The organism is Modestobacter sp. SYSU DS0875 (assembly GCF_054050915.1).
Map to the genome: position 1 here is coordinate 56911 of NZ_JBJHAH010000010.1, position 53318 is coordinate 110228.

67 protein-coding genes and 1 riboswitch (2 of these 68 only partly in view) are annotated in these 53318 nt (G+C 75.8%); of the genes, 43 read left to right on the plus strand and 24 right to left on the minus strand.

Annotated features, from left to right (window positions below; genetic code table 11):
• From pstS to ACI79Y_RS08055, 3 genes are all read right to left on the minus strand, one after another.
• Window positions 1–108: the beginning of a phosphate ABC transporter substrate-binding protein PstS gene (gene pstS / locus ACI79Y_RS08045; protein WP_457157967.1), read on the minus strand. 999 nt of this gene lie to the left of the window's left edge; the window shows 108 of its 1107 coding nt (coding positions 1–108); the start codon lies at window positions 106–108; its stop codon lies beyond the left edge, outside the window.
• Window positions 109–371: 263 nt separating this feature from the next.
• Complete coding sequence (gene mshD, locus ACI79Y_RS08050; RefSeq protein ID WP_457157968.1) at window positions 372–1325, minus strand: mycothiol synthase; 954 nt, start codon at window positions 1323–1325, stop codon at window positions 372–374.
• Between the two features lie 5 nt (window positions 1326–1330).
• A complete protein-coding gene (locus ACI79Y_RS08055) occupies window positions 1331–2071 on the minus strand; it encodes a winged helix-turn-helix transcriptional regulator (RefSeq protein ID WP_457157969.1) in 741 nt (246 codons plus the stop codon).
• Window positions 2072–2146: 75 nt separating this feature from the next.
• Between ACI79Y_RS08055 and ACI79Y_RS08060 the strand changes: the two genes are divergently transcribed.
• From ACI79Y_RS08060 to ACI79Y_RS08090, 7 genes are all read left to right on the plus strand, one after another.
• Window positions 2147–2992, plus strand: a complete 846-nt coding sequence (locus tag ACI79Y_RS08060; RefSeq protein ID WP_457157970.1) for an alpha/beta hydrolase — start codon at window positions 2147–2149, stop codon at window positions 2990–2992.
• Window positions 2989–3822 (plus strand): hypothetical protein, encoded by an 834-nt coding sequence (locus ACI79Y_RS08065; protein WP_457157971.1) that lies wholly within the window; start codon window positions 2989–2991, stop codon window positions 3820–3822. Before ACI79Y_RS08060 ends, ACI79Y_RS08065 begins: the two co-directional genes overlap by 4 nt.
• Before the next feature lie 6 nt (window positions 3823–3828).
• Window positions 3829–4521 (plus strand): LmeA family phospholipid-binding protein, encoded by a 693-nt coding sequence (locus tag ACI79Y_RS08070; protein ID WP_457157972.1) that lies wholly within the window; start codon window positions 3829–3831, stop codon window positions 4519–4521.
• Between the two features lie 45 nt (window positions 4522–4566).
• Window positions 4567–4905 (plus strand): thioredoxin family protein, encoded by a 339-nt coding sequence (locus ACI79Y_RS08075; protein ID WP_457157973.1) that lies wholly within the window; start codon window positions 4567–4569, stop codon window positions 4903–4905.
• A complete protein-coding gene (locus ACI79Y_RS08080; RefSeq protein ID WP_457157974.1) occupies window positions 4886–4999 on the plus strand; it encodes a putative leader peptide in 114 nt (37 codons plus the stop codon). The genes ACI79Y_RS08075 and ACI79Y_RS08080 overlap by 20 nt, the downstream gene beginning before the upstream one ends.
• 131 nt (window positions 5000–5130) lie before the next feature.
• A complete protein-coding gene (locus tag ACI79Y_RS08085; RefSeq protein ID WP_457157975.1) occupies window positions 5131–5964 on the plus strand; it encodes a sulfurtransferase in 834 nt (277 codons plus the stop codon).
• Window position 5965: 1 nt separating this feature from the next.
• Window positions 5966–6259, plus strand: coding sequence for a DUF1416 domain-containing protein (locus tag ACI79Y_RS08090; RefSeq protein ID WP_457157976.1), 294 nt, complete (start codon window positions 5966–5968; stop codon window positions 6257–6259).
• A 58-nt stretch (window positions 6260–6317) separates the two neighbouring features.
• Here ACI79Y_RS08090 and ACI79Y_RS08095 read toward each other — a convergent pair whose 3' ends face one another.
• Together ACI79Y_RS08095 and ACI79Y_RS08100 are read right to left on the minus strand one after the other, a co-directional pair.
• Window positions 6318–7082, minus strand: a complete 765-nt coding sequence (locus ACI79Y_RS08095; RefSeq protein WP_457157977.1) for a DUF4184 family protein — start codon at window positions 7080–7082, stop codon at window positions 6318–6320.
• A 3-nt stretch (window positions 7083–7085) separates the two neighbouring features.
• Entirely contained in the window at window positions 7086–7772 is a 687-nt protein-coding gene (locus ACI79Y_RS08100; RefSeq protein WP_457157978.1) for a TetR/AcrR family transcriptional regulator, read from the minus strand.
• Window positions 7773–7900: 128 nt separating this feature from the next.
• Between ACI79Y_RS08100 and ACI79Y_RS08105 the strand changes: the two genes are divergently transcribed.
• The 3 genes from ACI79Y_RS08105 to ACI79Y_RS08115 all read left to right on the plus strand — a co-directional run bounded on the left by ACI79Y_RS08105 (window position 7901) and on the right by ACI79Y_RS08115 (window position 11267).
• A complete protein-coding gene (locus ACI79Y_RS08105; RefSeq protein WP_457157979.1) occupies window positions 7901–8869 on the plus strand; it encodes an NAD-dependent epimerase/dehydratase family protein in 969 nt (322 codons plus the stop codon).
• Between the two features lie 119 nt (window positions 8870–8988).
• Window positions 8989–9561, plus strand: a complete 573-nt coding sequence (locus tag ACI79Y_RS08110; RefSeq protein WP_457078806.1) for an FABP family protein — start codon at window positions 8989–8991, stop codon at window positions 9559–9561.
• A 2-nt stretch (window positions 9562–9563) separates the two neighbouring features.
• Window positions 9564–11267 (plus strand): DUF885 domain-containing protein, encoded by a 1704-nt coding sequence (locus ACI79Y_RS08115; protein ID WP_457157980.1) that lies wholly within the window; start codon window positions 9564–9566, stop codon window positions 11265–11267.
• Between the two features lie 80 nt (window positions 11268–11347).
• On the opposite strand, the gene ACI79Y_RS08120 is transcribed toward ACI79Y_RS08115, so the two are convergent.
• From ACI79Y_RS08120 to ACI79Y_RS08130, 3 genes are all read right to left on the minus strand, one after another.
• Window positions 11348–12073, minus strand: a complete 726-nt coding sequence (locus ACI79Y_RS08120) for a hypothetical protein (RefSeq protein WP_457157981.1) — start codon at window positions 12071–12073, stop codon at window positions 11348–11350.
• A 339-nt stretch (window positions 12074–12412) separates the two neighbouring features.
• Window positions 12413–13810, minus strand: a complete 1398-nt coding sequence (gene nhaA, locus ACI79Y_RS08125) for a Na+/H+ antiporter NhaA (protein ID WP_457157982.1) — start codon at window positions 13808–13810, stop codon at window positions 12413–12415.
• A gap of 109 nt (window positions 13811–13919) precedes the next feature.
• The gene (locus ACI79Y_RS08130; protein WP_457157983.1) at window positions 13920–14765 is read right to left on the minus strand and encodes an aminotransferase class IV; all 846 of its coding nucleotides are present in this window, start codon (window positions 14763–14765) and stop codon (window positions 13920–13922) included.
• A 38-nt stretch (window positions 14766–14803) separates the two neighbouring features.
• Here ACI79Y_RS08130 and ACI79Y_RS08135 point away from each other — a divergent pair, with 38 nt between their 5' ends.
• The 8 genes from ACI79Y_RS08135 to ACI79Y_RS08170 all read left to right on the plus strand — a co-directional run bounded on the left by ACI79Y_RS08135 (window position 14804) and on the right by ACI79Y_RS08170 (window position 20226).
• Window positions 14804–15265, plus strand: coding sequence for a Fur family transcriptional regulator (locus tag ACI79Y_RS08135; RefSeq protein ID WP_457157984.1), 462 nt, complete (start codon window positions 14804–14806; stop codon window positions 15263–15265).
• On the plus strand, window positions 15262–16386 hold the full coding sequence (gene ygfZ / locus ACI79Y_RS08140; protein WP_457157985.1) for a CAF17-like 4Fe-4S cluster assembly/insertion protein YgfZ: 1125 nt from the start codon (window positions 15262–15264) through the stop codon (window positions 16384–16386). Before ACI79Y_RS08135 ends, ygfZ begins: the two co-directional genes overlap by 4 nt.
• Window positions 16383–16808 (plus strand): 3-keto-5-aminohexanoate cleavage protein, encoded by a 426-nt coding sequence (locus tag ACI79Y_RS08145; RefSeq protein ID WP_457157986.1) that lies wholly within the window; start codon window positions 16383–16385, stop codon window positions 16806–16808. Before ygfZ ends, ACI79Y_RS08145 begins: the two co-directional genes overlap by 4 nt.
• Window positions 16805–17368: an RsiG family protein gene (locus ACI79Y_RS08150; protein ID WP_457157987.1), complete on the plus strand. Its 564-nt coding sequence runs from the start codon at window positions 16805–16807 to the stop codon at window positions 17366–17368. Before ACI79Y_RS08145 ends, ACI79Y_RS08150 begins: the two co-directional genes overlap by 4 nt.
• On the plus strand, window positions 17365–18333 hold the full coding sequence (locus ACI79Y_RS08155) for an asparaginase (RefSeq protein WP_457157988.1): 969 nt from the start codon (window positions 17365–17367) through the stop codon (window positions 18331–18333). Before ACI79Y_RS08150 ends, ACI79Y_RS08155 begins: the two co-directional genes overlap by 4 nt.
• Before the next feature lie 94 nt (window positions 18334–18427).
• Window positions 18428–18934, plus strand: a complete 507-nt coding sequence (locus tag ACI79Y_RS08160; RefSeq protein WP_457157989.1) for a helix-turn-helix domain-containing protein — start codon at window positions 18428–18430, stop codon at window positions 18932–18934.
• Entirely contained in the window at window positions 18931–19785 is an 855-nt protein-coding gene (locus ACI79Y_RS08165) for a hypothetical protein (protein WP_457157990.1), read from the plus strand. The genes ACI79Y_RS08160 and ACI79Y_RS08165 overlap by 4 nt, the downstream gene beginning before the upstream one ends.
• 150 nt (window positions 19786–19935) lie before the next feature.
• Window positions 19936–20226 (plus strand): DUF2516 family protein, encoded by a 291-nt coding sequence (locus tag ACI79Y_RS08170; protein ID WP_457078781.1) that lies wholly within the window; start codon window positions 19936–19938, stop codon window positions 20224–20226.
• 9 nt (window positions 20227–20235) lie between these two features.
• Here the strand turns inward: ACI79Y_RS08170 and ACI79Y_RS08175 are convergent, their stop codons facing one another.
• The 3 genes from ACI79Y_RS08175 to ACI79Y_RS08185 are packed head-to-tail and all read right to left on the minus strand — an operon-like array spanning window position 20236 to window position 22216.
• A complete protein-coding gene (locus ACI79Y_RS08175) occupies window positions 20236–20439 on the minus strand; it encodes a PspC domain-containing protein (protein ID WP_457157991.1) in 204 nt (67 codons plus the stop codon).
• A gap of 59 nt (window positions 20440–20498) precedes the next feature.
• Window positions 20499–21374, minus strand: coding sequence for a spermidine synthase (locus ACI79Y_RS08180; RefSeq protein WP_457157992.1), 876 nt, complete (start codon window positions 21372–21374; stop codon window positions 20499–20501).
• A complete protein-coding gene (locus tag ACI79Y_RS08185; RefSeq protein WP_457157993.1) occupies window positions 21371–22216 on the minus strand; it encodes a class I SAM-dependent methyltransferase in 846 nt (281 codons plus the stop codon). The genes ACI79Y_RS08180 and ACI79Y_RS08185 overlap by 4 nt, the downstream gene beginning before the upstream one ends.
• Window positions 22217–22256: 40 nt before the next feature.
• Here ACI79Y_RS08185 and ACI79Y_RS08190 point away from each other — a divergent pair, with 40 nt between their 5' ends.
• Together ACI79Y_RS08190 and ACI79Y_RS08195 are read left to right on the plus strand one after the other, a co-directional pair.
• Window positions 22257–23285, plus strand: a complete 1029-nt coding sequence (locus ACI79Y_RS08190) for a UDP-N-acetylmuramate dehydrogenase (protein WP_457157994.1) — start codon at window positions 22257–22259, stop codon at window positions 23283–23285.
• On the plus strand, window positions 23282–23566 hold the full coding sequence (locus tag ACI79Y_RS08195; protein WP_457157995.1) for a hypothetical protein: 285 nt from the start codon (window positions 23282–23284) through the stop codon (window positions 23564–23566). Before ACI79Y_RS08190 ends, ACI79Y_RS08195 begins: the two co-directional genes overlap by 4 nt.
• A gap of 8 nt (window positions 23567–23574) precedes the next feature.
• Here the strand turns inward: ACI79Y_RS08195 and ACI79Y_RS08200 are convergent, their stop codons facing one another.
• A complete protein-coding gene (locus ACI79Y_RS08200; protein ID WP_457078769.1) occupies window positions 23575–23766 on the minus strand; it encodes a hypothetical protein in 192 nt (63 codons plus the stop codon).
• Between the two features lie 179 nt (window positions 23767–23945).
• Window positions 23946–24011, plus strand: a riboswitch (guanidine-III (ykkC-III) riboswitch).
• Window positions 24012–24021: 10 nt separating this feature from the next.
• Here ACI79Y_RS08200 and ACI79Y_RS08205 point away from each other — a divergent pair.
• Window positions 24022–24336 carry a DMT family transporter gene (locus ACI79Y_RS08205; RefSeq protein WP_457157996.1) on the plus strand — a complete coding sequence of 105 codons (315 nt, stop codon included), beginning with the start codon at window positions 24022–24024 and terminating at the stop codon, window positions 24334–24336.
• Window positions 24337–24351: 15 nt separating this feature from the next.
• Here ACI79Y_RS08205 and ACI79Y_RS08210 read toward each other — a convergent pair whose 3' ends face one another.
• Window positions 24352–25137: an SDR family oxidoreductase gene (locus ACI79Y_RS08210; protein WP_457157997.1), complete on the minus strand. Its 786-nt coding sequence runs from the start codon at window positions 25135–25137 to the stop codon at window positions 24352–24354.
• Between the two features lie 85 nt (window positions 25138–25222).
• Between ACI79Y_RS08210 and mshA the strand changes: the two genes are divergently transcribed.
• From mshA to ACI79Y_RS08225, 3 genes are read left to right on the plus strand one after another with little or no spacing between them, the layout of a single operon-like run.
• Window positions 25223–26605 (plus strand): D-inositol-3-phosphate glycosyltransferase, encoded by a 1383-nt coding sequence (mshA, locus tag ACI79Y_RS08215; RefSeq protein ID WP_457157998.1) that lies wholly within the window; start codon window positions 25223–25225, stop codon window positions 26603–26605.
• The gene (locus ACI79Y_RS08220; protein WP_457157999.1) at window positions 26602–27117 is read left to right on the plus strand and encodes a YbjN domain-containing protein; all 516 of its coding nucleotides are present in this window, start codon (window positions 26602–26604) and stop codon (window positions 27115–27117) included. Before mshA ends, ACI79Y_RS08220 begins: the two co-directional genes overlap by 4 nt.
• On the plus strand, window positions 27114–28667 hold the full coding sequence (locus ACI79Y_RS08225; protein WP_457158000.1) for an MFS transporter: 1554 nt from the start codon (window positions 27114–27116) through the stop codon (window positions 28665–28667). The genes ACI79Y_RS08220 and ACI79Y_RS08225 overlap by 4 nt, the downstream gene beginning before the upstream one ends.
• Before the next feature lie 2 nt (window positions 28668–28669).
• Here ACI79Y_RS08225 and ACI79Y_RS08230 read toward each other — a convergent pair whose 3' ends face one another.
• On the minus strand, window positions 28670–29434 hold the full coding sequence (locus ACI79Y_RS08230) for a class I SAM-dependent methyltransferase (protein ID WP_457158001.1): 765 nt from the start codon (window positions 29432–29434) through the stop codon (window positions 28670–28672).
• 37 nt (window positions 29435–29471) lie between these two features.
• On the opposite strand from ACI79Y_RS08230, the gene ACI79Y_RS08235 reads away from it, so the two are divergent.
• Window positions 29472–29774, plus strand: coding sequence for a hypothetical protein (locus ACI79Y_RS08235; protein ID WP_457158002.1), 303 nt, complete (start codon window positions 29472–29474; stop codon window positions 29772–29774).
• A gap of 24 nt (window positions 29775–29798) precedes the next feature.
• Entirely contained in the window at window positions 29799–30566 is a 768-nt protein-coding gene (locus ACI79Y_RS08240; RefSeq protein WP_457158003.1) for a phosphoglyceromutase, read from the plus strand.
• A gap of 199 nt (window positions 30567–30765) precedes the next feature.
• Here the strand turns inward: ACI79Y_RS08240 and phoU are convergent, their stop codons facing one another.
• Complete coding sequence (gene phoU / locus ACI79Y_RS08245; protein ID WP_457158004.1) at window positions 30766–31431, minus strand: phosphate signaling complex protein PhoU; 666 nt, start codon at window positions 31429–31431, stop codon at window positions 30766–30768.
• Between the two features lie 259 nt (window positions 31432–31690).
• On the opposite strand from phoU, the gene ACI79Y_RS08250 reads away from it, so the two are divergent.
• Together ACI79Y_RS08250 and ACI79Y_RS08255 are read left to right on the plus strand one after the other, a co-directional pair.
• A complete protein-coding gene (locus ACI79Y_RS08250; protein ID WP_457158005.1) occupies window positions 31691–32986 on the plus strand; it encodes a sensor histidine kinase in 1296 nt (431 codons plus the stop codon).
• Window positions 32983–33663 carry a winged helix-turn-helix domain-containing protein gene (locus ACI79Y_RS08255; protein ID WP_457078739.1) on the plus strand — a complete coding sequence of 227 codons (681 nt, stop codon included), beginning with the start codon at window positions 32983–32985 and terminating at the stop codon, window positions 33661–33663. The genes ACI79Y_RS08250 and ACI79Y_RS08255 overlap by 4 nt, the downstream gene beginning before the upstream one ends.
• A gap of 235 nt (window positions 33664–33898) precedes the next feature.
• Here the strand turns inward: ACI79Y_RS08255 and ACI79Y_RS08260 are convergent, their stop codons facing one another.
• A complete protein-coding gene (locus ACI79Y_RS08260) occupies window positions 33899–34114 on the minus strand; it encodes a DUF3072 domain-containing protein (protein ID WP_457158006.1) in 216 nt (71 codons plus the stop codon).
• Window positions 34115–34124: 10 nt separating this feature from the next.
• Window positions 34125–34355 carry a hypothetical protein gene (locus ACI79Y_RS08265; RefSeq protein ID WP_457158007.1) on the minus strand — a complete coding sequence of 77 codons (231 nt, stop codon included), beginning with the start codon at window positions 34353–34355 and terminating at the stop codon, window positions 34125–34127.
• A gap of 81 nt (window positions 34356–34436) precedes the next feature.
• On the opposite strand from ACI79Y_RS08265, the gene ACI79Y_RS08270 reads away from it, so the two are divergent.
• Window positions 34437–35528 carry a helix-turn-helix domain-containing protein gene (locus ACI79Y_RS08270; RefSeq protein ID WP_457158008.1) on the plus strand — a complete coding sequence of 364 codons (1092 nt, stop codon included), beginning with the start codon at window positions 34437–34439 and terminating at the stop codon, window positions 35526–35528.
• Here the strand turns inward: ACI79Y_RS08270 and ACI79Y_RS08275 are convergent.
• Window positions 35424–36263 carry a hypothetical protein gene (locus ACI79Y_RS08275; RefSeq protein WP_457158009.1) on the minus strand — a complete coding sequence of 280 codons (840 nt, stop codon included), beginning with the start codon at window positions 36261–36263 and terminating at the stop codon, window positions 35424–35426. The genes ACI79Y_RS08270 and ACI79Y_RS08275 overlap by 105 nt on opposite strands.
• Before the next feature lie 42 nt (window positions 36264–36305).
• Between ACI79Y_RS08275 and ACI79Y_RS08280 the strand changes: the two genes are divergently transcribed.
• Both ACI79Y_RS08280 and ACI79Y_RS08285 read left to right on the plus strand, forming a co-directional pair.
• Window positions 36306–37250, plus strand: coding sequence for a Ppx/GppA phosphatase family protein (locus ACI79Y_RS08280; protein WP_457158010.1), 945 nt, complete (start codon window positions 36306–36308; stop codon window positions 37248–37250).
• Complete coding sequence (locus ACI79Y_RS08285) at window positions 37250–38302, plus strand: hypothetical protein (protein WP_457158011.1); 1053 nt, start codon at window positions 37250–37252, stop codon at window positions 38300–38302. The genes ACI79Y_RS08280 and ACI79Y_RS08285 overlap by 1 nt, the downstream gene beginning before the upstream one ends.
• A gap of 14 nt (window positions 38303–38316) precedes the next feature.
• On the opposite strand, the gene ACI79Y_RS08290 is transcribed toward ACI79Y_RS08285, so the two are convergent.
• Window positions 38317–38859, minus strand: coding sequence for a type 1 glutamine amidotransferase domain-containing protein (locus ACI79Y_RS08290; protein WP_457158012.1), 543 nt, complete (start codon window positions 38857–38859; stop codon window positions 38317–38319).
• 60 nt (window positions 38860–38919) lie between these two features.
• Between ACI79Y_RS08290 and proC the strand changes: the two genes are divergently transcribed.
• The 7 genes from proC to ACI79Y_RS08325 all read left to right on the plus strand — a co-directional run bounded on the left by proC (window position 38920) and on the right by ACI79Y_RS08325 (window position 43438).
• Window positions 38920–39744, plus strand: coding sequence for a pyrroline-5-carboxylate reductase (proC, locus tag ACI79Y_RS08295; protein WP_457158013.1), 825 nt, complete (start codon window positions 38920–38922; stop codon window positions 39742–39744).
• A 360-nt stretch (window positions 39745–40104) separates the two neighbouring features.
• Complete coding sequence (locus ACI79Y_RS08300; protein ID WP_457158014.1) at window positions 40105–40521, plus strand: helix-turn-helix domain-containing protein; 417 nt, start codon at window positions 40105–40107, stop codon at window positions 40519–40521.
• 196 nt (window positions 40522–40717) lie between these two features.
• Window positions 40718–40816 (plus strand): 30S ribosomal protein bS22, encoded by a 99-nt coding sequence (locus ACI79Y_RS08305; protein WP_012854759.1) that lies wholly within the window; start codon window positions 40718–40720, stop codon window positions 40814–40816.
• 10 nt (window positions 40817–40826) lie between these two features.
• The gene (locus tag ACI79Y_RS08310; protein WP_457158015.1) at window positions 40827–41945 is read left to right on the plus strand and encodes an NAD-dependent epimerase/dehydratase family protein; all 1119 of its coding nucleotides are present in this window, start codon (window positions 40827–40829) and stop codon (window positions 41943–41945) included.
• Window positions 41938–42846 (plus strand): lysophospholipid acyltransferase family protein, encoded by a 909-nt coding sequence (locus ACI79Y_RS08315; RefSeq protein ID WP_457158016.1) that lies wholly within the window; start codon window positions 41938–41940, stop codon window positions 42844–42846. Before ACI79Y_RS08310 ends, ACI79Y_RS08315 begins: the two co-directional genes overlap by 8 nt.
• A gap of 71 nt (window positions 42847–42917) precedes the next feature.
• A complete protein-coding gene (locus ACI79Y_RS08320) occupies window positions 42918–43079 on the plus strand; it encodes a hypothetical protein (protein ID WP_457158017.1) in 162 nt (53 codons plus the stop codon).
• 83 nt (window positions 43080–43162) lie between these two features.
• Window positions 43163–43438, plus strand: a complete 276-nt coding sequence (locus tag ACI79Y_RS08325) for a hypothetical protein (protein ID WP_457158018.1) — start codon at window positions 43163–43165, stop codon at window positions 43436–43438.
• A gap of 286 nt (window positions 43439–43724) precedes the next feature.
• On the opposite strand, the gene ACI79Y_RS08330 is transcribed toward ACI79Y_RS08325, so the two are convergent.
• The 5 genes from ACI79Y_RS08330 to ACI79Y_RS08350 all read right to left on the minus strand — a co-directional run bounded on the left by ACI79Y_RS08330 (window position 43725) and on the right by ACI79Y_RS08350 (window position 48034).
• Window positions 43725–44312, minus strand: a complete 588-nt coding sequence (locus tag ACI79Y_RS08330) for an RNA polymerase sigma factor (protein WP_457158019.1) — start codon at window positions 44310–44312, stop codon at window positions 43725–43727.
• On the minus strand, window positions 44309–44917 hold the full coding sequence (locus tag ACI79Y_RS08335; protein WP_457158020.1) for a hypothetical protein: 609 nt from the start codon (window positions 44915–44917) through the stop codon (window positions 44309–44311). The genes ACI79Y_RS08330 and ACI79Y_RS08335 overlap by 4 nt, the downstream gene beginning before the upstream one ends.
• 135 nt (window positions 44918–45052) lie before the next feature.
• Window positions 45053–45967, minus strand: coding sequence for an HAD family hydrolase (locus ACI79Y_RS08340; RefSeq protein WP_457158021.1), 915 nt, complete (start codon window positions 45965–45967; stop codon window positions 45053–45055).
• Window positions 45968–46023: 56 nt separating this feature from the next.
• On the minus strand, window positions 46024–47172 hold the full coding sequence (locus tag ACI79Y_RS08345) for a DUF5667 domain-containing protein (protein ID WP_457158022.1): 1149 nt from the start codon (window positions 47170–47172) through the stop codon (window positions 46024–46026).
• Window positions 47173–47290: 118 nt separating this feature from the next.
• On the minus strand, window positions 47291–48034 hold the full coding sequence (locus ACI79Y_RS08350; protein ID WP_457158023.1) for a sigma-70 family RNA polymerase sigma factor: 744 nt from the start codon (window positions 48032–48034) through the stop codon (window positions 47291–47293).
• 146 nt (window positions 48035–48180) lie between these two features.
• Here ACI79Y_RS08350 and ACI79Y_RS08355 point away from each other — a divergent pair, with 146 nt between their 5' ends.
• The 5 genes from ACI79Y_RS08355 to hemC form a co-directional block, all read left to right on the plus strand.
• Window positions 48181–49770: an AMP-binding protein gene (locus ACI79Y_RS08355; RefSeq protein ID WP_457158024.1), complete on the plus strand. Its 1590-nt coding sequence runs from the start codon at window positions 48181–48183 to the stop codon at window positions 49768–49770.
• Window positions 49763–50014, plus strand: coding sequence for a glutaredoxin family protein (locus ACI79Y_RS08360; protein WP_457158025.1), 252 nt, complete (start codon window positions 49763–49765; stop codon window positions 50012–50014). Before ACI79Y_RS08355 ends, ACI79Y_RS08360 begins: the two co-directional genes overlap by 8 nt.
• A 224-nt stretch (window positions 50015–50238) precedes the next feature.
• Window positions 50239–51030: a redox-sensing transcriptional repressor Rex gene (locus tag ACI79Y_RS08365; RefSeq protein ID WP_457158026.1), complete on the plus strand. Its 792-nt coding sequence runs from the start codon at window positions 50239–50241 to the stop codon at window positions 51028–51030.
• Entirely contained in the window at window positions 51027–52475 is a 1449-nt protein-coding gene (locus ACI79Y_RS08370) for a glutamyl-tRNA reductase (protein WP_457158027.1), read from the plus strand. The genes ACI79Y_RS08365 and ACI79Y_RS08370 overlap by 4 nt, the downstream gene beginning before the upstream one ends.
• On the plus strand, window positions 52472–53318 hold the 5' portion of the coding sequence (gene hemC, locus ACI79Y_RS08375; protein WP_457158028.1) for a hydroxymethylbilane synthase. It continues 95 nt past the right edge of the window; only the first 847 of its 942 coding nucleotides appear in the window; it begins with the start codon at window positions 52472–52474; its stop codon lies beyond the right edge, outside the window. Before ACI79Y_RS08370 ends, hemC begins: the two co-directional genes overlap by 4 nt.

Here is a 53318-nt window from a genome sequence, read left to right on the forward strand (position 1 = left end):
GCCGTCGGTGTCACCGCCCTCGTTCGAGGCGCCACAGGCGGCGAGGGCGAGGGTGGCGGCGAGCGCTGCGGACAGCGCCGTGGCGCGCGTCGTCGTGCTGAGCTTCAACTCAGTGCCTTTCGACTGGGGGGTGCCCGGACGTCGTAGCCGGGCAGTGCGGTTCGAACGTGACAGCACGCTAAGCAGGCCAGGTGGACGGATCCGGGTGGCTCGGTGAACGAGCGGTGAACGCACACCGAGAGTTGGACCACGACATGACGGACGCTGTACGTCGAACGGGTGAACGAGCCCGTGGCGAGGTGGCCGTTATCTCGTCGTTACGGTAATGCGTGGCCTGGCTCACTCTCGAGCGCGTCGTGGCCGGGCGGGGCTCAGGAGTGGTCGGGCGCGCGCCGCCAGGCGACGTCGACGGCGTGCCGGACGAACCCGCTGCGCTCGTAGAGGCGCACCGCCGCGGTGTTGTCCTCCTCGACGTACAGCAGCACCGTGTCCAGCCCCAGGCGCCGCAGGTGGGCGAGCCCCAGGTCGGTCAGCGCGCGGCCGAGCCGCATGCTCTGCGCGTCGGGGTCGATGCCCAGCACGTAGACCTCGCCCACCGGGTCGGGCCCGGCCTCCCCGGCGGGGTGCACCTTGGTCCAGTGCGAGCCGAGCAGCCGGCCGCCGTCGTCGGGGTCGCCCTCCCAGGCCAGGAAGAAGCCGGCCGGGTCGAACCACGGCTCGGCCTCGCGCAGCGCGACGTCCTCGGCGGTCCAGCGGCCCTGCTCCGGGTGGGTGGCGAACGCGCGGGCGTTCACGCGCAGCCAGGCGGCCTCGTCGGTGCCCGGGCGGAAGGCGCGCACCGTGACACCCGGCGGCAGCGCCGGCTGCGGGTCGGGGTCGACGTCGGTGAGCGGGCGGCGCATCTGCAGCAGCACCCGGGCCCGCTCGTAGCCGCGGGTCCGGGCGAGTTCGGCCGAGCCCGGCCGCTCGCCGTGCGCCCAGACGCGCAACGGCCGGTCGTCGGCCAGCGTCTCGAGGTGGGCCAGCAGTGCGGTGCCGATGCCGCGCCGCCGGGCGGCCGGCGCGACCACCAGCTCCGCCTCCGCCTCCGGCTCGCCGGGGGCGACCTCGAGCCGGGCGTAGCCCACGAGGGAGCCGTCGGCCGCCCGGGCCACGACGTCCCGGCCGCCGGCCGGACCGCCGTGCTGCAGTCGCAGCTCGGCCTCCTCCGACACCGGCCGGACGCCGTCGGCGGTGAGCGCCGCCCCCAGCAGCGCCCGCACCTCGGCGACGGCCTCCGGAGGGAGGCGGTCGGCGTCGGTGACGTCGGTGGCCGTGCCGCGCACGCCGCTCAGGAGACCGGCGCGCCGGTGTCGGTGGCGGCCACGTGGGCCGCGGCGGTGGCGTCGGCGACCTGCTGGTCGAGCTTGTAGCCCACGTTGCGCACGGTGCCGATCAGCGCCTCGTGCTCGGTGCCGAGCTTGGCGCGCAGGCGGCGGACGTGGACGTCGACGGTGCGGGTGCCGCCGAAGTAGTCGTAGCCCCAGATCTCCTGCAGCAGCTGCGCGCGGGAGAAGACCCGGCCCGGGTGCTGGGCGAGGTACTTGAGGAGCTCGAACTCCTTGTAGGTCAGGTCGAGTGGGCGGCCGCGGAGCTTGGCGGAGTAGCTGTGCTCGTCGATGACCAGCTCGCCGGCCTTGGTCACCCCGCCGTCGCCGCCGCCGTCGACCGGCGTGGCGGCGGCCAGGCGCCGGGCGGTGGCCCACTTCAGCCGGGCGTCGACCTCGGCCGGGCCGGCGGTGTCGAGCACCACGTCGTCGACGCCCCAGTCGGCCGACAGTGCGACCAGGCCGCCCTCCGAGAGGACGGCGACCAGCGAGGCCGCGACCCCGGTGGAGGCCAGCAGCGAGCAGAGCGTGCGGGCGGAGACCAGGTCGTGCCGGGCGTCGACGAGGACCACGTCGCCGGCGTCGCCGTCGAGCAGGCTGGACAGCTCGGGGGCGACGACGCGGACCTGGTGGGCGAGCAGCCCGAGGGCCGGCAGCACCTCGGTCGTCGCCTGCCGGGCCGAGGTCATGAGCACGAGTCGCATGGGGGTCTCCTCACCGTGCTGCCATCTGGCGGGCCGTCGACGCCGATGTCGAGGTGAGCAGGCAGGATAGCGGACGTGCGGCGACGGTCCACCCTCCCGAGCGACGGCGCGCTGCTGCGGGTCCGCACCGACGACGGCGTGCAGCTCGCCGGGTTCTCCGCACCCGCCCTGCCGGGGGCGCCCGCCGGGCGGCCGACGTTCGTGCTGGCGCACGGGTTCGGCGGCTCCGTCGACGCCGCGCCGTTCCGCCGGCTGGTGGGCTGGCTGCGGGCCTTCGGCGACGTGCGCGCCGTCGACTTCCGCGGGCACGGCCGCTCCGGCGGCACCACCACCGTCGGCGGGGACCCCGAGGTGTGCGACGTCGACGCCGCGGTCCGCGCCGCCCGGGAGGTGGCCGCGGGCCCGGTCGTCACCGTCGGCTTCTCCATGGGCGGGGGAGTGGTGCTCCGGCAGGCGGCGCTGGGCGCGCACCGCCCGGACGCCGTGGTCGGCGTCAGCGCGGTCAGCCGCTGGTACGTCCGGGACACCCCGCCCATGCGGCGCGTGCACTGGCTGCTGGAGACGGCGCCGGGCCGGTGGCTGGCCGGGCGCGCGCTCGGGCTGCGGCTCGGGGTGCCGTGGGCCGTGCTGCCGCTCGCGCCGGTCCGCGTGGCCGCGGCCATCGCCCCGCTCCCCCTGCTCCTGGTGCACGGCGACCGGGACGAGTACTTCCCGCTCGAGCACTTCCGGACCCTGGCCGAGGCGGCCGGCCCGACGGCCACGGTCTGGGTGGAGCCGGGCATGGGCCACGCGGAGAACGGCGTGACCGCGCCGCTGGCCGAGCGGATCGGCCGCTGGGCGGTGGCGGCCGTCGGTGCCGCCGACACGTCGCGCCGGGGTGCCCCGACGGCGACGGCGGTCTCTGGGACGATCAGCGGGTGACCTCCGCCGCGCCCGACACCCTGCCGTCGTCGCAGCTGTCGTCGCGCCGCCACCACCTCCCGGCGGCCCTCGGCGTGGTCGTGGCGGCCACGCTGCTGGCCGGGCTGCCGGAGCTGCTGGGCACGCCCGGTCGGGTGGCGGCTGTCGCCGTGCTGCAGGCGGCCCTGGTCGCCGGCTGGGTGGTGGCCACCGGCATCCGCGGGGCGGTCGGGTCGGTGCTGCTGGGGGTGCTCGTCGCCGCCGGCGCCGACGTCGCGCTGCTGCTGCCCGAGCGCCCCGAGCTGGACGGGCTGCTGGTCGTCCTCGGGCTGGGCTTCCTGGCCGCCGTCGTCCACCAGATGACCCGCCCCGCGCCGCGGCTGTACCTGGTGGCCTCGCTGGCCGGGGTGCTGCTCCTGCTGTGCTCGGTGTGCGCCCTCGCGGTGCAGCTGGGCGTCGCGCGGATCGACGACGGCCCGACGGCGGCGACCACCGGGGCGATCGTGGTGGGCGCGGCCCTCGTGGTCGGCCACCTGGTCGACCTGCTGCTGCCCCGCCCGCTGCTGGCTCCCGGGGTGCCCCGCGGCCTGGTCGGCCTGGTGCTGGCCGTGCTGGCGGGCGTCGCCGTCGCCCTGCTGGCCGGCGGCGGGGGGCCGCTGGTGGAGCAGCTCTGGGCCGCGATGTACGGGGTGACGCTGGCCGGGGTGGCCACGCTGACCGCGGTGGGCGCCTCCTACGTCGTGGTCGAGCGCGGGGAGCCGAGCTGGGCGCTCCCGGTCGTGCAGGCGCTGCTCCCCTTCGCCGCCGCGGCGCCTTTCGCGTACGCGCTCACCCTCTACGCGACGGGCTGAGCGGCGATGCGGACGCTCCTGGTGCTGCTCCTCCTGTTGGCCGGACTGCTCGTCCTCGCCGACCGGGTGGGGGTGGCCGTGGCCGAGGACCAGGTGGCCGGCCAGCTCGTCGAGCGGGGTGGGCTCTCGGGTGAGCCGGAGGTGGACATCGCCGGGTTCCCGTTCCTGACCCAGGCGGTCGCCGGCCGCTACGAGGAGGTGCGCATCCAGGCCGCCGCCGAGGAGCTGGGGCAGCCGGCCGGCACCTCGGCCGACGTGGTGCTGCGCGGCGTCGAGGTGCCGCTGTCCGACGTCGTCTCCGGATCGGTGCAGGAGATCCCGGTGGAGCGGGTCGACGGAACGGCGACGCTGTCCTATGCGCTGCTGAGCCAGCAGCTGGGCGGGGACACCACGCTGCGCCCGGCCGGGGGCGACAGGCTGGAGATCACCCGCACCCTGGACGTGCTCGGGGTCGAGTTCCCGGTCACCGCGACCGGCACGGTCTCCCTCGACGGTCAGGACCTGGTGGTCGACGTCGCGGAGGCGTCGGCCGTCGGCATCGACGTCCCCGGCGCCGTCGTCGACCGGGCCACCGACCTGCTCGACTTCCGCTACACCGTGCCCGAGCTGCCCTTCGGCCTGGAGCTCACCGGCGTGGACCCGCAGGACGACGGCGTCCGCGTGCGGGTCGAGGCGACCGACACCGTGCTGCGGGGCTGACCAGCGCGGCGGAATGCGCCCGTGGTGGGCCGGCGTTCCCCCGAGGTGACCGGTCCCGCGCAGTCGCTCGCCGTCCTGGCGGCGCTCGACGCCCGCCCGTCGGAGGCCGACCTCACCGTCGTGCAGTTCTCCACCGCCTTCTGCGGGCCGTGCCGCGCCACGCGTGCCCGACTGCGGCAGCTGGAGAGCACCCGGCCGGGGTTGCGGCACCTGCACGTCGACGCCGAGAGCCACCTGGAGGCGGTGCGCGCTCTGGAGGTGCGGGTGACCCCGACGCTCATCGCACTGGACCGGTCCGGGGCGGTGGTCGCACGGCTCTCCGGGGCGCCGCGCCCGCAGGAGCTGACCGCCCTGGTCGACGCCCATGTCCCACGCGTCCGGTGATCCGCTACCCTCGGCAGCCGTGGGCACCCTGCTGACCTCGCGACGCACAGTCGACCTGTGCCGCGTCGGCAGCTGCCTCTGTCCGGCCTGCTGAGGCCCCCTCCCCGCCGGCCTCCGCCGTCCCCTCCCGTCCGAGCCCGTGTGCCGGCGGTCGAGTGGGTACCGGCCCCGCGAACGCACCGCAGATCGCGCACCATCCACCCATCCGATGGAGGAACCGCACCCATGAGCCGTAGCGACGTGCTCGTCACCGCCGACTGGGCCCAGGAGCACCTGGGCGACCCCGGCATCGTCTTCGTCGAGGTCGACGAGGACACCAGCGCCTACGACAGGGGCCACCTCGAGGGCGCTGTCAAGCTGGACTGGAAGACCGACCTGCAGGACGCCGAGTCCCGCGACTTCGTCGACCGCGAGGGCTTCAGCGCCCTGATGTCGGCCAAGGGCATCAGCAACGACGACACCGTGGTGCTGTACGGCGGCAACAACAACTGGTTCGCCGCCTACGCCTACTGGTACTTCAAGGTCTACGGGCACCGTGACGTCAAGCTGATCGACGGTGGCCGCAAGAAGTGGGAGCTGGACAGCCGACCGCTGTCCACCGACGCCGTCGAGCGCCCGGCCACCCAGTACCAGGCCGCCGAGCCCGACACCTCGATCCGCGCGTTCCGCGACGAGGTCGTGGCCGCGATCGGCGCGCAGAACCTGGTCGACGTCCGCTCGCCCGACGAGTTCTCCGGCAAGCTCACCGCCCCGGCGCACCTGCCGCAGGAGGGTGCCCAGCGTCCCGGCCACGTCCCCAGCGCGATCAACGTGCCGTGGAGCAAGGCCGCCAACGAGGACGGCACCTTCAAGAGCGACGACGAGCTGCGCAAGCTCTACGAGGACGCCGGCCTGGACAGCGGCAAGGACACCATCGCCTACTGCCGCATCGGCGAGCGCTCGAGCCACACCTGGTTCGTGCTGCGGGAGCTGCTGGGCCAGGAGAACGTCAAGAACTACGACGGTTCCTGGACCGAGTACGGCTCGCTGGTCGGCGTCCCGATCGCGAAGGGCGCCTGAGATGTGCGGCGCCCCGAAGCAGGGCGGTGCCCTGGCCGGGATCGACCTGACCACCCAGACGGTGATCCAGGGCTCGGTCTGGCACGACGGCTCCCCGGTGGCCGGCGCCTACGTGCGCCTGCTCGACGCGACGGGCGAGTTCACCGCCGAGGTGGTGACCAGCCCGGAGGGTGAGTTCCGGTTCTTCGCGGCGCCGGGCACCTGGACCCTGCGCACGCTGGCCCCGGTGGGCCGCGCCGAGCGCTCGGTCGACGCCGAGGTGGGCCTCAACGAGACCACCCTCGCGATCGCGTAAGGACCTCCTTCCTCCCCGCCCTTCGCAAGCTCAGGGCGGGTCCCAGGAAGCAGGCCGGTCAGCGCCCGTTCCGGCTCCGGCCGGGACGGGCGCTGTCGTGTGCCCACCGGCGCGCCCACCACCCCAGCGCCAGCACGAGCGCGGCCGCGGCGGCCACACCTCCGCCGCGGAAGGCGGCGTCGACCGCCGCCGAGCGCAGGTCGGCCGCTCCGGGGACGGCCGTCAGCCCAGCAGCGACGCCGGCCGTCGCCACCGCCAGCCAGGGCGCCCACCAGCCCCGACGGTCCGGCGCGGGGGCGGGAGCCGTCCGCCGCCACCACACCACCAGCCAGGCCAGCAGGACGACCAGGCCGGCGAGCCCGCTGCCTTCCTGCGCCCACCGGTGCCCGGGGAGGCCGGCCCACGTGTCGCGCAGCACGGCGAGGTGCTCGGCGCCCCACCGGCCGGGGTGGGTGAACTCGTCCCACAGGACGTGCGTCGCGGCGCCGACCAGCAGGGCGGCCACCACCAGCGCCGCCTGCCCGGGCGTGCGCAGCCGCCGCCACAGGCCGGGCGAGACGTCGGCCAGCCGGCCGCGGAGCCCGGCCGGGGCCGCCGTCAGGGCCGGTGCCGCCAGCACCCCGTGCCACAGCGCCCAGAGCAGCGCGCCGAGCGCCAGGTCCACGCTGACCACGGCGAGCGCGGTGTGCGTGGCGAACCCGGGGTGCACCGGCGCGTAGTACGGCAGGTCGGGGGCGATGCTGCCGGCCACCAGCGCCGAGGCGGGCAGCGGGGTGCGCAGGAAGGGCAGGACGGCGGCGGGGTGGCTGCCGGTGAACGGCACCGCTCAGCCCTCCGGCAGGCCGACGAGCCCGGCGAGGTCGCGCATCGCGTCGTCGAAGAAGGCGTCGGGATCGGTCACCGAGCCGACGAAGTGACCGAACAGCTCGAAGCTGATCGTGCCGAACAGACCGCTCCACGCGCGCAGTCCACGCGCGCGCACGGTGTCGTCGATCGCCGGGTGCTCCCCGCCCAGCACCGGGATGACGTCGGGGCTGACCGTGCCGGTCGGCCGGCCGGTCGCCGGGGCCAACGCCCCGGCGCGGGCGGCGTCGCCCAGCACCCTGCCCAGCGCCGCCCCGACCCGGGCGGCCGCCGGGACGGTGTCCCGCGGCGCCCGGTAGCCGGGCACGGGGGAGCCGTAGAGCAGGGCGTACTCGTGCGGGTGCGCCAGGGCCCAGCGGCGCACGGCCCGGCAGATCCCGAGCCACCGGGTCATCGGCAGCGCCGTCGGGTCGTCCGCCCGCTCGGCTGCCTCCCCGAGGGCGTCGTAGCCGTCGATGATCAGCCGGGTGAGCAGGTCGTCGCGGCTGGGGAAGTACCGGTAGACCGCCGAGGACACCATGCCCAGCTCCCGGGCGACGGCCCGCAGGGACAGCCCGGCGGCGCCGACGGTGGCCAGCTGGGCGCGGGCCAGCGCGGTGATCTCCTCGGTCAGCTCGGCGCGGGCGCGCTCGCGGGCGGTCGGGGGCACGGGGCCGATCGTGCCATTCCGAGAGCGTCGATCACAAGGGAGATCGGTGCTCTTGACAGCGCCCGGCGGAGGGGTCATCGTCGGCGTCGACGAGAGCACCGCTCTCGCACGAGCTCCCTGGAGGGGACATGGCGCGACACGTGGTGGTCGGCAAGGGCCCGGTCGGTTCGGCGACGGCCCGGCTGCTGGCGGAGCAGGGGCACGAGGTGGTCGTGCTCTCCCGCAGCGGCGGCACCAGCACCGATGCCGTCCGGCACGCGGCCGTGGACGCCGCCGACGCCGACGCGCTGGCGCGTGCCGTCGGGCGGGCCGACGTCGTCTACAACGCGGTCAACCCGCCCAGGTACACGACCTGGCCGCAGGACTGGCCGCCGTTGGCCGCCGCGCTGCTGACCGCCGCCGAGCGCGCCGGTGCCGGGCTGGTGATCATGGGGAACCTCTACGGGTACGGCCGCCCGTCCGGCCCGATGACGCCGCAGACCCCGCTGGCGGCCACGGACGTCAAGGGGCGGCTGCGGGCGCAGATGTGGGCCGATGCGCTCGCCGCGCAGCAGGCCGGCCGGGTGCGGGTCACCGAGGCTCGGGCGTCGGACTTCGTCGGGCCCGGTGTCCCTGCCGCCCAGTCGCACCTGATGCGGCAGTTGGCGGTCCTGCAGCGCGGCAAGCGGGCCTGGGTGATCGGGGACCCCGACGTCCCGCGCAGCTGGACCAACGTGCCCGACGCCGCGGCCACCCTGGTCGCGCTGGGCAGTGACGACCGGTCCTGGGGGCGCGCCTGGCACGTGCCCAGCTCCGCGCCTCTCTCCCAGCGGCAGGCGCTGACCGACCTGGCCCGGGCCATGGGTGCACCGCCGGCCAGGGTCACCGGAACCCCCTGGCCGGTGCTGCGCGCCGCGGGGCTCGCCGTCCCGCTGATGCGCGAGATCGTGGCGATCCGGCACCAGTGGGACCAGGAGTTCGTGCTGGACGCGTCCGAGACGACGGCGACGTTCGGGCTGACCGCGACGCCCTGGGGTGACGTCGTCCGGACGACGGTGCAGAGCTGGTCGGCGGCCCAGGACGGGGCCGCGGGAGCCGGCGTGGGAGCGCGCGGATAGCGTGGCCCCATGGGTCTGTTCTCCGCCTGGTTCCTGGTGGCGTGCACCGCGCTGACCGCCGTCGGCTGCGCGGCGTCCGCGTGGCGGCTGACGCGCCGCGCACGTCCGGAGCGCGCCCGATGACCGCGCCCACGCCGCCGGGGCTGCCCCCGCAGCCGGCCAGCGGCCCGACCGAGCTCCCGGTGCCCGACACCGTCGACGTCCGCGAGGGCCCGGAGGTCGCCCACGAGCTGCTGTCCCTGCTCCCGCTGCTGGGGGAGTGGCACGGTGAGGGGCAGGCCGCCGGGTCCGGCGGCGACCACCGCTTCGGTCAGTGGGTCCGCTTCGCCCACGACGGCCGGGGGTTCCTCTTCTACGAATCGCGCACCTGGCGGCTGAGCGACGACGGCGAGGTCGTCGGCGCCGACCAACGGGAGACCGGCTTCTGGCGCCCACGCGGGGAGGACGAGGTGGAGGTGCTCGTCGCCTCCCCGGCCGGCCTGGTCGAGATCTACGCGGGCACGGCGCGGACGACGACGAGCTGGGAGCTGGTCAGCGACGTGCTGGCCCGCACCCCCGACCACCCCGACACCAGCCGCGCCACCCGGCTCTACGGGATCGTCGACGGCGCGCTGATGTACGCCATCGACCGGGCTGCCGGCGACCAGCCGCTGCGGCCCACCATGTCCGCCCGCCTGGAGAGGATCCGCTGACCGTGACCAGCCCCGCGCCCCGCACCCCGCGGCAGGTCGCCGACGCCTACGTCGAGGCGATCTCCGACCTCGACCCGCTCGTGGCCACCGGCCTGGGCACCCGGCCCGGCGACGACCGGCTGCCGGACACCAGCCCCGCCGGTGCGGAGGCGGAGGCGGAGCTGATCCGCCGCACGCTCACCGAGCTCGACCGGGTGCTGGCCGAGGACCCGGCGCTGGCCGAGGACCCGGTCGAGCGGCGCTGTGCCCGGCTGCTCCGGGAGCGGCTGACCGCAGCCCTGGACCTGCACGAGGCCGGCGAGCACCTGCGCTCGGTGTCCAACCTGTTCTCCCCGGTGCACTCCATCCGGCAGGTCTTCTCGCTGATGCCGACCCGGAGCACCGAGGACTGGGCGGTGCTGGCGCGGCGGCTGGCCCGGGTGCCCGAGGCCTACCGCGGCTACCGCGCGTCGCTGTCCGCGGGTGCGGCCCGCGGGTTGTTCGCCGCGCCGCGGCAGGTGGAGACCGTCGTCGGCCAGCTCGACGAGTGGCTGACCGGCCCGTACTTCGCCGGCCTGGTGGCCGCTGGCCCCGACGAGCTGCGCGGTGAGCTGGACGCCGCTGCGCAGGCCGCCGACGCCGCCGTCGCCGAGGTGCGCGACTTCCTCCGCGACGAGTACGCCCCGCAGACCGAGGGGACGCCGGACGCCGTGGGCCGCGAGCGGTACGCCCGCTTCGCCCGGTCCTGGAACGGCAGCGACCTCGGCGCGAACGGTGGCCTCGAGGAGGCCTACGCCTGGGGCTGGGCCGAGCACCAGCGGATCCTCGCCGAGCAGCGCACCCTGGCCGAGCTGGTGCTGCCGGGCAGCACGCCGATGGAGGCGATGCGCTGGCTCAACGAGCACGGCGAGGCGGTCGAGGGCGTCGAGGCCATCCGGCAGCGGCTGCAGACCATGATGGACGAGGCGGTGGACGCGCTCGACGGCGTGCACTTCGACATCGCCGAGCCGGTGCGCCGGGTCGAGGCGATGATCGCGCCCCCGGGCAGCGCCGCCGCGCCCTACTACACCCGGCCCACGCAGGACTTCTCCCGGCCCGGCCGCACCTGGCTGCCCACCCTGGGGAAGGACCGCTTCCCGCTGTGGGACCTGGTCTCCACCTGGTACCACGAGGGCGTTCCCGGCCACCACCTGCAGCTGGCCCAGTGGGCCTACGTCTCGGGTGAGCTGTCGACCTACCAGACCTCGCTGGGCATGGTCAGCGCGAACGCCGAGGGCTGGGCGCTCTACGCCGAGCGGCTGATGGACGAGCTGGGCTTCCTGGGCGACACGGGCGCGCGGCTGGGCTACCTGGACGCGCAGCAGATGCGCGCCGTCCGCGTGGTCATCGACATCGGCATGCACCTGGAGCTGCCCATCCCCGAGGACGTCACGGGCTCGATCGCCGGGCACGGCGGGGAGCCGTGGACGCCGGAGCTGGCCCGCGCGTTCTTCGGCGACTTCTGCGGCCGCGCCCCGGAGTTCCTGGACAGCGAGCTGGTGCGCTACCTCGGCATGCCCGGGCAGGCGATCAGCTACAAGCTGGGGGAGCGGGCCTGGCTCGCCGGCCGGGCGGCCGCCCAGCAGGCCCGCGGTGCCGGCTTCGACCTCAAGGCCTGGCACATGGCCGCCCTCTCCCAGGGCAGCCTGGGCCTCGACGACCTGGAAGCCGAGCTCGCCCGGCTGTAGGGCAGAAATGGCCATTTCTGCCCTCGGGCGGCGCGTGACGGTCGCGCGGCGCGGCAGAAATGGCCATTTCTGCCCTCGGCTCAGTCGGGGGCGTCGGCGGGGACGGGGTTGACCTCGTCGGCGTCCCAGGTGGTGCGGTCGGTGGCGGTGGCCGGTGCGGTCTCCAGCTCCGGGAGCTCGAGCAGCTCGGCGATGCAGGCCGTGCTGCCCCCGACGTAGGTGGTGACCAGGTCGATGTCGGTGGCCACGCACCAGGCCCGGTCGGCCGGCCACCACAGGTTGGCGCTCTGCTCGTAGGGCTCGGCGGCGAAGTTCTCCGCGGCCAGCGACACGGGCCCGTTGACCAGCCAGTACTCCCGGTCGGCCACGGTCAGGGTGGGGTGGTCGGTGATCACCGCGCCGCCGAGCGCGACGCCGAACCAGCAGACGTCGGGGGTGCGGGTGTACCGGGTGAGCACCTCGACCAGGCGCTCGGCGACCGGCACGGGCAGGTGCCCGCGGGCGGGGGCGCCGTGCCACAGCGGGGCCTGGTCGTCGTTCTCGAAGTAGTCCATCGCCCCGGTGACCGAACCCCACTGCATCAGCGGGTGGGCGGCGGTGCCGTTGGCGGCGGCGACGGAGGACCAGGGGACCTCGACGTCGTCGTCCCCGACGTAGCGGACGGCGGGGTGGAAGACCCGGGCCAGCGCCGGGAAGCCGGTGGGCACCAGTGCGGCCACGGTCTCCGGGCGGGCGCTCCGGGCGGACTCGGCAAGCCACAGGCCCGCGGTGGTGTCCAGCGCGACCGCGCGCCCGGCGAACTGCACGGCGTCGAGTCTCCCCAGGGAACGGACAACCCCCGGGCTGCTCCGCTGCGCTGAACCCGCCGGAGCGGGGAGCTGCACGCGGGCCGACTGGACAACGGTCGGCGGCCCGGGGGTCGGGTGACTGTCCGGTTCTCGCTCGCCGCCGTGCGACGGACGGGCGGGATTGCCGTCGTTCAGTTCCTGCCGGTCTTCGGCAGTGCCTGAACGGGCGGCCCATCTGGACGGCGGCTAGCGGACAGCCACCTCACGAGTCCTGAACGTATGCAACTTTCGGACCACCTCCTCTCTCGTGTACCTGAGACGGTACGACCGGTTTCGGCGGTCGGCAACGGCATTTGTTCAGCTGTCGGCGGACGGGCCGACGGTGCGCCCGGGCGGCGGGGCGTCCTCCCAGTCCGGGTCGTGGGTGGCCTTGTCGTCCACGGTGTGGATCGTGCGCCCGTCCTGGGTCTGGTAGACGTCGGGCACGCCGTCCCGGTTGCGGTCCGCCACCTCGATCGCGGTGATCGCGCGGTACCGGCGGTCGCGCATCTTCAGCAGGATCGAGGCCAGCAGGGCCGCCGTCAGGGTTCCGACGAGGACGCCGACCTTCACGTGCTCGTCGCGCAGCGAGCCCTCGCCGTACGCGAGCGCGCCGATGAGCAGCGAGACGGTGAACCCGATCCCGGCGAGCATGGCCAACCCGATGACGTCGGGCCAGCCCAGCGACTCGTCGAGCTCGGCGCGGGTGAAGCGGGAGACCAGCCAGGTGGCGCCGGTGATGCCGATCGTCTTGCCGGCGACCAGGCCCACCACGATGCCGATGGCGACCGGGTCGGACAGCGACTCGACGAGTCCGGAGAAGCCGCCGATGGTCACACCCGCGGCGAAGAAGGCGAACACCGGGACGGCGAAGCCCGCGGAGACGGGACGGATGCGGTGCTCGAGGTGCTCGGCCAGGCCCGGCCCGGCCTCCGGCCCGCCGGCGGCCGGGCTGCGCACCACGGGCACGGTGAAGGCCAGCAGCACCCCGGCGACCGTGGCGTGCACGCCGGACTCGTGCACGAGGACCCAGGTGATGACGGCGAGGGGGAGGAGCAGCCACCAGGACCGGATGCGCTTCTGCACCAGGAAGCCGAAGACGGCGAGCGGGACGAGCGCCAGCACCAGCGGCGTGAGCGCCAGGCTGGAGGTGTAGAAGAGGGCGATCACCGTGATGGCCAGCAGGTCGTCGACCACCGCCAGGGTCAGCAGAAAGGTGCGCAGCGCCGTGGGCAGGTGGGTGCTGATGACGGCCAGGACGGCGAGCGCGAACGCGATGTCGGTGGCGGTGGGGATGGCCCAGCCGCGCAGGGCGCCGTCACCGGTGCCCAGGTTCACCAGGACGAACAGCAGGGCCGGGGCGATCATGCCGCCGACTGCGGCCGCGACGGGGAGGACTGCACGGCGGGGGTCGCGCAGGTCGCCGGCGACGAACTCGCGCTTCAGCTCCAGCCCGACCACGAAGAAGAAGATCGCCAGCAGCCCGTCGGCGGCCCAGGTGCCGAGGGTGAGGTCCAGGTGCAGCGACTCGGGGCCCACCCGGGTGTCGCGCAGCGACTCGTAGGCCTCGGACCACGGCGAGTTGGCCCAGATCAGCGCGATCACGGTGCCCACCAGCAGCAGGGCCCCGCCGACGGTCTCCTTGCGCAGGACCCCGGCGATCCGCGTCGCCTCCGGGTAGGACCCCCGGCTGAACAGGCGGGTGGGGTTGCTCACGTGGCGGCTCCGTTGTGCGGGGTCGGGAAGGACGTTGCCGACCAGACTTCCCGGCGCACCTCCTCACCACACTACCGGGGACGGGGATCACTTCCGGCGTGATCGCCGCTCAGCCGGCCAGCAGCTCGCGCACCCGGGTGGTCAGCCCGCCGTCCCCCCGCGCCACCCCGTCGACCCGGACGACGGCCGTGGCGCCGCGGATCCCGGACAGCAGCCAGACCGCCTCGGCGGTGTGCAGGTCCGCGACCGTCCCGGGGGTGACCGCAGTGGGCCAGCCGTCGGCCTCCGCGGCGGCGAACAGCCGCGCCTGGGTGGTGCCGGCGAGGATCCCGGTCTCCGCCGGTGGGGTGTGCAGCCGCCCGCCGGCGGCCCAGACGACGGTCGACGTCGGTCCCTCCAGCAGCTGCCCGTCCAGCGCGGTGAAGACGACGTCGTCGGCGCCGCGCCGGTGGGCCTCGCGCAGCGCGGCCATGTTGACGGCGTAGGAGAGGGTCTTCGCCCCGCCCAGCAGCCACGGGGAGGCGGCCCGGACGTCGGCGGAGAGGCCCAGGGTGAGGGTCACCACCGCCACCCCCTGCTCCCGCTGGCGCAGCGTCTCCGCAGGCACCGGGGCCAGCAGGGCGAGCAGCGTGGGCGGGGTGCCGTCGCCGAGCCCGCGGGTGAGGAACACCCGGCAGGCGCCGTCGACCTCGGCCGGCCAGCCCGGGACGAGCGCGCCGACCACCGCGCGCACCGCGTCGTCGCCGGGGTGCGAGAGCTCCATCAGCGCCGCCGAGCGGCGCAACCGGGAGAGGTGCCCGGCCAGCTGCGGGGTCGCCCCGCCGGTCACCAGCACCGACTCGAAGCAGCCGTCGCCCCGCCCCAGGCCGAGGTCCAGTGCGCTCACCACCGGCTGGGTGGGGTCGACCACCCGGGCCCCGCCGTCCTGCCAGACCGCCACGCGCGTGCTCGTCACGGCTCCACCCTGCCGTACGGCGGTCCTAGGCTGGCGGCGTGTCCGAGGAGCCGATCACCGCGCCGCTGGCCGAGCAGCTGCGGGCCCGGGGGCTGCGGCTGACCACCCAGCGCCAGCGGGTGCTCGCCGCCGTCACCGCGCTCTCGCACGGCACCCCGGAGGACATCAGCTCGCGCTTGCGGGCCGAGGCCGGCCCGGACGGCGCCGCCCCGGACACCTCCACGGTCTACCGGACCCTCGAGCTGCTCGAGCAGCTCGGCCTGGTCTGGCACACCCACCTGGGCAAGGGCGCCCCGATCTACCACGCGGGCCAGCAGCACCGGCACGTGCACGTGGTCTGCCAGACCTGCGGGGAGATCAGCTCGGTCGACCCGACGGTGCTCGACGGCGCCGCGGAACGTCTGGGGGCCGAGCTGGGTTTCACGCTGGACGTGGGCCACGTGGCGCTGTCGGGCACCTGCCGGGCCTGCGCCGACACGATCCGGACGGAGCACTCATGACCATCCCCTCCCCGTTGCTGTCCCGGCCGGGCGCCGTCGCGCTCGCCCTCCCGGACGGCGGCACCGGCACGGTCGCCGCGCACTACGGCGAGCCGCTGCCCGAGCAGCGCCGCCTGGCCGAGGGAGCCGGGCTGGTCGACCGCAGCGACCGGGACGTGCTGACCGTGACCGGCGCCGACCGGCTGACCTGGCTGCACGACCTCAGCTCCCAGCACCTGCGGGAGCTGGCCGACGGCACCGGCACCGAGGCGCTGTTCCTGGGTCCCAACGGGCACGTGGAGCACCACGTCGTCCTCGCCGAGCTGGCCGGCACCACCTGGGCCGACGCCGAGCCCGGCGCAGGTGCCGCGCTGGCCGAGTGGCTGCAGAAGATGCGGTTCATGCTCCGCGTGGAGCCGGCGCTGGTCACCGACGCCTGGGCACTGCTGAGCCTGGCCGGGCCACGGGCCGACGCGGTGCTGACCGCGGCCGGCTGGCCCGTCCCGGCCGCCGAGCACGCCGTCGTCCCGCTGCCCGCCGGCGGCTGGGCCCGCCGGTCGCCCGCGATCGGCGACGGGAGCGCCGCGGTCGTCGACCTGCTCGTGCCGCGCGCCGAGCTGGCCGCCCGCGCCGACGAGCTGTTCGCCGCCGGCGCCGTGCCGGCCGGGCTGGACGCGTTCGAGGCGCTGCGCGTGGAGGCCCGCCGCCCGCGCGCCGGCATCGACACCGACCACCGCACCATCCCCAACGAGCTGCCCTGGCTGCGCACCGCCGTCCACCTGGACAAGGGCTGCTACCGCGGGCAGGAGACGGTCGCCCGGGTGCACAACCTGGGCCGCCCGCCGCGGCGGCTGGTGCTGCTGCACCTGGACGGGATGAGCGAGACGCTCCCCGCCCCGGGCACGCCGGTCACCTCCGGCAGTCGTGAGGTCGGCCGGGTCGGCACGGTGGTGCGCCACCACGAGCTCGGCGTGATCGCGCTGGCCCTGGTGAAGCAGTCCGTGGCCCCGGACGCGGCGCTGCACGTCGGCGAGGCCGTCGCCGGGATCGACCCCGACGACGGGCCGCAGGAGGTCGACGCCGACGTGGCGGCGGCCCGGAACCGGGTGAAGGCCGTGCGGTCTGCGACGATGCGGGCGTGAGCACTGCCGGCGGCGTCGAGGGGACTCTGATCACCCTCGCCCCGACCGGGGCGGAGTCGGCCAAGGCCGACGTGCCGGCGCTGCCGGTCACCGTCGATGAGGTCGTCGCCACCGCCCGGGACTGCCAGGCGCTCGGCGCCGCCGTCCTGCACCTGCACGTCCGCGACGCCGACACCCGTCCCACGCTCGACCTGCCCCGGGTGCGTGAGGTGGTTGGCGGGCACCTGCGCGTCGGCATGGAGGACACCCTCAGCTACGCACCGGGCGAGCCGGTGCGCGACAACGCCCAGCTGGTGGCGCGCGCGGCCGGGCTCGCCCGGATCGCCCAGCGTCCGCTGCTGTCCCCGGTGCAGGCCCGGCAGCTGCTGGGCATCGGCGCCACTGACCCCGTCCAGCACACCCCCGTGGAGGTCGCCCCGTGACCAGCCCGACCGCTGCCGGCGGCGCCGCCGTCGACGCACTGCTCGACCCGTCCTTCCTCGAGGGGGTGGAGCAGCTGCCGATGAGCGAGGTCCGCGCGCTGCGCCAGCAGGCCGAGCAGGCGGAGGTCGACCTCTCCTACACGCGCCGCCTGCTGCAGGGCCGGCTGGACATCGTCCGCCGGGAGCTGCAGCGCCGCGCCGAGCACGACGGCCGCTCGCTGGTCGACCTGCTGCCGGAGATCCTCGCCGAGAAGGGCCGGGGTCCCGCGCACGGCCTGGGTCGCCACCAGACGGTGCAGCCCACCGACTCCGGGCAGCACGAGCACTGGGTGAACGGCCTGGCTCCCGGGGTCGACCTCTCCGACGTCCCGGCGCTGCCCGACGACCAGCTCGAGCGCGCGGCGCGGGCGCTGGGCGAGGGGGAGCGCAGCCTGTCGGAGCGCCGGCGCGGCGTGCAGCAGGTGATGGACGCCCTGGCCGGGGAGCTGGGCCGGCGCTACCGGGACGGCCTGGCCGACGTCGCCCAGCTGCTCGCCGACGAGTCGCGGCACCGCCCATGACGACGGGCTGGCCGGGCTCGCCGGTGCTGGTCGAGGTGTGGCGCTCGGGGTTCCTGGAGTCGGTGCACCGCGGCTCGCTCGTCGTGCTGGACGCCGCGGGCGCCCCGCTGCTGGAGGTGGGCGACGTCCGCCGTCCGGTGCTGCCCCGCTCGGCGAACAAGCCGGTGCAGGCGACGGCGCTGCTGGAGGCCGGCTGGCGCCCCCGGGACGAGCGGGAGCTGGCCCTCGGCGCGGCCTCGCACAACGGAGAGGACGGGCACAGCGAACTCGCCGCCCAGTTGCTGGCCGGAGCCGGGCTGGGGCCCGGCGACCTGGGCTGTCCGCCGGCGCTGCCGCAGCACGAGGGCACCCGGGCGCAGTGGCTGGTGGCCGGGCGGGCGCCCGACCGGCTGGCGATGAACTGCTCGGGCAAGCACGCCGCGATGCTGTCGGCCTGCGTGGCCGCGGGCTGGCCGACCGAGGGCTACCTCGCTCAGGAGCACCCGCTGCAGCAGGCGATCGAGGCGCGGCTGGGAGAGGCGGCCGGGGAGCCGGTCAGCGCCGTCGTCGTCGACGGCTGCGGCGCGCCCCAGCACGCCCTGTCGCTGACCGGGCTGGCCCGCGGGGTGCTCTCGCTGGTGCAGGCCGAACCGGGCACGCCCGGCCGGCTGGTCGCCGACGCGATGCGTGCCCACCCCTGGCTGGTGGCCGGCACCGGACGGGACGACACCGAGCTCATGCAGGGCGTGCCCGAGCTGCTGGTGAAGGGCGGCGCCGACGGCGTGCACGTCGCCGCCCTGCCCGGCGCCGGCGCCGTGGCGCTCAAGCTGGACGACGGCGGCGACCGCGGGCGGCTGCCCGCGCTGACCGCCGGGCTGCAGCGCCTGGGCGTGCCGGCCGAGGTGCTGTCCCGGTGGCAGCTCACACCGGTGCGCGGTGGCGAGGGCGTGGTCGGCCAGGTGCGGGCGGCGGCGTCGCTCGCCTGACCGGCGGCGGGTGCCGGCGCGGCGGGTCGACCCGCGCCGAACGGGTGCTAGCGGCGCGCTTGCAAGAGCTAGCACCCGTGGTTACGGTGGAACGGTGCCTGGTCCCACGGAGTTCGTCCGCGATCAGGTGAGCGCTGTCCGCGAGACGGTCACCTCGGCCGCGGCGGAGGCCGGCCACGTGCCGGCGAGCGTCGGGTCCCACGTGGGCGAGTTCATCCGTACGCAGCGCAGCGCCGCCCAGGTGTCGCTGCGCGAGCTGGCCCGCGCCGCGGGGGTGAGCAACCCCTACCTGTCCCAGGTCGAGCGCGGGCTGCGCAAGCCGTCGGCGGAGATCCTGGCCCAGATCGCCCGGGGCCTGAAGATCTCCGCAGAGACCCTCTACGAGCAGGCCGGCTTCCTCGACCGCCGGTCGGGCACCGCCGGCACCGTCGCGGCGATCCGCGCCGATCCGGCGCTCTCCGAACGGCACAGGGCCGTTCTCCTGGAGCTCTACGAGACCTACGCCCGGGAGCACGCCCGCGAGCAGGCGGAGACCGCCCCGGTGCCCCACCCGCCCGCCCCCCAGTCACCCACCCAGTCACCCCAGGAGGAGACGGCATGAGCCGCACCGACGCCCTGAAGCACTACGGCGAGACCCTCGTCGACACCGGCCGCACCGGCCTGCTGGCCGCCCTCGGCGCCGGCGACGTCGCCGTCGACCGGGCACGCACCGTCGTCGGCCAGTTCCGCTCGCGCACCGAGGCGCTGCCCGGCGAGGCCCAGGTGCAGGCCGACCTGGCCGGCAAGGAGGCCCGCACCCGGGCCGAGCAGGCCCGCGCCCGTGCCGCCCAGGCCGCCGCCGAGGCCCGCGTCCGCGCCGCACAGGCCCGCGAGCAGGCTGCCGCGGCGGCCCAGCAGGCCCGCGTCGCCGCTGCCCAGGCCCGCACCGCGGCGGTCGACGCCGCCGCGACGGTGCGGCCGGACACCGTCATGGGCACGGTCACCGGGCTGGTCGAGACCGCCCGCACCCAGGCGCTGACCACGATCGGCGAGCTCGCCGACCGGGGTGCGACGCTCGTCGGCCCGACGTTCCAGCGGTTCGCCGGGCGGGCCGAGCAGGCCGTCGACACCATGGAGGGCGCCGTCGCCGACGCCGCCGGGACCGCGCAGGAGACGGTCGACGCTGCGTCGAACGAGGTGACCTCGGTCGCGCAGAAGACCGCGGCGCGCGCCGACGACGCGCTCGACACCGTCGCCGGTGAGACCGCGGAGGCCGCCGCCACCACCAAGCGGCGGGTCCGCGACGGCGCCGCGACGGCCACGGAGGAGACCGCCGGGAAGCCCGCGAAGAAGGCCACCGCGCGCAAGGCGCCCGCGAAGAAGGCGGGCGCCGAGCGCGGCACGGCGGCGGAGAGCACCACCCCGGTGCCCGACCCGCTCGCCGTCCCGGCCAAGAGCGACGACGCCGAGTAGCCCTCCGGCTCCGGCACGACCTGCGCCGCCCCGGCGCCCGCGATCGACGCGGGTGCCGGGGCGGCGCCGTCTCACCCGGGAGGGGCAGGTGACCGGCGCGGCGTGGGTCGACCCACCGGAAGCGCCTCCGGGACGCCTATCCTCTGCGGCATGGGCTTCGACGGGTTCGTCTACGAGCTGGTCCGTCTGGGCACGCTGGCGCTCGCGCTGTGGGCCTTCGTCGACGCGATCATCCGCCCGACGGCGGCCTTCGTGGCGGCCGGCAAGCTGACCAAGCCCGGCTGGATGGCGATCACCGGCATCTCCGCGCTGGCGCTCTGGTGGATGGGCCCGCTGAGCCTGTTCGGGCTCCCCGCGGTGATCGCGGCCGTCGTCTACCTGGTCGACGTGCGCCCCGCGGTGCGCGGGCTGCGGCGGGGCGGCAACGACACCAGTTGGTGAACCGGCGGGTCAGTACCCGCGGTCGGACGGCATGAGGACCCACAGCGCCACGTAGGCGACGAACTGCGGGCCCGGCAGCACGCAGCTGACGACGAACGCCAGCCGCAGGCCGTTGCGGGACAGGCCGAACCGCCGGGCCAGGCCGGCACACACCCCCGCGATCACCTTGTGCCGGGAGTCGCGGGTCAGGCGGCGGGACGCAGGAGCGGTCATGCACCGACCCTAGGGGCCCCGGGGCGACCTGTGCAGCTCCTCGTCCCCGGCTGGGCGCCTCAGCCGAAGACGCCGGCCGGTGGCTCCGGTGACGGCTGCGCGTCGGCGTCGGTGGCCGGCGCCTGCTGCCCGACGAAGGTGCGCAGCAGGTCACCGGTGACCAGCCGGGCGGGCATCGGGTCGGCCAGGCAGCGGCGGGTCAGCTCGGCCACCGGCAGCTCGCCGTCGGAGGCGACGGCGACCAGGTTGCCGAACCGGCGGCCCTTGAACGTGCTCGGCTCGGCGACCAGGGAGAGGTGGGCGAAGACCGCCGCCAGCGTCGCCGCCTCGGTCCGGGCGAACCGCAGCGGCGGGCCGTCGGAGACGTTCCACGCCGTCGTCCCACCCGGGCGGAGCACCCGGGCGACGTCGGTGGCGAACTCCACGGTGGTCAGGTGCGCCGGGGTGCGGGCGCCGGCGAAGACGTCGACCAGCACCAGGTCGGCGCTGGCGTCCGGCAGTGCGGCCAGCCCGGCGCGGGCGTCGATCGCCCGCACCCGGACCCGTGCGCCCCGGGGCAGCGGCAGCCGGGACCGGACCAGGTCGGTGAGCCGCTCGTCGAGCTCCATCACCCGCTGCACGGAGCCGGGCCGGGTCACGGCCACGTACCGGGCCAGGGTCAGCGCGCCGCCGCCGAGGTGGACGACGTCCAGCGGCTCGCCCGCCGGCGCGACCAGGTCGACGACGTGCCCCATCCGGCGGACGTACTCGAACTCCAGGTGGGTCGGGTCGCCCAGGTCGACGTGCGACTGCGGGACGCCGTCCAGGTGCAGCTCCCACGCGCCGTCCCGGTCGGCGTCGGCCAGCAGCTCCGCCGTGCCGCCGCCGACCTCGACCGGCCCGGGCAGGGCGGTGAGGGCAGGGCGCTCGTCCCGGGTGCGTCCCCGCCGGCTCACGAGGGCGCGACCGCGGACCAGCGGACGGTGACCTCGCCGTGCCTCCACCGCCGGGTCGGCGCGACCAGCGGCCAGCCCTGCTCGGCCAGCGTCTCGACCGCCGCGGCCCAGCGCTGCCGGGGGCCGAACGTCGACAGCCCGGCGGCCGAGGCCCAGGCGGCGTCGAAGGCCGTGAGGAAGGCGTGCACCGGCTGGCCGGGCACGTTGTGGTGGATCAGCGCCTTGGGCAGCCGCTCGGCCAGGTCCGACGGGCGCTCCAGGTCCGAGACCCGGGCGGCCAGGGTGAGGGTCAGCGGGCCGTCCTCGTCCAGCGCCACCCAGGTCGCCCGCCGTCCCCACTCGTCGCAGGTGCCCTCGACCAGCAGCCCGCCGGGGGCCAGCGCGCCGCGCATGGTGTCCCAGGCGCGGGCCGCGGACTCCTCGTCGTACTGGCGCAGCACGTTGAAGGCCCGCACCAGCACCGGCTGCAGCCCGGCCAGCTCGAACCCGCCCACCCGGAAGTCGACCCGCGGCGGGTCGCGGTCCGCGGCGACCGCGGTCACCCGCTCCGGATCGATCTCCAGGCCGATCACCTCCAGCCCGGCCACCTCCGGGGCCAGCCGCTCGGCCAGCTCCAGGGTGGTCACCGCCGAGGCGCCGTAGCCCAGGTCGACGACGAGCGGGTGGGCGGCGTCCCGCAGCCGCGCGACCTGGGTGGCGACCAGCCAGCGGTCGACCCGGCGCAGCCGGTTGGCGTTGGTGGTGCCGCGGGTCGGCAGGCCGAGGGCCCGCGCGCGGCCGGCGGCCAGCCGGGGCGCCTTCCGGACGGGCGGCAGCGACGCACGCTGGGTGTGGTCGCTCACGGTGGACGAGGTTAGCCGCGCCGCGGATTACGGTGGTGCGGTGCAGGTACGCCGCGACGCCCGCTTCGCGGAGCTGACCACCCTCGGGGTCGGTGGCCCGATCGACCGCCTGGTCGAGGTCACCACGCGCGAGGAGCTGGTCGCCGCCGTCCGCGACGCCGACGACGCCGGCCGCCCGCTGCTGGTCCTCGGTGGGGGCTCCAACCTCATCGGCCCGGACGCCGGCTGGCCCGGTGACGTGGTGCTGGTCCGCACCCGCGGCGTGGCCCGCCGAGACGCCGGTGAGCAGGTGGAGCTCGAGGTCGAGGCCGGCGAACCGTGGGACGACCTGGTCGCGGCCACCGTCGGGCAGGAGCTGGCGGGCCTGGAGGCCCTCTCGGGCATCCCCGGCTCGACCGGCGCGACCCCCGTGCAGAACGTCGGCGCGTACGGCCAGGAGGTCGCCGCGCTGATCACCTCGGTGCGCACCTGGGACCGCGCCGCCCGCGCCGAGCGGGTCTTCACGCCGGAGGAGTGCGGCTTCGCCTACCGGGACAGCCGGTTCAAGGCCCAGCCCGGGGCGTACGTGGTGCTCGCGGTGACCTTCGCGCTGCGGCCCTCCGCGCACTCGGGAGCGGTCAGCTACGCGGAGCTGGCCCGGACCCTCGGCGTCGAGCTGGGGGAGACCGCGCCGCTGGCCGCCGTGCGCGACGCCGTGCTCGGGCTGCGTCGCGGCAAGGGCATGGTCTGGGACCCGACCGACCCCGACACCCGCAGCGCCGGGTCGTTCTTCACCAACCCCATCGTCCCGGTGGCTGCCGCGGTGCCGGGCTGCCCGAGCTGGCCGGCCGGGATCGGCGCGGACGGCGCGGAGCAGGTCAAGCTGTCGGCGGCCTGGCTGGTGCAGTCGGCCGGCTTCGGCAAGGGCACCCGGGACGGGCGGGTCGGCACGTCGCCGCGGCACAGCCTGGCGCTGACCACCGAGCCCGGCGCCACCTCTGCGGAGCTGATGGCCTTCGCCGGGCGGGTCGTCGACGCGGTGCGCGACCGGTTCGGCGTGACCCTGGTGCCCGAGCCGGTGCGCCCGTGAGCGTGCGACCGGACGAGGCCCGGCGGCTCGGGGCGCTCTACGAGACGCTGCGCGCGCCCGCCGTCCCGGCCGGTGGTGGTCCCGGGGCCATGCAGGCCTGGCTGGCCCGGGTGGAGGCCGACGGCGCGCTGGCCGGGCTGATCTCCCGGCTGCTCAACGGCGGCGACCTGCTCCGCGCCGACGTCGAGGCGGCCCAGGCGCTGACCACGTCGGCCGGGACCTCCGCCGACCGGGCCCAGGTCGCCGCCGCCTACGAGCTGCTGCGCGACCACAGCGTCTGAACGTCGGCTCACTCGAGCAGGAGGGCGAGCCCCACCGCGAGTGCGGTCAGCACGGCGAGGGTGACGGCCAGCCACAGCAGCATGCGCAGCGCGCGCTGCCGGCCCCGGGGGTTGGTGACCCAGCCACCGGTCAGCTCGCCCAGCTTCCCGACCGTGCCGGCCGGGGAGTACTGGTTCGTCTCACGCCCGTCTCCGTGCATGTCGCGATGGTGCCCGCGGCGGCGTCGTCCGTCGACCCGCTCCGGACGACCGCACCCCAGAGGTGCCGGTGCGTGAGGTCGTGGTCTGCCCACCGGGAGTGGGCAGAGCACGACGTCCCGCGGTGACCCGTCCGACCGGGGCGCCGCTGGCCGGATCGACCGGTGCGTGCGAGCCTGGACGTGAGCCCGCAGCCGGGCTCCCGGACGAGCGGCGCCGTACCCGGACAGCGACAAGACGGCGTTCCGGGAGTGGTCATGGCCTGGCTCGTCCTCGTCGTCTCCGGCGCGCTGGAGGCCGTCTGGGCGACCGCGCTCGACCGCTCGCAGGGCTTCACCCGCCTGGCGCCGAGCGTCGTCTTCGCCGTGGCCCTCGCCGGCAGCATGGGCGGGCTGGCGTTCGCCATGCGCACGCTGCCGCTGGGCACGGCCTACGCGGTGTGGGTGGGCATCGGCGCGACGCTGACCGCCGGCTGGGCCATGCTCACCGGCGCCGAGCCGGTGTCGGTGGTCCGGGTGCTGCTGCTGGCCGGCATCGTCGGCTGCGTGATCGGGCTCAAGCTGGTCAGCTGACCGGGAGTGGGGCGGTCACCCGTCCTCGCGGGCCACCTTGTGCTGGGCAGCCTGGGCCCGCGGCCGGACGACGAGCAGGTCGACGTTCACGTGGTGCGGGCGGGTGACCGCCCAGGCGATGACGTCGGCGACGTCCTCGGCCACCAGCGGCTCGCGCACCCCCCGGTACACGGCGTCGGCCTTCTCCTGGCTGCCGGTGCGGTTGAGCGAGAACTCCTCCGTCTTGACCATCCCCGGGGCGATCTCGATCACCCGCACCGGGTCGTGCACCAGCTCCAGGCGCAGCGTCTCGGCCAGCGTGTGCACCCCGTGCTTGGCGGCGGTGTAGCTGGCGCCCCCCTCGTAGCTGACCAGCCCGGCGGTGGAGCCGACGAACACCAGGTCGCCGGCGCCGGACGCCTGCAGCGCCGGCAGCAGCGCCTTGGTCACCCGCACCGGGCCCAGCACGTTGACGTCGTAGGTGCGCTCCCAGGAGCCCAGGTCGGCCTCGGCCACCGGGTTGGCGTCGAACGCCCCACCGGCGTTGTTCACCAGCACGTCGACCCGGTCCAGCGAGGCCGCCAGCGCCGTGACCGACGCGGGGTCGGTCACGTCCAGCTGCGCGACCCGGCCACCGATCCGGGCGGCCAGCTCGGTCAGCCGGTCCAGCCGGCGCGCGGCCAGCACGACGTCGAACCCCTCGGCCGCCAGCCGCTCCGCGGTCGCGGCGCCGATCCCGCTGGAGGCGCCGGTGACGACGGCGACCCGGCCGGAGCCGGGGAAGGGCACTCGTGCGGGGGAGGGAGCAACGGGGCTGGACATGTGTCCATCCTGGCCTTGTTGCAGACTGAACCACCGACAGGGTGTCCGCCGCGGGCGCCACGCACGCCCGAGCGGAGGTGGCACCGTGCCTGGTCGACGGCCCGGTCGCCCCGGCGTCCTGCGGCGCAACTCCCCGGCACCCAACACCACGGCACCCGTGCTCCCGCGCCGGGTGGCGACCCTCTCGGTGCACACCAGCCCGCTGGAGCAGCCCGGCGCCGGTGATGCCGGAGGCATGAACGTCTACGTGGTCGAGGTGTCCCGCCGCCTGGCCGAGCGCGGCATCGCCGTCGACGTCTTCACCCGCGCCACCTCCAGCGACCAGCCGCCGGTGGTCGCGATGAGCCCGGGCGTCACCGTCCGGCACGTCAGCGCCGGCCCGTTCGAGGGGCTCGGCAAGAACGAGCTCCCCGCCCAGATGTGCGCCTTCACCGCCGCCGTGCTGCGCGAGGAGGCCCAGCACGAGCCGGGGCACTTCGACGTCGTCCACTCCCACTACTGGCTGTCGGGCCAGGTCGGCTGGCTGGCCCGGGACCGGTGGGGCGTGCCGCTGGTGCACTCCGCGCACACCCTGGCCAAGGTGAAGAACGCCGCGCTCGCCGAGGGCGACGAGCCCGAGCCGCGCGCCCGGGTGATCGGCGAGGAGCAGGTCGTCGCCGAGGCCGACCGGATGGTCGCCAACACCGCCGAGGAGGCGCGCCAGCTCGTCGACTTCTACGGCGCCGACCCGCGCCGCACCCTGGTCGTGCCCCCCGGGGTCGACCTGCGCACCTTCCGGCCCGGAGACCGCCAGCGCGCCCGGGAACGGGTGGGCGTGCCCGCCGACGCCGTCGTGCTGCTGTTCGTCGGGCGGATCCAGCCGCTCAAGGCCCCGGACATGCTGCTGCACGCGGCCGCCCGGATGCTCGCCGCGGACCCCGAGCTGCGCGCCCGGCTGCAGGTGCTGGTGGTCGGCGCACCCAGCGGGTCCGGGCTGGCCGAGCCGCAGCGGCTGCAGGAGCTGGCCGTGCGCCTGGGCGTCACCGACGTCGTCCGGTTCCTGCCGCCGCAGCCACCGGCGCAGCTTGCCGACCACTACCGCGCCGCCGACGTCGCCGTCGTGCCCAGCCACAACGAGTCCTTCGGCCTGGTGGCGCTGGAGGCGCAGGCCTGCGGTACACCGGTGGTGGCCGCGCGGGTCGGGGGCCTGCCGACCGCGGTCGACGACGGCGTCTCCGGCCTGCTGGTCACCGGCCGCGACCCCGGGGACTACGCCGCCGCGATCACCCGGGTGCTGGAGCGCCGGGAGCTGCTGGCGGCCGGGGCGCGGCGGCACGCCGCCGCCTTCAGCTGGGACCGCACCGTCGACTCCCTCGTCGACGGCTACGCCGCGGCGATGGCCGAGATGAGCCGGCGGTCGGCGCCGCTGGCCCGGCTGCGCGGTGCGGAGGCCGTGCGGCTGCTCTCCGGGGGCACGGCGGGCCGATGAGCCGGCGGAGCGTGGCGGAGCTCGACGGGGTCGTCGAGAGGGCCCTGCGCGCCGCGGAGCTGGAGTACGAGCACCCGGACACCGGGCGGTTCGTGGTGACCCTGCCCGGGGTGAAGAAGCTGCGCACCCTGGTGGGGCTCACCGTCGGCGCGCACGGGTTCCGGGTCGAGGCGTTCGTCTGCCGCCAGCCCGACGAGAACCGCGAGCAGCTGTGGGCCTGGCTGCTGCAGCACAACGCCCGGATGTACGGGGTCGCGTACTCGATCGACAGCGTCGGCGACGTCTACCTCACCGGCACCCTCGGGCACGACGCGGTGAACGCCGAGGAGATCGACCGCATCCTCGGGGCGGTGCTCACCTACGCCGACGAGCACTTCAACACGATGCTGCAGATCGGGTTCGGCAGCTCGATCCGCCGCGAGTGGAACTGGCGGGTCGAGCGCGGGGAGTCGCTGCGCAACCTGGAGGCGTTCGCCGCCTTCGCCGACCCCACCCGTCGGCCGCCCGGGTGAGCCGGCCCGCCCTGACCCCGCCGACCACGCTGCCGGCCGGCTACGACCGGCGGTGGTGGGTGCTCGCCACCATGGTCGTCTGTCTGCTGATGGTGATCATGGGCAACACCATCCTCAACGTCGCGCTGCCCACGCTCCAGCGCGAGCTGGACGCCACTCAGGGCGAGCTCCAGTGGGCGATCGACTCCTACATCCTCGTCTTCGCCGGGCTGCTGTTCAGCTGGGGCGTGCTCGGTGACCGGTTCGGCCGGCGCAAGGTCCTGCTGGCCGGGCTGACCATCTTCGCCGTCGGCTCGGTGCTCGCCGCGTTCAGCGACTCGGCGCTGGAGCTCATCGCCTGGCGCGCGGTGATGGGGGTCGGCGGCGCCGCGGTGCAGCCCGCCACGCTCGCGGTGATCACCAACGTCTTCCCGGCCGGCGAGCGGGGCCGGGCGATCGGGCTGTGGGCCGGTGCCTCGGGCCTCGCGGTCGCCGGCGGTCCGCTGGCCGGGGGGCTGGTGCTGGAGCACTACTGGTGGGGCGCGGTCTTCCTGCTCGGCGTCCCGGTCGCGGCGCTGGGCATCCTGGGCATCCTCCTCGTCGTCCCGGAGTCCAGGGACCCCGCGCCCGGCCGGCTGGACGTGCCGGGCGTGCTGCTGTCGATCGTGGCGCTCGCCGGGCTGGTCTTCGGCATCATCCGCGGCGGCAGCGACGGCTGGAGCGCGCCGCAGACCTGGGCGCCGCTGGGCGGCGGGGTGCTGCTGCTGGTGGTCTTCGTCTGGTGGCAGCGGCGCACCAGCCACCCCGCGCTGGACGTCACGCTGTTCCGCAACCCGGCCTTCTCCGCCGCCGCCGGCGCGCTCACGCTCAACTTCTTCGCGCTGCAGGGGGCGACGTTCTACCTCGTCTACTACCTGCAGGGCGTGCGTGGGTACTCCCCGCTGGCCAGCGGGGCCAGCCTGGTGCCGGTCGCGCTGGGCATCGCGCTGGTGGCCCCGCGCAGCTCGGTGCTCGCCGAGCGGTTCGGCGCGAAGGCCGTGTGCGCCACCGGCTTCACCCTCATCGCGTTCTCCTTCGCCGGCATCCAGCTGCTGGACGCCGACGCGCCGTTGTGGCTGGTGCTCACCGTGCTGGCGCTGCAGGGGGTCGGCATGGGCTCGGTGATGGCCCCGGCCACCGAGTCGATCATGTCCGTCGTCCCGCGGGAGAAGGCCGGCGCGGGCGCGGCGGTCAACAACGCGGTGCGCCAGGTGGGCGGCGCGCTGGGGGTGGCGATCCTCGGCTCGGTGCTGGCCGGGGCCTACGCCACCCGGCTCGGCGACGAGGTCGACGCGCTGCCGCCCGCCGCCCGGGAGCAGGCCAGCGAGTCGATCATCGGGACGCTGGCCGCGGTCGAGCGCGCCCGGGCCGCCGGCGGTGAGGCTGCGTCCGGCGTCGGCGCTGTCGTCGAGCCGGCCCGGGAGGCCTTCGTCGGGGCGATGCACCTGACCGCCGTCGGCACCGCCGGCTGTGCGGTCATCGCCGCGGTGGTCGTCCTCGTCTGGCTGCCCGGCCGGCGTCTGCCCGCCTGACCTCAGGCCGCGCCGGGCCACCAGAAGGTGGTCGCGGTGCGCGGCCGGTCGTCGGTGAACCGGCGCATCGCCGCGGCCACCTCCGGCTCGCGCGCCACCGGCAGGCACAGCCGCCGGCGGGTGAAGGCCAGCACCACGTCGTCGGGGGCGTCCCGCCACGGGTCGGCCCGCGACCAGGTGTGCTGCTGCGCGGTGATGCCCAGCTCGTCGAGCACCTCGGCGAACAGGGCAGCCGTGGGGCCGCTGGGCCGCTCCTGGCCGTGGAAGTGCCGCCACAGCCCACCCAGCGACGTCCACGGGTGGACGTCGGTCAGCTCGACCACCACCCGGTGGCGAGCGTGCGCGGTCAGCTCGGTGACGAACGCGGCGACGTCGGGCACGTTGTAGACGACGTTCGCGCACACCACGACGTCGGCCGGCGGCACCCGCTGCGCGACGTCCGGCCACCGCCCGACCCAGGTGCGCACCGTCGTCGCCGGGGAGGCGAGCGCCGCCGCGGTGAACCGGGCCAGCAGATCGGCGGACTCGTCGAGTCCCAGCAGCTCCGGTGCTCCGGCGGGCACGCTGGCCGCCCCACCGCCGCAGCCGACGTCCAGCACGCTGCCCGGGCCGGCCTCCCGCACTGCGGCGAGGGTCGCCGCCGCGCCGCGGTCGGCGCCGAACAGGCCCGGCGGGAAGCCGTAGGGGGACTCCGGGGCGGCGGCCAGCAGCTCCGGGTCGATCGCCCACGCCGCCAGCTCCGCCGCCCACCGTTCGGTCGCACGCACGGGCCGATCCTCCCCTGCCGGACTAGCGTGGGCAGCGATGGTGGACCAGACCCCGGCGCCGGCCCGGCAGGGCCGGGCGCTCATCGGCCTGGTCGCCGCCTCCGCGCTGGCCTACCCGCTGCTGCTGTGCGCGGTCGAGCTGCTGGTCGTGCAGCTGATCGCCCCGGACGCCGGGGCGCTCGCGCTCTGGGGCTCGGTGGCGGTCATCTGCAGCCTGGCGATGGTCGCCGCCGTGCGCTGGGGTGCCGGACGTCGGTTCTGGAGCCCGTGGCTGCTGGTGGGGCTGGTGCCGCCCGCGCTCTTCGAGCTGTGGGTCTGCTGGCCACTGCTCACGCGCTGACCCGGAGTCGGGCAGGATGGCAGCGTGACTGAGACCGCGAGCCCCGTTGCGACCCTCGTCCTGCTCCGCCACGGCGAGAGCGAGTGGAACAAGGCCAACCTGTTCACCGGCTGGGTGGACGTCCCGCTGTCGGAGAAGGGCCGCGCCGAGGCGGCCCGCGGTGGCCAGCTGATGGCCGAGCAGGGCGTGCTGCCCGACGTCTGCCACACCTCCGTGCTCAAGCGGGCGATCGCCACCTCCGAGCTGGCGCTGGCCGCCGCCGACCGGCAGTGGATCCCGGTGAAGCGCTCCTGGCGGCTCAACGAGCGGCACTACGGCGCCCTCCAGGGCAAGGACAAGGCCGCCACGCTCGCCGAGTACGGCGAAGAGCAGTTCATGACCTGGCGCCGCTCCTACGACACCCCGCCGCCGCCGATCGAGCCCGGCAGCGAGTTCAGCCAGGACGGCGACCCGCGCTACGCCATGCTGCCGCCGGAGGTGCGCCCGGCCACCGAGTGCCTGGCCGACGTCGTCGTCCGCATGCTGCCCTACTGGTACGACGCGATCGTGCCGGACCTGCGGTCGGGGCGGACCGTGCTGGTCGCCGCGCACGGCAACAGCCTGCGGGCGCTGGTGAAGCACCTGGACGGCATGGGCGACGAGGAGGTCGTCGGCCTCAACATCCCGACCGGCGTACCGCTGCGCTACGACCTCGACGCCGACCTGCGCCCGCTGCAGAAGGGCGGTCAGTACCTCGACCCCGACGCCGCCGCAGCAGCGATCGAGGCGGTCAAGAACCAGGGCAAGAAGTAGGGCACCGCGGAGCCCCCGGCAGCTCGGCTGCCGGGGGCTCCGTGTGTGTCCGGACTACGCGCCGTGTGTGTCCGGACTACGCGCCGTCAGGCGCTGCACGCCGACGAGGGGGGCCGGAGGCATCCCCGAGGAGGGGTGCGCAACGGCTCAGCGCCGACGGGGCACGGCCGTCGGCCGCGGTGCGGTCCGGAGGACCGCCTCAGGAATCGTGCGTCGCGACCATCGCGCGCTCGCCGGTGACCAGGTAGACCACCCGGCGGGCCACGCTGACCGCGTGGTCGGCGAAGCGCTCGTAGTAGCGGCCCAGCAGCGTGACGTCGATGGCCGACTCGATGCCGTGCCCCCAGGTGGGGAGCAGCAGCTCGCGGAACAGCTGCTTGTGCAGCTGGTCCATGACGTCGTCCTCGGCCTCCAGCTCGGCGGCCGCCTCGACGTCGCGCTTGGCGATGACGGTGCTGGCCTTGGTGACCAGGCTCCCGGCGACGTGGCCGGCCTCCAGGAAGACCGGGCGCACCTCCTGGGGCACCGCGTGCTCCGGGAAGCGCATCCGCGCGACCTTCGCGATGTGCTCGGCCAGGTCGCCCATCCGCTCCAGGTCACCGACGATCCGCATCGCGGTGGTGATGGTGCGCAGGTCGGTGGCGACCGGCTGCTGCCGGGCCAGCAGGGTGAAGCAGCGCTCCTCGATGCTCTCGCGCACCGAGTCGATCCGCTCGTCCCCGGCGATCACCAGGTCGGCGAGCGCGACGTCGGCGTCGAGCAGGGCGGTGGTCGCGGTGCTCATCGCGGACCCCACCGAGTTGGCCATCTCCACCAGGCAGGCGTTGATGTCGTCCAGTTCCTCGCGGTAGCTCTCCCGCAGCACGCTTCCTCCGTCCACTTGCCGCGCCGGGTCCGGGCCCGGGTGGCTCGGCTGCTCGGCGCGTGGCGTCGCCGCCCACCGTCCGGAACGCCCGGTGCCGGACGTCGGAACGCGTGTGCACACGAGCCTAAAGACGGTGCCACGCGCTGCAGGAGGCCGCCAGGTGAACGCCCGGGCACACCGCGGTGAACTGTCCCGCCCGGACGGGTGATGTGCCCCGGGACCGGTCGTGCACTCGCCCTTCCTGTCTAGCATCGGCACCGTGGAACCGCTGGTCGCCCTGGTGGCGGGCCTCGCGACCGGCCTGCTGCTGGCGCTCACCGTGGTCCGCGCCCGCCACCGTCCCGTCGACGAGGGGGGCGCGGTGCCCCCGCGCGGCCAGGTCGACCCGCGCGCCGACGAGGAGGCCGCGCTCTCCCGCCGGCTGGTCGACCTGATGGACCCCGCCGTCGTCGTGGTCGGCCCCGACGACGCGGTGCTGCTGGCCAACCCCTCCGCGCGGGCGCTGGGCATCGTCCGGGGCAGTCGCCTGCTGGTTCCCGGCCTGCTGGAGGTGGCCCTGGAGACCCAGACCGCCGGCAGCCGCCGGGCCGACGTCGCACTCCCCGGAGACCTGGTCGGCGCGGGCCCCCGCACCGTGGGCGTGCACGGCATCCGGCTGGGCAGCGCACCGCTGAGCGGCACCGGGCCGGTGGCGCTGGTGCTCCAGGACGTCACCGAGGCCCGCCGCGTCGAGGCCGTCCGGCGGGACTTCGTCGCCAACGTCGGCCACGAGCTGAAGACCCCCGTGGGCGCGCTCGCGCTGCTGGCCGAGGCGATCCAGGGTGCCGCCGACGACCCGGAGACGGTGCAGCGGTTCGCCGCCCGGATGAGCCACGAGGCCGACCGGCTCTCCCGCCTGGTGCGCGAGCTCATCGACCTGTCCCGGCTGCAGGGCGCGGAGCCGATGCCCGAGCTGGTGCCGGTGGCCGTCGCCACCGTCGTGGCCGAGGCCGTCGACCGCACCCGCGCCGCCGCCGCGGCCAAGGACATCCAGCTCGCCGTCGCCGCCCAGCCCGGCCTGGTGGTCCGCGGGGTCGAGGCACAGCTGGCCACCGCGCTCACCAACCTGCTGGCCAACGCCGTCGCCTACAGCCCCGTGGAGACCACCATCGCGGTCGGCGCCCGGGCCCGCTCCGGGTTCGCCGAGATCGCCGTCACCGACTCCGGCATCGGCATCCCCCGCTCGGACCGCTCCCGGGTCTTCGAGCGCTTCTACCGGGTCGACCAGTCCCGGGCCAGCTCCACCGGTGGCACCGGACTCGGTCTGGCCATCGTCAAGCACGTCGCCAGCAACCACGGCGGATCGGTCACCGTGTGGAGCGAGGAGGGCCTGGGGTCGACGTTCACCCTGCGCATCCCCCTCGCCGCCGGGATCGACCAGCCCGTGGACGACGGCGCACCCGAGCGGCCGCCCGTGCCGCCGCTCCACCCGGCCCGCCCCCTCGACGTCGATGACGTCGCGGTCGGGTCCCACGACGACGGCCCCGCGGGGGCCGCGAGGAGAGGACGGTCATGACCCGAGTGCTCGTGGTGGAGGACGAGGAGTCCTTCAGCGACGCGCTGTCCTACATGCTGCGGCGAGAGGGCTACGACACGGTCGTGGCCGCCACCGGCACGGACGCGCTCGCCGAGTTCGACCGGGCCGGGGCCGACATCGTGCTGCTCGACCTCATGCTGCCGGGGCTCTCCGGTACCGAGGTCTGCCGCTCGCTGCGGGCCAGGAGCTCGGTGCCGATCATCATGCTCACCGCCAAGGACGCCGAGATCGACAAGGTCGTCGGGCTGGAGCTGGGCGCCGACGACTACGTCACCAAGCCCTACTCGGCCCGGGAGCTGGTCGCCCGGATCCGGGCCGTGCTGCGCCGCGGCACGGACGCCGAACCGGTGGCCGACAGCACGCTGGAGGCCGGCCCGGTGCGGCTGGACGTCGAGCGGCACGTCGTCGCGGTCGACGGGCAGCCCGTCGCCCTCCCGCTCAAGGAGTTCGACCTGCTCGAGCTGCTGCTGCGCAACGCCGGGCGGGTGCTCACCCGCGGTCAGCTCATCGACCGGGTCTGGGGAGCGGACTACGTCGGCGACACCAAGACCCTCGACGTCCACGTCAAGCGGCTGCGGGCCAAGCTCGAGCCCGACCCGGCCAACCCCAAGTACCTGGTGACCGTGCGCGGGCTCGGCTACAAGTTCGAGGCGTAGCTGATCGCGATCCTCCGGATCGCAACCGCAGCCACCACAGGGCGATCCTCCGGGCCGCACCGCGGCCAGGTGCCGGAGTGCGCTGCGCTGAGCCGTTGACCGTCCGGCCGGAGGTGGACCCTGCGGGCCCGCCGTCCGGCCGGACCGCCTGCGGCGGGCTCGTCAGCCCTGGTCGAGGACCCTCCGGGTCCGTCGGCCAGGGCTGACAGCCGCCTGCGGCGGCGGAACTGCTCTCCTACTGGCCGCGGCCGGTTTCGTCCTGGAGGTCGTCGATCTTCTTCGACGCGTCGGCCTTGTTGATGTCGTCGGGGACGTCCTCCCCGGCTTCGCGCGCGAGCGTGTGCAGGTAGCTCTTCTGCGCGCCGGTGGCCGGCTCGTCGCCGGTCACCCAGTCCGACGGGTCCTTCTCGGTGCTGCGCGGGCTGTCGGGCCCGGTCTCCGCTTCGCTCATGTGTTCGAAGCTACGCCGGGGCCTGCTCCCGCGCAGCTCGAACGACGCCGGCGGCCGTCGCCGACCGCGGCGCTGCGGTGCGGGCCTCCTCCCACCGGCGTCCGGTGCGGTAGACGTGCTCGGTGCCGCAGGGGCAGGCGACGGTCAGCGCGATGTGCGTCGCGTGGTTGACGACCGACCGGACGCGCCGGTCGGCCACCAGCTCGGTGGTCCGGGTGACGGGGCAGGTGATCAGGAACATGCCCGCAGCCTCCGCCGGTGGCATCGACCGGACGAGTGGCAGACATGACCGGGAACGCAGGTTTTCTGCCATGCTGTCGCGGTGACCGGAACCGACCGTCCGCTGGTGGTGAGCGCCGTCGTCGCCGACGGCCTGGTGGGCTCCTTCGGGCTGGGGGTCGCGGCCGAGGTCTTCGGCTACGACCGCCGTCACCTGGGGCTGCCACGCTTCGACTTCGCGCTCGCCGCCGTCCGGCCGGGGGTGGTCCGGACCGACACCGGCATCGGGCTGACCGTGGAGCACGGCCTGGAACGGGTGGCCGTCTCCGACATCGTCCTGGTGACCTCCTGGGAGGACCTGGCCCAGCCCTCCCCGCCGGAGCTGCTGGCCGCGCTGGTGGCCGCGTACGACCGTGGTGCCCAGCTGGTGAGCCACTGCTCGGGGGCCTTCGTGCTCGCCCGCGCCGGACTGCTCGACGGTCGCCGGGCCACCACGCACTGGCGGATGGCCGGGGAGCTCGCCGCGCGCTTCCCCCGCGTGCAGGTCGACCCAGCAGTGCTCTACGTGGACGCCGGCCGGGTCATCACCGGCGCCGGGACGGCCAGCGGCATCGACGCGATGCTCCACCTCGTCCGCCGGGAGTGGGGTGCGTCGGCGGCGAACGCGCTGGCCCGGGACATGGTGGTGCCCCCGCACCGCGACGGCGGCCAGGCCCAGTTCATCGACGAGCCGGTGGCCCGCTGCGAGGACGACCTGCTCGGCATCGTCCTGGAGTGGGCCCGGGCGCACCTGGCCGAGGAGATCACCGTCGAGGTGCTGGCCCGCCGGGCGTTGATGAGCCCGCGCAGCTTCGCCCGCCGGTTCAAGGCCACCACCGGGACGACGCCGCACGCCTGGCTGCTCACCCAGCGGCTGGCCGCGGCCGAGTCGCTGCTGGAGGGCAGCGACGCCCCGGTGGAGGAGATCGCCCGGCTGGTCGGCTTCGGCACCGCGGCCGGCCTGCGGGAGCAGTTCGGCCGCCGTCGCGGCGTCTCCCCGCGGGCCTACCGGCAGACCTTCCGGGCCACCCGCGCCGGCGGCACGCCGGTCTCAGCCGGGCCGGCGTCGGTGCAGCTCGACGGGCACCGGCCGGGGGCTGGCCGGGTGCGGGGCGACGAGGCCGGCGTCCAGGCGCGCCTCGGTCAGCCGGCGTAGCTCGGCGTAGGCGGCCTCGCCCAGCAGCGCGGTCAGCTCCGGGCCGTAGGTCTCCACCAGCGGTTGCGCCGCGACGTGCGCGGTGGGGGAGCCGGTGCACCACCAGTGCAGGTCGTGGCCGCCCGGACCCCAGCCGCGGCGGTCGAACTCGCCGATGGACGACACCAGCACCCGGGTGTCGTCGGGCCGGTCCACCCACTCCTGCTCCCGCCGGACCGGCAGCTGCCAGCACACGTCCGGCTTGGTCTCCAGCGGGTGGCGGCCCTGCCGCAGCGCCATCGCGTGCAGCGCGCAGCCGGCACCTCCGGGGTGCCCGGGCCGGTTGAGGAAGACGCAGGCGCCATCGACGACCCGGGTGCGCAGCGCCTCCTCGGCGGCCTCCCCGGGCGCGGGCTCGGTCAGCGTGTCCGGCTCGGTCCACTCGTCCCGGGCCGGTGCCTGCCCGGGGTGGCGTTGCCAGTCCAGGGGGGTGAGCTCGGCCACGGAGGCGGCGACCCGCTCCAGGTCGTCGGTGTCGGTGAAGAACGCGCCGTGGTTGCAGCAGCCGTCCTCGGCGCGGCCGGCCACGACGCCGGCGCAGCCGCGGCCGAACACGCACGTCCACGCACTGGTCAGCCAGGTGAGGTCGGCCCGCACCAGGTGCTCGGGATCGGCCGGGTCGACGAACTCCACCCACTCGCGGGGGAAGTCCAGCCCGACCTCGGGCGGGGCGTCGGCGGGGGTGCTGGGGTCCACCGGCGCAGCGTAGGCGGCGGGTGACCCGGCAGACTCTCCCGCATGCGACTGGGCGTGCTGGATGTCGGTTCCAACACCGTGCACCTGCTGGTGGTCGATGCGCACCGCGGCGCGCACCCCACCCCGATGCACGACGACCGCTGGCTGCTGCGCCTGGCCGAGCACGTGGGGGAGGACGGCAAGCTGTCCAAGGCGGGGGAGAAGGCCCTGCTCACCGCGGTGCAGAAGGCCAAGCGGCAGGCCGCCGACCGGCGGTGCGACGAACTGCTGGCCTTCGTCACCTCGGCGATCCGGGACGCCGACAACGGGGCTGCGGTGCTCCGCCGGGTGCGCGAGCAGACCGGGGTGCAGCTGCAGGTGCTCAGCGGGGAGGACGAGGCCCGGCTGACGTTCCTCGCCGCGCGCCGCTGGTTCGGCTGGAGCGCCGGCCGGTTGCTCGTGTTCGACATCGGCGGCGGTTCGCTGGAGCTGGCCAGTGGCATCGATGAGGACCCCGACGTCGCCCTCTCGGTGCCCCTGGGTGCCGGGCGGATGACCCGGCGCTTCCTGCCCGACGCCGAGACCGGTGGGCGCCCCGACCTCGCCGCGCTGGCCGAGCTTGAGGCGCACGCCGCGGAGGTGCTCGCCCCGGCCGGGCGCAAGTTGCGTGCCGCGGGTGAGCCCGACCTGGTGGCGGCGACCTCGAAGACCTTCCGCACCCTGGCCCGGCTCGCCGGCGCCGCGCCCTACGCCGCGGGCCTCCGCGTGCCGCGTGAGCTCAGCGCGACGGGGCTGGGGCAGGTCATCGGCTTCGTCTCCCGGATCGAGGCCGGCGCGCTCGCCGAGTTGCAGGGGGTCTCGGTGCAACGCGCGCACCAGGTACCGGCCGGTGCCGTCGTGGCGCAGGCTGCGATGCGCGCGGTGGACGTACCGTCTGTGCGGATCTGTCCATGGGCGCTGCGTGAGGGGGTCATCCTCCGGCGCCTGGACTCGCTGGAGGGGGCGTGATGTCGCAGCCGTCGGGGGAGTACAGCGTCCGCTCGCTGGCCGAGATCCTGCGCGAGCACGGTCTGGAGAGCGAGCAGGGCACGCGCCCCGGTCGTCGTCGCCGGGGCCCCGACGAGGCGCCCACCGGCCGCTCGGCGCCCGTGGACGTGGACGGCCGTCCGGCCGCCGTCGCACCGCGGCCGGCACCCGCCGCGCCGTCACCACGTCCCGGCACGCCGGGCCGCCCGGCCGGACCGGCCCCCGGGATCCGTCCCGTCACCGCGCGGGCCCAGTCCCCGGCCGCGCCGTCCCCGGCGGCAGGGCGGGCGCCCGCCCGGGTGGACTCCCCGCGCCGGGTCGACCCGACCGGCAACGATGCGCCGGGTACACCGCGGGGCGGGTCGTCGCCGGCGGCGTCCCGCTCCTGGGCCCCGGCCGCGGACCGGCCGCGCGGCAGCGGCCTGGGCGACCTGGCTGCCTCCGGGCCGGTGACCGGTCCGGCCGGGCCCCCCGCGGTCCCGGCGCAGCAGGGGCGGCGGCACACCGACGCACCCGCCCGGGTCGCCCCGGAGCCGACCTCGTCACCCGCGGCCCCGGGCGCCTCGGCGCCCAGCCCGTCACCGGCGCAGGCGCCGGCCACCGGCAGCGTGCCGGGTGGGCCGTCGACGGCGGCCATCCCGGCGCTGCAGACGTCGGGCACGCCGGCCACCGGTGAGCGCCGCACGGGCGCGCACCGCACCGGCCCGCAGCCGGCGGTGCCGGGCGAGGCGGACGCCGAACCGGGGAGCGGCCCGCACGGCGTGCTGGCCTGGATCAGGTTCGTCGGTGAGCTCGTGGTGGCCCTGGCGGTCGGGATCGGGCTCTACTTCGCGTTCACGCTGCTGTGGGAGCTGATGCCCTACGCCGCGCTGGTCGCCGCACCGCTGGCCGTCACCGGCCTGGTCGCCGGGGTCGCCGCATGGCGGAAACGGCAGGGCCAGGGACCGCTCGCCGTCCCGTTGCTGGCCGGTCTCCTGCTGGCCGGCACGGTGCTGGTGATCGCGCCGGCCGCGGGGTTGCTCGCCGGGTCCTGACCCGGCCGGCGGGATCAGGCGCCGGCGAACTGCTCGACGAGCGTCCTGCTGAACGCGTCGAGGTCGTCGGGCTTGCGGCTGGTGGTCAGGTTGCCGTCGACGACGACCTCCTCGTCCACCCAGTCCGCGCCGGCGTTGCGGAGGTCGGTCTGCAGCGAGGGCCAGGAGGTCATCCGCCGGCCCCGGACGACGTCGGCCTCGGCGAGCACCCACGGGGCGTGGCAGATCGCGGCGACCGGCTTGCCCGCGTCGAAGAACGCCTTCGCGAAGGCGACCGCGTCGGCGTCGGCGCGGACGAAGTCGCCGTTGATGACCCCGCCGGGCAGGACCAGGGCGGCGAAGCCGTCGGGGTCGGCCTGGGACACGACCACGTCGACGTCCTTGGTGTCGCCCTTGTCGATGTGCTGGTACATGGTGATCGACCCGGGCTCGAGGCTCACCAGCTGCGGCTCGGCGCCGGCGTCGACCAGGGCCTGCCAGGGTCGCTCCAGCTCGACCTGCTCCACGCCGTCGGTGGCCAGCACGGCCACGCGCTTGCCGTTCAGTTCTCCGGACATGGTCGCTGGCTACCCCGGCCGCCCCGGAGCACACGTGGGCCGGGCGCTACCGTCGCGGGCATGATCACTGGGAGTCGTCGCGGGCTGGCCGTCGTCGGTGGGGGGAAGATCGGCGAGGCGCTGCTGGCCGGGCTGGTCCGGCAGGCGGGGAGCGGGGACGGCATCCGCGTCGTCGAGCGCAGCCCGCAGCGGGCCGCTGAGCTGGCCGCGCGGTACGGCGTGGAGGCGGTCGACCTGGCCGAGGCGGCCGGGCAGGCCCGGGTGCTGCTGCTCGCGGTCAAGCCGCAGGACGTCGACGGGCTGCTGGGCCTGCTGGCCCCGCACGTGGCCGCCGACGCGCACCTGGTCGTCTCCGTCGCGGCCGGGGTGTCCACCGGGCGGATCGAGGCGGCGCTGCCCGCCGGCACCCCGGTGGTCCGGGTCATGCCCAACACGCCCGCGCTGGTCGACGCCGGGATGAGCGTGCTGTCCGCCGGAGCGCACGCCACCGACGCGCACCTGGACGAGGCCGAGGCGCTGCTCGCGCCGGTGGGGCAGGTCCGGCGGGTGCCGGAGAGCCAGCAGGACGCGGTGACCGCGCTGTCGGGCAGCGGCCCGGCGTACTTCTTCTTCCTGGTCGAGGCGATGATCGACGCCGGCATCCTGCTGGGCCTGCCGCGGTCGGTGGCGGCGGACCTGATCGTGCAGACCGCCTACGGCTCGGCGGTGATGCTCCGCGACTCCGGTGAGCACCCGGTCCAGTTGCGCGAGGCGGTCACCAGCCCTGGTGGGACGACGATCGCCGCGATCCGCGAGCTGGAGCGGCACGGGGTGCGGGCAGCCCTCATCGCGGCGATCGAGGCCGCGCACGACCGTTCGATGGAGCTGGGCCGGCCCCAGGACTGAGCCGCGCCTCGGCGACTCGGCGACTCGTCGTCTTGTCGACATGTGCCCACGGGGACGGGCGGTCGGCGTCCACCCGGTCCGCCCCGCGTGCCCGACCCGGTCGTCCACTCCCCACACGGGCTCCCCAGGCGGTCCCCAGGGTGGTCACCCGCGCCGTCCCGGCAGGAATCACACCGATGTACTTGTCCACAGATTCTGTGGACAGAGGCCTCACGCGGGCGAGTCGACTTGGGGACAACACGCCGTGACGGGTGTGTCACGCGTTGTCTCTGTCCACTTGTGCCCAGGACGGACCGGTCCGCCTGTTCGTTTCACCCATCGCTTCTGTCACTCCGGTCCCCTTACGCTCGGTGCCAGCACATGAGCGTTCTGTTCGCCGGTGGGGAAGCCGGTGGCCGCGAAGATGTGCTGATACCGGAGATGATCGACGTGACCATGCCCCACCGCGCACCGCTCCAGCAGACCGCTCGCCCGGGCGTCCCGGCGCCGCGACAGATGGGCCGGCCGGTCTCGGCCGCCGCCATGTCGCGCCCGGTCCCGGCCGCCCACCCGGCCGCCGCGCCGGTCGGTCGCCCCGCCGTGGTCCCGGCCCCCCGCGCCGCGGTCGCGTTCCTGACCGTCGCCGAGGTCGCCGCGCTCATGCGGGTCTCGAAGATGACCGTCTACCGCCTCGTGCACGGCGGCGAGCTCTCCGCCGTCCGCGTCGGCCGCTCCTTCCGGGTGCCCGAGCGCGCCGTGCACGACTACCTGCGCGACGCCTACACCGACATCGCCTGAGGAAGGACCCGCTGCCCTGCAGCGGGGCCGTTCTAGAAGGGCACCAGGTAGTCTCGGGCGCTGAGCGGTGCCACCCCCCGGCCGGGGGGTGGCCCGCGCTCGAGCTGAACACCTCGCACGGTGCCCGGATCAGGAACCGCGTGGCCACCCGGTCACCGCCCCCGGCGCCGCGTGACCACGACGTCGGGAGCAGGACATGGGTTCGGTCATCAAGAAGCGCCGCAAGCGGATGGCGAAGAAGAAGCACCGCAAGCTGCTCAAGAAGACCCGCGTGCAGCGCCGCAACAAGAAGTGAGCTGACGCTCGTGCCGCCCGCGGTCGTCCTGGTCACCGGTGTGAGCCGGTGGCTGGGCGGCGCGCTGGCGGCCGAGCTCGCAGCCGACCCGGGCATCGACCGGGTCATCGGGGTGGACACCGTCCCCCCGGCCCCCGAGGTGCTCCGCCGCCTCGGGCGGACCGAGTTCGTCCGCGCCGACATCCGCAACCCGTTGATCGGGAAGGTGATCGAGTCGGCCGCAGTGGACACCGTGGTCCACATGAACATCAGCGCCACCCCGGCCGGCGCCGGGGGGCGGGCGTCGATGAAGGAGCTCAACGTCATCGGCTCCATGCAACTGCTGGCCGCCTGCCAGCGGTCGCCCCGGGTGCGGCGGCTGGTGCTGAAGTCGACCAGCGCGGTCTACGGGGCCAGCCCCCGCGACCCGGCCGTCTTCACCGAGACGATGCAGGCCCGGCGGGTCCCCGGTGGGGGCTTCGCCAAGGACAGCCTGGACATCGAGGGCTACGTGCGCTCGTTCGCCCGGCGCCGCCCCGACGTGGGCGTGGCCGTGCTGCGGTTCACCAACCTCATCGGCCCGCGCATCGACTCCCTGCTGTCGGGCTTCTTCCGGATGCCGGTGATCCCCACCGCCCTCGGGTACGACGCCCGCGTGCAGCTCCTCCACGAGGACGACGCCGTGGCGGTGCTGGCCCGGGCGGCCACCGGGGACTTCGTCGGCACGGTCAACGTCGGTGCCCAGGGCACCGTCCTGCTCTCCCAGGCGATCCGCCGGCTGGGCCGGGTGCAGCTACCGCTGCCCGAGGCCGCGATGGGGTCGCTCGGCCGGCTCACCCGCCGGCCCGGGCTGATCGACTGGTCCCCGGAGCAGATGCGCTTCCTCAACTTCGGCCGGGTCGTCGACACCCGCGTGCTGCGCGAGGAGTTCGGCTACACGCCGCACTACACGACCGCCGATGCGCTGGCCGACTACGGCCGCACGCTGCCCCCGGTCGTGGACCCCGCGCTGGTCGCCGGCGTGACCGGCGGGGTGCGGACGGCGGTGGGCCGGCTCGCCGGCGGGCTGTCCGCCGCCTCGGGCGTGCTCACCCCCCGGCAACGGTCGGCACCGTCGGTGCCCGGCCTGCGCGCGGTGCGCGATGCCTGAGGCCCGGGTCATCCCACTCCGCCCGGACGACGACCCCGGCCCCCCGCCGTCCCCCGCCCAGCCCGGCTGGGACGAGGAGGTGGCCGGTGGCCTGGAGTTCCTGCGGCGCCGGCTGACCGGCGAGTACGACACCGACGAGTTCGGCTTCGACCCCGACCTGACCGACCACCTGTTCCTGCCCCTGCTGCGCCCGTGGTTCGAGCGCTGGTTCCGGGTGGAGGTCCAAGGGCTGGAGAACGTGCCGGACACCGGCGGAGCGCTGGTGGTGGCCAACCACTCCGGCACCGTGCCGGTCGATGCGCTGATGGAGACCGTGGCGCTGCGAGACCAGCACCCGGCGGGGCGCCGGCTGCGCCTGCTCGGTGCCGACCTGGTGTTCCAGGTGCCGTTCATCGGGTCGCTGGCCCGCAAGCTGGGCGTGACCCTCGCCTGCAACGAGGACGCCGAGCGGCTGCTGTCGGCGGGGGAACTGGTGGGCGTCTTCCCCGAGGGCTTCAAGGGGGTGGGCAAGCCGTTCAGCGAGCGGTACACGCTGCAGCGGTTCGGCCGGGGCGGCTTCGTCAGCGCCGCGCTGCGCACCGGCGTGCCGATCGTGCCGTGCGCGATCGTCGGCGCCGAGGAGATCTACCCGATGCTCGGCAACGCGAAGACCGCCGCCCGGCTGCTCGGGCTGCCGTACTTCCCGATCACCCCCACCTTTCCGCTGCTCGGCCCTCTCGGTGCGGTGCCGTTGCCGTCGAAGTGGTTCATCGCTTTCGGCGAGCCGATCGAGACCGCCTCCTACGGTCCGGCGGCGGCCGACGACCCGATGGTCGTGTTCAACCTGACCGACCAGGTGCGCGAGACCATCCAGCACTCGATCTACCGGCTGCTGCTCCAGCGCCGCAGCGTCTTCAGTTGATGCCCGGCGCGGGGCGGGAGCCGGGGGAGCGACCGTTCCCGCCGACTGCCCCGGCGCTCCCCCGGGAACAGGTGGCTGCGCTGGCGGCCTACGCCGAGGCCTTCGTCGCGTGGATGGAGGACGACCTGGCGGAGGCGGCCCGGCGCGGCCACGCGCCGTCCACCCCGTACCTGGAGCAGCTGGCCGGCCACCGCTTCCTGCGCGCGTTCCTGGCCGACGAGTACGGGGTCTGAGCGCCGCCCCGGCCGCGGGGCGTCTCGCGAGCCGACCTCCCCGGCGGTGCATCCGAACGGGGTGGCCGACGCGAAAACCGTTCGTGGCGGAGCTGGACGAGAACGGCCTGGGCTGGGTGCTGGAGCCGCTGCTGGGCGCCGGCCTGTCCGTGGACCAGGTGCGGGACCTGCTCTTCCGGCTGGCCTTCGAGGCGGTGGTGAGCGAACTGCCGGGAGCCGGCGTGCGCGCCACCGACGCCGTCGCCGGTCAGCCGGACGCCGTCCGGGCGGCCTGGGCGAAGATGCTGCTACGGCTGATGCTGCTCGAGCCGCTCCACGAGGACGGCGCGGACGACGGGCTGGCCACCGCCGAGGGGTAGGGCCGGCGTCCAGCCCGCCGACCGGCCGTCCGCTGCCACTCACCGATCACGTGCCCGCTCTGGACTCGAGCCACCGGCTCCTCCTACTGCGGCCCAGCGTCTGCAGCTGAGGCGGCGTCCCCCGGCCCGGGGTGCGGCTGGTCTCCTCCCGGATGTGCCCGCGTGGGCGCTGGCCGAGGGCGCGCAGCCGCGCGCCGGTGTGTTCCGCGGCGGGCACCTCGGCGCGGGTGCTGACCGGCCTCCGCGGCCAGCTGCCGGGCGGCGACGAGGGAGGCCGGTTCGTCGGTCACGGTGCACCCACCGGAGTGCCCGGCCGGGCCGGGCGGTCGGCGTCATCGTCCCCCGCCGCCAGCAGCCGGGCCGAGAGGAGTCGGCGGGCGGCGGCGTACCGGCTGCGCGCCGTGGACGCCGGGATGCCGGTCATCTCGGCGGCCTCGGTCAGGCTGAAACCGTCCCAGTGCACCAGGGTGACCAACTCGCGCAGCTCCGCCGGCAGCTCCCCGATCGCCTCGCGCGCCGCCTCCGCGGGCTCGTCGGAACCGGCGCCCACCGCGCGGTGCTGGGTCAGCACCTCGGCGCGCAGCCGGTCGGCCAGCTCCAGCTTCCGTCGCTGGGCGCGGCCGTGGTTGGCCAGCACGTTCCGGGCGGTGACGAACAGCCACATCCGCGCCCGTTCGGCGTCGTCGGGGAGGTCCGCGTGCCGCCGCCAGGCGGTCAGCATCGTCTCGCCGAGCAGGTCGGCGGCGTCCTCGACCGGCTGCACGCGCCGCTCGAAGTACGCCAGCAGGTCGGGGGCGTTGGCGTCGAGGACGGACAGCATCCGCTGCTCGGCAGTGGGGTCGGCCCGGCGGCCCCACCGTCGGTCGGCCGTCACCGGGGCTCCTCGGTGCAGTGGGCCTCGCCCTCCAGGTGCACCGCCGCGGGGGGCAGCCCCTGGCGGGTCAGCTCCTCGCGGACCAGGTCGCCCACGGTCTGGGCCAGGGCCAGGGCCTCGAGCTGCTCGGCGGTGATGACCTCCGGGGCGTCGATGCCCTGCGGACTCACGTGCGCCTCGGCCATCGACTGCCGGGCGGCCGAGGTGTCCAGCTGCGCCAGGTCGAGGTCGGCGAGGTACTCCCGGGCCGCCAGGGCGGCGGGTTCGGCGTCCCCTCCTGCGACGCTGGGGTCGGGGTGCACCTTGATGCGGGTGTCGCACGTCTGCCCGTCCGGGGACTCCACCACGACGGCGGCGTCGGGGGCGTCGGCCCACGGCAGCCACGACGGGGCCGCCGGTGCTGCTGCAGCCGCCGACACCCCGGCACCGAGCAGGACGGCTGCGCTCGCGCCGACCGCCACCCGGCGGGCCCGCCGCGGCCGTCGGTGGTGCTGCGGTGCCGCGGTGCTGCGGGCCAGTGCCTGCAGCTGCTGCTCGAGCGTGGCGGATCGCCTGGTCGCCGGTGGGGCCGATCCCTGCAGCAGGTCGTCGAGTGGGTCCGTCATCGCGCTGAGCTCCGTCCGTCGCGGGTCCGTCACCCCCTACATGTCCGGACGGCACCGGGACGTCCACGCGGACGCCACGGAGTTGGCGGCGGGGATCAGGGGGGGGCCGGTCGGCGGACGGGCCGGCGAGCCCGGTCAGAAGGGCCAGCGGTTGCGGCGGCGCAGCGCGACCAGCCCGCCGACGACGCCCCCGGACACGGCTGCGGCGCCGACCGTGGGGACGCCGATCTTGGCGGCCTTGCGCCCGGTGCGGAAGTCCTTGATCGTCCAGCCGCGGGACCGGGCGATGGCCCGCAGCTCGGAGTCGGGGTTCACCGCGACCGCGGTGCCCACCAGGCTGAGCATCGGCAGGTCGTTGCTGGAATCGCTGTAGGCGGTGCAGCGGGCCAGGTCCAGCCCCTCCCGCTCGGCGAGCACCCGCACCGCCTGGGCCTTCGCATCGCCGTGCATCAGCTCGCCGACCAGCCGCCCGGTGAACTGCCCGTCGACCACCTCCGCGACCGTGCCGAGAGCCCCGGTGAGCCCCAGTCGGTGGGCGATGATCGAGGCGAGCTCGACCGGGGTGGCGGTGACCAGCCAGACCCGTTGCCCGGCATCGAGGTGCTGCTGGGCGAGCAGCCGGGTGCCCGACCAGATGCGGTCGGCCATCAGCTCGTCGTAGATCTCCTCGCTGGCCTGCTTGATCTCCTCGACCGGCCGGCCCGCGACGAACGCGAGCGCGTTGTCCCGCACGGTGTGCATGTCGATGCTGCTCTCGCTGCCCGCGATCCGGAACTTGGCCTGCTGCCAGATGAAGGAGGCCACGTCGCGGGAGGTGAAGTACTTGCGGGCGGCCAGTCCGCGGGCGAACCAGAACAGCGAGGCGCCCATCATCATCGTGTTGTCGACGTCGAAGAACGCGGCGCCGGTCGGGTCGGGGTGCGGCGCGGGTGCCGGCGCGGTCTCCGCGGCCGCGGCCGACGCGGTGCCGGCGACGAGCGCGCGGGTCTCCTCGTCGGCCAGCCCGCCGGGGAGGCGCGCAGCCCGCCCGCGGAAGGGGATTCTGACCACGGGTCACCTCCCGGTGTGGGCTGTGCTGGGCACCCGACCCTAGCGAGCCGGGCTGCTCAGTCGGCGGCAGGTCGGCAGTTGACCGAGATCAGCGGCGGCAGGCAGACCCGGAGGCCCGGAACGACCGGGGGCAGCTCGACGACCGTGCCCGGTCGGGACGGCGCCGCCGTGCTGGGCGACGCGGGTGCGGCGGGCACCGGCCGGTCTTCGGGAGCCGGCGCAGCCGGTGCGGGTGCCGGGGGCGTGGGCGCGGGAGCCGGGGTCGGCGTCCCGGCCGCGGGCGGCGCGGTGGTCGCGGGGGAGGCGGGCGGCGCCGCCGGTGCGGCCTCGCCCGGGGCGGCCGGCACGCCTCCCGACGCGGCCGGGGGCGCTGACGGCGTACCGGGGGCCGGGCGCTGCGCGGCTGGTACGTCGGGAGGGCAGGGGGCGGGCCGCGGGCCGAGCTCGTCGGCGGCGGTGACGGCCGGCCCGCCGGCGCAGGCCAGCGCGGTACCGAGCGCCGTGGCGCGGTCGGCGACGGCGGAGACGAGCCGCCGGGAGCCGGCCAGCGCCTCGTCGACGCCGGCGGGGAGGTCGTCGGGCAGCGCGTCCAGGCCGGTGCGCTGTCCGGTGGTCCACGTGGCGAGCGCCTGCAGCGCCGCGGCGTCGGCGTCGGCCACCGCCCGGGTGGTGAGCCACGAGGCGCCCTCGGTGGTCTGCTGGTCCATGGTCCGCAGCGTCTCGAGCACGGGCGACGCCTCGCCGGCGACGGCCAGCTCGGTCAGCTCGCCGAGCCGGGTGCTGGCGAAGTCCAGCAGCGTCGCGCCGCGACTGCTGTCACCGACGAGCACCAGCTGGGTCGCCTCGCCGCCGCGCTTCACCTCGTACAGCAGGTCGCCGGGCGCCGCGCCCTGGGCGGCGGTCAGCAGGCCCCCGAGGGCCGCCACCGTGAGCGTGGCGCCGGCGAGCCCGGCGGTGAGCCGGCCCCGCCGGGGCGGGGTGCGGGCGGCCAGCAGGCGCCGCAGGCCGCGGCGCCGGGGCGAGGGTTCCCGGACGGCGGCCATCGCCACCAGCCGGGCCCGGGTGGCCGCGCGGAACGCCGGGTCCGGCCGCGCGGCGTGCTCCTCCGCCAGGCCCTCCAGCCGGGCCAGCACCAGGTCCTCGGCGGTGCGGGGCGGGCCGGCGGCACGACGGGCGGCAGCCGTCGCGTCGTCGTGCTGCACCATCACCGTCGTCCTCCGCGTACCGCCTCGGTCCCGCGTCGCCGGTCGGCGCGGGATCCCGCTCCGGTCAACGACCGGGGCGGGCCCGGCGTTACGCAGCGCGGCCGGGCGATCACACCCGTCACCGCAGTCCCGGGTGCACCAGCGCGGCGAGCCGGCGCACCGCACGGTGCTGCAGCGCCTTGATCGCGCCGTCCTTCCTGCCCATCGCGGCCGCGGTCTCGGCGACGGTGAGGTCCTGCAGGAAGCGCAGCTCCAGGCACTCGCGCTGGTCGGCGGAGAGCTGCTGCATGCAGGCGATGAGCTCGGCGTTGGTGAGCCGCTGCACCACCGTGTCCTCCGGGCTCTCGGTCGCCCGGTCGGCGTCGGGCATGTCCGCGGTGGTCACCTCCAGCCGGTGGCGGCTGCTCTTGACGTGGTCCAGCACGATGTTGCGGGCGATCGTGACCAGCCAGGCGCCCACGTCGCGGCCCTGGAAGGTCAGCGAGTCGATCCGGCGCAGCGCCCGGACGAACGTCTCGCTGGTGAAGTCCTCGGCGGTGGCCCGGTCGCCGACCCGGTGCAGCAGGAAGCGGTGGACCACGTCCACGTAACGGTCGTAGAGCAGGCCGAAGCCCTCGGCGTCGCCCTGCTGGGCCCGGCGGACGAAGTCCCAGACCTCGTCCTGGTCGGCGGGGAGACCGGGGCGCGGGGACCCACCGGCCTCGACGGGGGCCGGCGCCGGGACCGCCTCGTCGGCGGAGCTCGCCGGGCTGGCCGCCGGGCTGGTCGTCAGGGGCTGCTCGAGCCGGGGACGGGGGACCGGCCGGAGGCGCTGGCCGGTGGCGGGGGCAGCCGGGGGCGCGGACGGGTGGGGACGGGTCATGCCGTGCAGCTCCTCCACCCCCGGTCCGGCCGGCTCGCCCGGCGGAGGGGAACCCGCTGCGGGCGGCTCGCCGGGATGACACCATCGTGCCCCGGTGGCGCTGTCGCCGCTGGTCGGGGGCGGCCCGTGGGTCCAGGGAGGTCCGTGTGACGGAAGAGGGCGTCCCGGTGGCGCCGACCGCGCCGGTGGGGTCCCTCGCGGCACTGGTGCGCCGCGCGGCCGCCACCTCCGGGGAGTCCCCGGCCCTGGTGTACGGCGCACGCCGGCTGACCTGGGCCGAGCTCGACGCGCTCGTCGACCGGGCCGCCGCGGGGTACCGCGCCCGTGGGCTGGCCGCCGGCGACCGGGTGGCGGTCCAGCTGCGCAACGGGGTCGACTGGGTGGTGGCGGTGACCGGCGCCCTGCGAGCGGGCCTGGTCGTCGTCCCGGTCAACACCGCCTACACCGACCCCGAGGTGTCGTACCTGCTCACCGACTCCGGGGCGCGGCTGCTGGTGACCGCCGACGCCCGGGCGGAGCTGGCCGGTGTGCCGGTGCACGCCGGCCCGCCGGACGACGACGGCCCGGCTCCGGTCGACCCCGAGGACCCGGCCGCGCTGGCGTTGCTCGCCTACACCAGCGGCACCACCGACCGGCCGCAGGGCGCGATGCTCACGCACGCCGCACTGCTGGCGAACCAGCAGCAGTGCCTGGCCCTGGACCCGCCGCCGGTGCGTGCGGGTGACCGGGTGCTGGTGGTCCTCCCGCTGTTCCACGTCTACGGCTTCACCGGCGCATGGGGGCTGGTCGCCGCGACCGCCGCCTGCGCCGTGCTGGTCGAGGAGTTCGACCCGCTGGCCACCCTCCGGCTGATGGCCGAGGAGGAGGTCACCGCCGTCCCCGCCGCCCCGCCGATGTACGCGGCCTGGCTGGCGGCCGCCGACGCCGCCGGCTCCGACGCGGTGCTGCGGCGCGGCTTCGCCGCCGTCCGCACGGCCAGCTCCGGGTCCGCCCCGCTGCCTCCCGCGGTGCTGACCGCGATGCGCGAGCGGGCCGCGGTCACCGTGTGGGAGGGGTACGGGCTGACCGAGGCCGGCCCGGTGCTGGCCAGCACCCTGGTCACCGGACGGTCCAAGCCGCGCTCCATCGGCGGGCCGCTGCCCGGGGTCGAGCTGCGGCTGCGGGACACCGCGGGCGGCCCGACGGCCGGTGACGACCCGGCCGACGACCCGGCCGACGACGGGGACGACGACGCGGAGGAGGCCGGCGAGATCTGCGCCCGCGGGCCCAACCTGTTCAGCGGGTACTGGCCCGACGGCTCCGACGGGCCGGATGCGCGGGGGTGGCTGGCCACCGGCGACATCGCCTATCGGGACGCCGACGGCGACCTGGTCCTGATCGACCGACGGCGGGACCTGGTCCTGGTCAACGGCTTCAACGTCTACCCGGGCGAGGTCGAGCGGGTGCTCGACGCCCACCCCGGGGTCGCCCAGAGCGCGGTCATCGGGCTGCCCGACCCGCGCACCGGCGAGGCGGTGCACGCCGTCGTGGTGGCGGTACCGGGCGCCGAGATCGACGAGGCACAGCTGCGCGCGCACGCCGCGGCGTCGCTGGCCCGGTTCAAGGTGCCGGTGGCGGTCCACCTGGTGCCCGAGCTGCCGCACTCGCTCACCGGCAAGGTCAGCCGGGCCCGGCTCCGCGAGCTCGGGATGGAACGGGCGGCGCGCGCCGCCCTCTGGGAGGACACCGGTGACTGACCCTGCACCACGCCTGCAGCTGCTCACCCGGGCCGGGTGCCACCTGTGCACCGTGGCCGAGGAGACGCTCACCCGCATCGGCGGGGAGGCCGGCCTGACGCCGGTGCTGGTCGACGTCGACGCGGACGAGGAGCTGCGCGCCGAGTACGGTGACCGCGTCCCGGTGGTGCTGCTCGACGGCCGGGAGCACAGCTACTTCACCGTCGACGTCCCCCGCCTTCGGCGCGACCTCGGCGTCGGCTGAGGCACCGGTCGCACCCGACCGGGTGGCGCGCGGCGTGGCATCCGACACAGCAGGGGCCTGTGACCTGCGTGGACGGGGCCGGCGACTTTGTTCAGGCCTTCACAAGCGGTTACCGTGAGATGGCCGGGCGCTGACGCGCCCAGGTCCGTCGAGTTCCCTTGCCCTGAGTCCCCCGAACGTCCGGCCCCGGCCGGGGCGTGTTCGGATCGCTGGAGAGTCTGCCCGTGACCCAGTCGCGGCCCCGGAACATCCCGGAGGCCACCGTCGCCCGGCTGGCCGTGTACCTGCGGGTGCTGGCCGGTCTCGCCGACGACGGTCGCAGCCACGTCTCCTCCGGCGAGCTGGCCTCCGCCGCCGGGGTCAACCCCGCCGGGCTCCGCAAGGACCTGTCGCACCTGGGGCCGTGCGGTGTGCGCGGGGTCGGCTACTCGGTGGCCGGGCTGCGCGCGCGGCTGTCCGAGGCCCTGGGCGGCGAGCGGTCCCGGCCGTGCGTGCTGGTCGGGCTCGGCCGCCTGGGCTCCGCGCTGGCCGACTACACCGGCTTCGCCAGCCGCGGCTTCACCTTCGTCGGCCTGATGGACAGCGACCCCGGCACGGTGGGGACCCGGGTGGGCGGGTGCACGGTCCGCCCGGTGGAGGAGCTCGAGGCGGTGGTGCGAGCCACCGCCGCCACGATCGGGGTCATCACGACACCGGCCGAGGTGGCGCAGTCGGTCTGTGACCGGCTCGTCGCGGCCGGGGTGAGGAGCATCTTGAACTTCGCGCCGGTGGCGTTGTCCGTGCCCGCGGGGGTCGACGTCCGCAAGGTCGACCTGTCCGTCGAACTCCAGGTGCTGGCCTTCCTCGATCAGCAGAGGGACGGGGACCAGCAGCGCGCCGACGACCCCTCGCCGGTGGCCGAGCTGCACACCGCCGGGAGCGCGCTGAGCTCCTCGGGCGCAGGGGGTGCGCTGAGCTCCTCTTCCGGCGCAGGGGGTGCGCTGAGCTCCTCTTCCGGCGCAGGGGGTGCGCGATGAGCCTGCTCGCCGTCGGGATCAGCCACCAGACCGCTCCGGTCGCCCTGCTCGAGCAGGTCAGCATGAGCGGCGACGACACGGTCAAGGCGCTGCACGAGCTCGTCGACAGCGACCACGTCAGCGAGGCGATGGTGCTGGCCACCTGCAACCGGATCGAGGTCTTCGCCGAGGTCGACCGCTTCCACGGCGGCGTCACCGACGTCAGCCGGGTGCTCGCCCGGCACGCCGGCGCCACGGTCGAGGAGCTCTCGCCCTACGTCACCGTGTACTACGAGGACCAGGCGATCGGCCACCTCTGCACGGTCGCCGCCGGCCTGGACTCGATGGTCGTGGGAGAGACGCAGGTGCTCGGGCAGCTGCGCACCGCCTACGCACTGGCCCAGGAGCAGGGCACCGTCGGGCGCGAGCTGCACCCGATCGCCCAGCGCGCCCTGCGGGTCGGCAAGCGGGTGCACGCCGAGACCGGCATCGACCGGGCCGGCGCCTCGCTGGTGTCGGTCGCGCTGGACCGCACCACCGACGTCCTCGGCGACCTGGCCGGTCGTCCGGTGCTCGTCGTCGGCGCCGGCTCCATGGGGGCGCTGGCGGCCACCACGCTGGCCCGCCGCGGCGCCGCGGTCACCGTCAGCAGCCGCACCCCGGCCAGCGCCGCGCGACTGGCGGAGTCCGTCGGCGGCCGGCAGGCCGACCTGGACCGGCTCCCCGACGAGCTGGCCGCCGCCGACGTGCTGGTCACCTGCACCGGCGCCACCGGCACGGTGATCGGCGAGGAGCTGGTCGCCACCGCGATGGCCGGCCGCGACGGCCGGCGCATGGTCGTCGTGGACCTCGCCCTGCCCCGCGACGTCGAGGCCGCGGTCGCCGGCCTGCCCGGCGTGCACGTCGTCGACCTGGCGATGCTGCAGGGCGAGCGGGCCGCCCACCCGGGGCAACCGGTGGCCGGTTCGGTCGCCGCCGACGACATCGCCGCCGCCCACGCGCTGGTCGAGCTGGAGACCTCGCTGCTGCGCGCCGAGCGGCAGGCCGCCGCGGTCGCCCCCACCGTCTCCGCGCTGCGCAGCCAGGCCGCCGAGGTCGTCGACGCCGAGCTGCTGCGGCTGTCCACCCGGCTGCCCGACCTCGACGCCAAGGCCCGCAGCGAGATCGCCCGCACCGTGCGCCGCGTCGTCGACAAGCTGCTGCACGAGCCGACCGTGCGGGTGAAGGAGCTGGCCAGCGCACCAGGGGGCACCGACTACGCCGACGCGCTGCGCGCGCTGTTCGGCCTGGGCCTGTCCGGCGCCACCGACGGCGACCGGGCCACCCTCTCCGACGCGGTCACCGTCGACCCGCAGCTGCCCGCCGGCACCCCGCTGTCGGCCCTGGACCCGCGGATCGAGGCCGCCCGCGACGGGCGCGCCGGCGGCTCTGCCGCCCTCGACCGGCGCACCGGGGGTGCCCCGTGACCGCCGCCCTGCCGCTGCGGCTGGGTACCCGCGCCAGCCAGCTGGCGCTCACCCAGTCCTCCCACGTCGCCGACGCGCTGACCGCGGCCACCGGCGTGCCGGTCGAGCTGGTGCACGTGAGCACCTACGGCGACCGGTCCACCGAGGCGATCAGCCAGCTCGGCGGCACCGGCGTCTTCGTCGCCGCGCTGCGCGAGGCCCTGCTGCGCGGCGAGGTCGACGTCGCGGTGCACAGCTACAAGGACCTCCCGACCGCGCCCGCCCCGGGGCTCACGCTGGCCGCCGTCCCCCCGCGGGAGGACGCGCGCGACGCGCTGGTCGCCCGCGACGGGCTCACCCTGGGCGAGCTGCCCCCGGGTGCCCGCGTGGGCACCGGAGCCCCGCGCCGGATGGCGCAGCTGCGCGCGCTCGGCCTCGGCCTGGACGTCGTGCCGGTCCGCGGCAACGTCGACACCCGGATGGCGCGGGCGCTGGGGCCGGACGCCGACCTGGACGCCGTCGTGCTGGCCCGCGCCGGGCTGGCCCGGATCGACCGGCTCGCCGCGGTCACCGAGGTGCTCGACCCGCTCCAGGTGCTGCCCGCGCCGGCCCAGGGCGCGCTCGCCGTCGAGTGCCGCACGGAGGACACCCGGGTGCGCGAGCTGCTCGCCGTGCTGGAGGACCCGGCCACGCGGGCCTGCGTCGCCGCCGAGCGCGCCGTGCTCGCCGCGCTCGAGGCCGGCTGCAGCGCCCCGGTGGCCGCCTCCGCCGAGCTGGCCGAGGACGAGAACGGCGCCGCCGAGCTCTACCTGCGCGCCTCGGTCACCGCGATCGACGGCAGCGACGGCGTCCGCGGCTCGCTCA

Excerpts from the sequence above, each read along its gene's own strand:
- ACI79Y_RS08055 (WP_457157969.1), bottom strand. The coding sequence starts at position 2,071 with ATGCGACTCGTGCTCATGACCTCGGCCCGGCAGGCGACGACCGAGGTG.
- ACI79Y_RS08070 (WP_457157972.1), top strand. The coding sequence starts at position 3,829 with ATGCGGACGCTCCTGGTGCTGCTCCTCCTGTTGGCCGGACTGCTCGTC.
- ACI79Y_RS08080 (WP_457157974.1), top strand. The coding sequence starts at position 4,886 with ATGTCCCACGCGTCCGGTGATCCGCTACCCTCGGCAGCCGTGGGCACC.
- ACI79Y_RS08085 (WP_457157975.1), top strand. The coding sequence starts at position 5,131 with ATGAGCCGTAGCGACGTGCTCGTCACCGCCGACTGGGCCCAGGAGCAC.
- ACI79Y_RS08090 (WP_457157976.1), top strand. The coding sequence starts at position 5,966 with ATGTGCGGCGCCCCGAAGCAGGGCGGTGCCCTGGCCGGGATCGACCTG.
- ACI79Y_RS08105 (WP_457157979.1), top strand. The coding sequence starts at position 7,901 with ATGGCGCGACACGTGGTGGTCGGCAAGGGCCCGGTCGGTTCGGCGACG.
- ACI79Y_RS08110 (WP_457078806.1), top strand. The coding sequence starts at position 8,989 with ATGACCGCGCCCACGCCGCCGGGGCTGCCCCCGCAGCCGGCCAGCGGC.
- ygfZ (WP_457157985.1), top strand. The coding sequence starts at position 15,262 with ATGACCATCCCCTCCCCGTTGCTGTCCCGGCCGGGCGCCGTCGCGCTC.
- ACI79Y_RS08155 (WP_457157988.1), top strand. The coding sequence starts at position 17,365 with ATGACGACGGGCTGGCCGGGCTCGCCGGTGCTGGTCGAGGTGTGGCGC.
- ACI79Y_RS08165 (WP_457157990.1), top strand. The coding sequence starts at position 18,931 with ATGAGCCGCACCGACGCCCTGAAGCACTACGGCGAGACCCTCGTCGAC.
- ACI79Y_RS08170 (WP_457078781.1), top strand. The coding sequence starts at position 19,936 with ATGGGCTTCGACGGGTTCGTCTACGAGCTGGTCCGTCTGGGCACGCTG.
- ACI79Y_RS08175 (WP_457157991.1), bottom strand. The coding sequence starts at position 20,439 with ATGACCGCTCCTGCGTCCCGCCGCCTGACCCGCGACTCCCGGCACAAG.
- ACI79Y_RS08200 (WP_457078769.1), bottom strand. The coding sequence starts at position 23,766 with ATGCACGGAGACGGGCGTGAGACGAACCAGTACTCCCCGGCCGGCACG.
- ACI79Y_RS08205 (WP_457157996.1), top strand. The coding sequence starts at position 24,022 with ATGGCCTGGCTCGTCCTCGTCGTCTCCGGCGCGCTGGAGGCCGTCTGG.
- ACI79Y_RS08210 (WP_457157997.1), bottom strand. The coding sequence starts at position 25,137 with ATGTCCAGCCCCGTTGCTCCCTCCCCCGCACGAGTGCCCTTCCCCGGC.
- ACI79Y_RS08220 (WP_457157999.1), top strand. The coding sequence starts at position 26,602 with ATGAGCCGGCGGAGCGTGGCGGAGCTCGACGGGGTCGTCGAGAGGGCC.
- ACI79Y_RS08235 (WP_457158002.1), top strand. The coding sequence starts at position 29,472 with ATGGTGGACCAGACCCCGGCGCCGGCCCGGCAGGGCCGGGCGCTCATC.
- ACI79Y_RS08255 (WP_457078739.1), top strand. The coding sequence starts at position 32,983 with ATGACCCGAGTGCTCGTGGTGGAGGACGAGGAGTCCTTCAGCGACGCG.
- ACI79Y_RS08260 (WP_457158006.1), bottom strand. The coding sequence starts at position 34,114 with ATGAGCGAAGCGGAGACCGGGCCCGACAGCCCGCGCAGCACCGAGAAG.
- ACI79Y_RS08265 (WP_457158007.1), bottom strand. The coding sequence starts at position 34,355 with ATGTTCCTGATCACCTGCCCCGTCACCCGGACCACCGAGCTGGTGGCC.
- ACI79Y_RS08280 (WP_457158010.1), top strand. The coding sequence starts at position 36,306 with ATGCGACTGGGCGTGCTGGATGTCGGTTCCAACACCGTGCACCTGCTG.
- ACI79Y_RS08285 (WP_457158011.1), top strand. The coding sequence starts at position 37,250 with ATGTCGCAGCCGTCGGGGGAGTACAGCGTCCGCTCGCTGGCCGAGATC.
- ACI79Y_RS08290 (WP_457158012.1), bottom strand. The coding sequence starts at position 38,859 with ATGTCCGGAGAACTGAACGGCAAGCGCGTGGCCGTGCTGGCCACCGAC.
- proC (WP_457158013.1), top strand. The coding sequence starts at position 38,920 with ATGATCACTGGGAGTCGTCGCGGGCTGGCCGTCGTCGGTGGGGGGAAG.
- ACI79Y_RS08300 (WP_457158014.1), top strand. The coding sequence starts at position 40,105 with ATGAGCGTTCTGTTCGCCGGTGGGGAAGCCGGTGGCCGCGAAGATGTG.
- ACI79Y_RS08305 (WP_012854759.1), top strand. The coding sequence starts at position 40,718 with ATGGGTTCGGTCATCAAGAAGCGCCGCAAGCGGATGGCGAAGAAGAAG.
- ACI79Y_RS08315 (WP_457158016.1), top strand. The coding sequence starts at position 41,938 with ATGCCTGAGGCCCGGGTCATCCCACTCCGCCCGGACGACGACCCCGGC.
- ACI79Y_RS08335 (WP_457158020.1), bottom strand. The coding sequence starts at position 44,917 with ATGACGGACCCACTCGACGACCTGCTGCAGGGATCGGCCCCACCGGCG.
- ACI79Y_RS08345 (WP_457158022.1), bottom strand. The coding sequence starts at position 47,172 with ATGGTGCAGCACGACGACGCGACGGCTGCCGCCCGTCGTGCCGCCGGC.
- ACI79Y_RS08350 (WP_457158023.1), bottom strand. The coding sequence starts at position 48,034 with ATGACCCGTCCCCACCCGTCCGCGCCCCCGGCTGCCCCCGCCACCGGC.
- ACI79Y_RS08370 (WP_457158027.1), top strand. The coding sequence starts at position 51,027 with ATGAGCCTGCTCGCCGTCGGGATCAGCCACCAGACCGCTCCGGTCGCC.